Here is a 57,671-nt window from a genome sequence, read left to right on the forward strand (position 1 = left end):
TTTATAGTACTTTTAGCAGATTATTGACACATTTTTTGACATTGTTTGATGCCTATATCTTAATAGTTTGGCATAACAAGTACTGAAGAACCATATGTAATTATGCCAAATCATTTTCATGCAATTATATTTATTGATAAATCTTGGGATTCAGCAGAAATTTATGAAACCTTAGATGTTAATAATGATAAAGAGCGTAGAAAGATGATATTGCCTAAAGTGGTAGGGCGATTTAAAATGTTAGCTGCTAAGGCTATTAATCAGATCCGTGAAGTTGAAGGATCGTTTTGGCAACGTAATTATTATGAGCATATTATTCGTAGTTATGAAGATTGTCAAAGAATCCGAGAGTATATTATCAATAATCCGATGCAATGGGAACTGGATGAAAATCACCCGTCTCTCGTTAAAATCAAGAAGAATAATCGTAAATCACGCACACAACCATCGTAGGGGCAATTCATGAATTGCCCCTACGGTGTTTTGGAGAAATTAGACCCAATTTTCTATTCAAATTTTTTGTAGATACTCAGGTGGCACAGAATCCACTAACCAAACACCATTAGCAGAACAATAAAAGATGTAACCCGCCTGATGCATTGCCGCAGTATATACTGCAAAAACTACTGGTTTTCCATGTCTTGCACCAACAGTTTGCGCTGTTGGAATATCCTTTGATAAATGGACATGATGTCGTGACATTTTGCAAAGTCCTGTTTGCAGAATTGCCTCTACAGATTTACGCCCCGTGCCATGATAAAGCTTATCTGGGGGAACAACAGGTTCTAATTGTAAATCGACTTTTATACTATGTCCTTGGTTCGCACGAATCAGAGTACCTGTAGAATCAAAAGAAAAGCGTTGTTTATCGTTGGATTCAACTACCGCCTCTAATTCCTGACGCGTAATCGGAAACTTGTTTTTAGCACAAGCAGTAAGTAATTCATCAACAGCAACCCAACCACTGGGAGCAAGTTTAATTCCAATTGCATCCGGTGTGTGTCGCAAATATTTACTGAGATATTTACTAATTTTGACGAGGCGAGAATCACTCATAAGGTTGTGGTTGGCATAAGATATACTACAAATATATATTTTTAATGTTACATCACAATTTTCATTGATGGTTTTAGTTTGTGTTAATTGAGAGAATTTGTCTGCCTATCATGGCTAATGCTACCCCAACCATGATAATAAGTGTCACCTTCCCACCAGGAACGAGTAATTGATTTATACTATCTGAGTTTTCTTGTTCTTGACGTTGCTTCCAACTCATTAATGCCGGAATAATTCCACCTAGAACTGAAATACCAAATGTTCCAGTGTAATCTAGGGCAGTAAAAAAGATGCTGGGATTGAGGGTTCCGAGAGTCATTGGCGGGAAAAGAGCTAGTGAATAGAGGGATAGGCGACTAGAAAGTTTGCCCTGTGCAATTAGGAAAATATCTTTGAGTAAATCCAGCAATCCGTACACAAATCCAATGAATGATGTAGCGATCGCAAACTCTGAAAAAATGGATACTAGCACTCCTAACCATTCCCCCGCGCCACCTGCTCGGAGAACTTGCAATGGGTCAAATAACAGTTCTACCGTTAGATGTGCCATGTAGCATATCGGGACTGACGCTTCCTAAAATTACGGCATTCCACGCCAAGAACATAATTAGAGGAATCACAGAACCAATCAAGATAGACTGACGAATTTTGCGGGCATCTCCTTCGAGTTGCGTCACAACTAACGGCACAACGTTTTGGAAAAATAGCGCCACAGACATCACTGAAATAGCACTACCAAGGGCACTCCAGTTTTGAAATAAGAGTTGGGTACTCTGAATGTGTCCTCCTGCCAAAAACAATAGTCCCAAAAAGGAAACGATGACAATTCCAACAAAGGCGCTGTTTAATTTCTCAATAAATTTTTCTCGCCCAAGATACATAATGCCACCAAATAAAAGCGTGAAAGTTGTTGTGCCCACCCATGTAGGCAATATCTGCACACTCCAGATTTTTGCCGTCGCAGATCCTAAAATCTCTCCACCTTCGGTGATGTATGCCACCAAAAGAGCATAATGCATGAACAAATATGCGCCGCCTGCAAGTCGCCCTCCCGCCTTACCAAGGATTTTCTCAACAACTGCCAAAAAACCTATACTCGGATGTCCTTCTATTCGTATTGTGTTTAAAGTTACTTCTGCAACCAGTAACCCTGAAACTAAAGCGTAGAGCCAAACAACAATCAGCCCAGATGTGGATGGCACAATCCCAGACGGCAGAGTAACGGCTGGTAAAGCGAGAATCCCAGCCCCAACGGTGGTTCCCGCAATTAATGCAGTATTTCCCAATACACTACCCGGTTGATGATTGAAGTTTTTTCCATCAAATTCGAGATGAGAAAACAAACGAGTTACTTGCTCTGAATTTTTTAGAACGGTCTTTATGGGAACCATACTGAATACCCGTACTTAAACCAAAAAGTTAATATTAACATCTGTAAATATTCTTTATAAAAGCCCTAATGTTCATGCTTTATCAGGCAAATTTTCGTGATTAATAAGCGTAGGCGTAGCCCGTCGTAGACATTGCTACTTCATCCTTAACACAACTTTTGGACTGTAAATGTTACTTCTAGCACTTGATTGATTTTTACTTTAGTATTTGGGGCGATCGCCTTACAGTTTCCACTAACTTTACTCCGTGATTGGATTAAAACTTTTTATACTAGTGTTGATTACTGTTTGTGTTGGTGCAATAAAGAATTGACAGTTAACGGTTGCAGCAGATGCATATATCGTGCGATCGTGCCCTTTCCCCTAAACCATCGAAAGCCCTTGTGACATTGACTATTGGATTAACACTGGTTACGTTGGTGGTAAACCGCCAAGATTGCTTATCTGAGTAATTTGTTAGAAAAGCCAGTGTAAAGGGAACACTTCAAACAAGACCTTATGCTGAAGATATTACCCAAAATCCTATGAACACCAACAACCCTTTGCAGACAATACAAACAAGTTTCCATACTGCTTTAGGTGCTGTCAGTGAATTTACTGCCCTACTTCAAGAACCGCAAAAATTCACAAATTACCTTACCCAAATACAACAAAAACCGGAGCAATTGTTCCAAGATTTCGCGGAAAAAGGCAAAAATATGGAACAAGATATGACTAGCTTTTTCCAAAATTACTTTTGGGGAGATGGTAAAAAATTACCATACCCCAAATATATAGAGCGAGCAGATGGACAGGCCTTTAATCAACCCTACGAAATCAAAGGGACAAAAATGTACGGCTTTGTCGTTGAAGGTTCAATGGCGAAGTTACAAGAGGTGTGTGATAAATATCTTAACGATCCCAATAACGGAGAGATTGAATATCGCCCAGCGACGAACTATCTCCTCTTGACTTTCAACAAGATAGATTCTTTAAGTTCTATTTATCCACCCGACTATGATAAAGGAACTGTGCATGAAGAAGAAGCCATCTTTTGGATGTTAACAGTGGTAGGTAAAAGAGTTGGGCCTTTATTCATTGCCGAACGCCTAGCTTTCTTCATGCCTTACTTGTACGTAAATAATTCTCCCATCCTAGTTTCTGGTAGAGAAGTCTACGGCTTCTTTAAACAATTTGGCACATTTCAGATTCCTGACTTAAACCAAGAACCGGATTTATTAACCGTAGATACCTTAGTATTTAAAGACTTTTCTCCGACAAGTCAATCTCTAGATGCACGCCTGCTAGAAGTTCAACGCATCAGTACAGGAGCGAAACACCAAGCTATCAAAACATGGGACAGTTTTGAAGAAGCAATAAGAGCGATCGCTAGCTTATTATTTAACAATGACGAGATTACCATTCCTGGCTTACAGTTACCCTTTAATCTCCTCGAATATCTCATAAATAAAGTCGTCCCTCTCGTTACCCTCAAACAAATCCGCGACGTAGAAAACAGCAAAAAGGCCTGCTATCAAGCGCTGATTGAATCGCCCATGCAACTACAAACTTTCTATGGGGGAAAACTCTTTGGCTTTGATGGTTTTGGCGATCAATTTCAATTAAAAATCAATAATTTCGCTAACCAACCAATTGTCCAAGACTTAGGACTAGGCAAAGGTTATCCCGCAGGTAGCGAATCAGTAAATATCCCCGTAAAGCTTGGTTTCGTCCTACATTTCGACTTCACCCTCAAAGATGGAAAAGCCGTATGGCAAGCACCATAGAAAAATTAGTGAGTGCTGTTAGCGCTAGCGGGCCGTTGAGCCAGTACTGAGTAAATTATCTCCCTTGTCTTCTGCTTCCTTCTTTACCCTTACCATGCAAAGAAAAACAAATATGTCCGAAACCTTTAAGCCAAAAAAGATCGCTATCTTAGGCGGTGGAATGGCATCATTAACCACCGCTTATGAATTAACTAGTCAACCAGGATGGGAGAGTCTTTACGACATTACTATTTATCAAACAGGTTGGCGTTTGGGTGGTAAATGTGCAACTGGACGTAACATCAAACCCCATGCACCTGATTGTGAACCAGACTACCGCATCGAAGAACATGGACTGCACATTTTTTTTGGATTCTATGAAAATGCCTTTCGTTTACTCAACCAATGCTACGAAGAACTTGGTGGTAACGGACCTTTCAGCACCATAGAAGATGCATTCAAACCCCACAGTTTGATTGTCTTAGAAGAATACATCAATCAAAATTGGGTAAATATACCTTTTAATTTCCCTACCAATTCTCTAGTTCCCTGGAAAGGTGGCGGTACTTCTTCTCTTTGGAAACATATCTGCACCACCATCAAATTCGTCATTCAGACTTACGCAGAAATTGAGAATTACAACCAGTTGCATCCTGACAAAAGCTCCTCAGCATCTGTTGCTAAACAAATAGCATTAGGCAAAGAGGTAATGGAATTTTTATCAGATAGTAGCCTCTTGCAATTTCCTAGCCAGTTGATTCAGTTATTTTTTCAAGAACCTATTTTTTGGGGAAAATGGCTTAATAATATCAACCAATACATTGGCGATATCTTCCAAAACCTAGACTTGACTTCTGAAAAAACGTTCTTAAATCTTGCCTACAACCTAGCTCAATCACTGCCTAAAAATCCTAAAACTCATAGACGTGAACATCACCAGTTAATTCTTAAGCTAATAGACCGTTTTAAAGAACACTTGAGCCATCAAATAGAATCTAAAAACTGGCAAAATCCTGACATGTTTTGGCGTTTCACACTCATCGATTTAGCATTAGCAAACATCCGGGGTTTATTTGTAGATGAGGTAATTGATTTTCGTTCTCTAGACAGTTTAGATGAGTACAACTACAAAGACTGGCTAATAAAACACGGAGCTAGGGAATCAAGCGTTAAATCAGCATTTATTCGCGTCTTATACGATTTAGTGTATGGTTTTCCAGAAGGCAATGCCAATAAACCACAACTAGCAGCAGGAACAGCCATTCGTGTCCTCACCACTATCTTGTTCAAATACAATGGCGCAATCATGTGGAAAATGCAATCAGGGATGGCAGAGATAGTCATCACTCCACTATATGAAGTGCTAAAGAGTCGTGGTGTAAAATTCAAGTTCTTCCATGTTGCCAAGCAGTTGCACTTGGATAAAGATCAACAAACAATTGCAAGTATCACTTTGGCTCGCCAAGTAAATTTAAAAAACCCCGAGCAAGAATATCAACCACTCATCAAAGTTAAAGATGTTCGTTGCTGGCCTAGTGAACCTCTCTACGATCAGATTGTCGATGAAGAAGCCCAAAAACTCCAAGATAAAGAAATTAACCTTGAGTCATATTGGACACCTTGGCAGAATGTAGACAAAATTACCCTCACCAAAGGCGATGATTTTGATATTGTGTTGCTGGGAATTTCTATAGCCGCCTTACCCTCTATTTGCGGTGAACTAATCGATGCCAAAAAAAATCCAGCTCATCAAAAATGGTACGATATGTTAACTCAAGTTAAGACAGTAACTACTCAAGGCGGACAAATATGGCTTAAGCCTACCTTACCGGAATTAGGATGGCAACAATCTAGTCCCGTGATTGGAGCTTATGTTGAACCACTTGATGTCTATGCAGATATGAGCGAGTTAGTGCAACGAGAAAATTGGCCTTCTGAGCATTATCCTTATAACGTAGCTTATTTCACTGGCGTAATTGCAGATCCAGGTATTCCTCCCCAAACAGAATATGATTTCCCAGCTAAAGCTCAAAAAACAGTAGACCAACAAGCAATTAACTTCCTCAACAATTACATCGGACACCTTTGGCCTGATGCTACTCACCCTAAAAATCCCCAAGGTTTGAATTGGGATTTACTAGTAGATTTTCAAAACCGTCAGGGAGTAGAACGCTTTAAAGCTCAATACTGGCGAATTAACATTAACCCATCAGAACGCTATGTACTTTCTGTACCTGGAAGTACCAAGTATCGACTCAAAACTGATGAATCTGGATTTGATAACCTTTACCTAGCTGGCGACTGGATTAACAACGGTTACAATTCTGGTTGCGTGGAAGCTACAGTAATGTCTGCAATGCAAGCAGCACGAGCTATTCTACACCAATGCTTCAATATAAAATACACCAAACAAATTATTGGTGAGTGGGATTCTTTCTTATAAAAGTATATCTAATTTAATGAGGTGTATTTTGACAAACTCAATAAACTTTAGCATTATATAGATTTTGCAAACCTATATAATTTGGTAGTATTATACATTTTTAATATTTGTTATATTACATATATTAAAAATGTATTTGCTATTCTATAAATAATAAGATTACTATTTCAAAATTTTGTAAATTTATCTAAAATATTAATATAAAAATGATTACATTATCAAATTACCAAATTATAGAGTTAATTGATGAAGAAGCAAAAACCGCTGTTTATCGGGCCAGTAGAAATAAAGATAGTAAACTAGTAGTTATTAAACTTTTAAAAACAGAATACCCTGAGCTAAAAGATATAGCAGCCTTAAAACATGAATATGAGCTAATCAAAAATTTAGATATCCCAGGAGTTATTCAAGCTTATAGCTTAGAAAAATATAACAATGGCTTTGCCATTGTGTTAGAAAACTTTGATGGTAATTCTCTCTACAAAACTATCCAATTAAGAAAAATCGAGTTAGCTGATTTTTTAAAGATAGGCATTCAAATTACCCAAGCTCTAGGTGAATTACACCAAAATTATATTATTCATAAAGATATTAAACCACAGAATATTATTGTTAATTTAGAAACTCATCAAGTTAAAATTATTGATTTTTCTATCTCATCACTACTTTTTCAAGAAAAACCCAAACTCAGTAATCCTGATTTGCTTGAAGGAACTCTAGCCTATATGTCTCCAGAGCAAACAGGAAGAATGAATCGAACAGTTGATTACCGTACAGATTTCTATTCGTTGGGTGTAACTTTTTATGAAATGCTTACAGGTCAGTTACCATTTCAAGTAATTGATCCAATGGAGTTAGTTCATTGTCATATTGCTAGACAACCTATACCAGTATATCAGTTAATCCCAGAAACTCCTCAAGTAATTTCTGCAATTATTATGAAATTACTCAGCAAAACTGCTGAGGAAAGATATCAGAGTGCTTTTGGAATTAAAGCTGATTTAGAAAACTCTCTCAGTCAGTTAGAGCTAACTAATTCTATAATTGAATTTTCCATTGGTCAGCAGGATCAATCTAGCCAATTACAAATTCCTGAAAAGTTGTATGGTCGAGAAGCAGAAATAGATATCTTAATGACTGCTTTTAAAAAGGTTAATCAAGGACATAAAGAATTAATATTAGTTGCAGGTTATTCGGGTATTGGTAAATCAGCATTAGTGAATGAAATCCATAAACCTGTTATCAAAAATAGAGGTTATTTTATTGCAGGTAAATTTGAGCAATTTCAGCGCAATATTCCTTATGCTTCGCTGATTCAAGCATTTCAAGAGCTAATGCAGCAATTACTAACAGAAAATGAAGCAAAATTAGCCACTTGGAAAGAAAAACTTTTAGAGGCTCTAGTTCCAAATGCTCAGATTATTATTGATGTTATTCCTGAACTAGAATTCATTATCGGGAAACAACCAGAAGTACCACAACTATCTTCAGCAGAGTCACAAAATCGATTTAACTTGGTTTTTCAAAAGTTTATCAATTTGTTTGCTCAAAAAGAACATCCATTAGTGGTATTTTTAGATGATTTACAATGGGTAGATTTAGCTTCATTAAAATTAATTCAGTTATTGACTACAGATACTGAAATTCAATATTTATTAATAATCGGAGCTTATCGAGATAATGAAGTTGATACTAGTCACCCTTTAATGTTAATTTTGCAGGAAATTGAAAAAAAGGGTAGTTCTGTCAATATTATTCATTGTCAAAATTTAAAAATTACTGATGTTTGTCAGTTAGTTAGCGACAGTCTAAAATCTAGCTTAGAGGACTCTAAAGAGTTAGCCAAATTGATTTTTAATAAAACTGCTGGCAATCCGTTTTTTATCAATCAGTTACTCAAGTTTATTCATCATGAAAATCTGCTTTTGTTTAACTTGGTTACTGGTCAATGGCAATGGGATATTCAGCGAATTCAGATGCTAGAAATTACTGATAATGTTGTTGAATTAATGATCGGTAAAATTCAAAAACTTAAAGACACTACACAAAATATTTTAAAAATAGCTGCCTGTATTGGTAATCGATTTAATTTCAATATACTATCTTGTATTAATGAAAGTTCTCATAATGACACAGCATTAGATATTTGGGAAGCACTACAAGCTGGTTTACTCATACCTCTAAGTGATAGCTATAAACAACCACATCTATTAAATCATGTTGATGTTTTTGTAATTGATTATAAATTTCTTCACGATCGCGTCCAACAAGCGGCTTATGCATTAATACCTGATGAGCAAAAAAAGGAGATTCATTTAAATATTGGTAGACTGCTATTAAAGAATATAGGCGAAGGCTTTTTAGAAGAAAAAATCTTCGATATTGTTAACCAATTCAATATCGGTAATGAGTTAATTGATTCTCCCGAAGAAAGATATAAACTAGCTGAGTTAAATCTTATTTCTGGACGTAAATCTAAAGATTCTGCTGCTTACGAATCTGCTGTAAATTTTCTGAGGCAAGGTCTAAGCTTACTTGCAATCGATTGTTGGCAAAACTATTATGAGTTAACTCTTGATCTTCATGTAGAAACAGTAGAGGCAGAATATTTAAATACAAATTTTGAGCAAGCAGAAGCATTGTTTACTAGTGTTATAAATAACAGTAAAAATATTCTTGATGCTGTTAAAGTATATGAAAAAAAGATTCAGTTTTATGTGGCTCAAAATCGAATGCGAGAAGCATTAGATTTAGATTTGCAGGTGCTAGAGATGTTGGGAGTTTCATTGTCTCAAACTCCACCAGCAGAGTTAACAATTGAAGAATTAGTCAACCTGCCAGAAATGACTGATGCTCATAAGCTAGCTGCCATGAGGATACTAATGACAGCCATGCCTCCCGCTTATTTAGCAGATCCTGCACTTTTACCACTGATTGCTTTTACGATGGTTGATTTATGTGTGCAGCATGGCAATTCATCTTTTGCAGCTTATGCCTATGGTTTTTATGGGCTAATTTTATGTGGGCCTCTTAAGGATATTGAATCAGGATATCGTTTTGGTAAATTATCTTTACAAATATTAGATCAATTTAATGCTAGAGAAATTAAGTCTAAAGTTTACGCCTTGTTTAATATTTTTGTTAGACATTGGAAAGAACATATTCAAGCAACTATAGAACCTTTGGAGGATGGTGTTCAAAGTGGTTTAGATACAGGAGATATTGAGTATGTGGGTTACAATGGCTTGTTAGTTTGTTGGCATCCTTTTTGGATTGGAGAAAATTTAGATATTCTTGAACAAAGATTAGAACAATATATTAATTTAGCGCATAAAATACAGCAAGAGCATTTTACAATTTGTCTACTGATATTAAAACAGATGGTCATTGAGCTAGTTAAAAGACAGGATAATAAATCTTGTTTAGATGGTGAGAGTTTTAATGAATCGGTAATGCAAAGAATGGCAGGAAATATTACAGCCATCTTTTATGCTTATCTTACCAAAAGTATTTTAAATTATTTCTTTAAAGATTATAGTCAGTCTGTTAAAAATGCTCAATTAGCACAACAGTATGAAGTTGCAGCTAGTGGAACCACTTATCTACCTCAATATAAGTTTTATTATTCTCTAGCATTGTTGGCTCTCTGTTTAAATACTACTTCCCAAACAGAGATAAAAACTGCTATGGATAAAGTAGAAGAAAACCAAAAACAATTAAAAGAATGGGCGGCTCACGCGCCTGTAAATAATCAGCACAAATATGAACTAGTAGAAGCAGAAAAAGCACGATTTTTAGGACAAGTATTAGTAGCGATGGAACACTACGATTGTGCAATTCAAGGCGCTCATAAGTCTGGATATATTCATGAAGAGGCGCTAGCTTATGAATGTGCGGCAGAATTTTATCTGAGTCTAGGAAGGAATGAATTTGCTTCGCTATACATGACAAAGGCACACTATGGTTATTGTCGTTGGGGAGCAGGTGCTAAATTTAATGATTTGGAATTAAAATATCCAGAATTAATTACTAAGGTTTCTACTCACTCTCAAGTAGGGTTTACAAGTAATACTATTACTACTTCCACTGCTAATGAAAAATTAAGTGGACTAGATTTAATCACAGTTATTAAAGCATCACAAGCTTTATCAGAAGTAATATTATTAGAAAATCTGCTAGAAAAATTAATGACAATTGTGATTGAGAATGCTGGCGCTCAGACTGGTGTTTTACTTCTCTATAAAGAAGGCAAATTATTTATTGAAGCTCAAGCAAGTGTAGAGCAAGATGATTTAACTGTTGGTCAATCACTGCTATTAGAAAATAGTCAGCAATTACCTATATCTGTAATTAATTATGTGACAAGAACACAAAAAAATGTAGTTTTATCTGATGCCAGCAATGAAGGAAGTTTTACAAGAGATCCGTATATTATTGACCATCAAATTAAATCGATGATGTGTACTTCTATCGTTAATCAAGGCAAATTAATTGGGTTACTTTATTTAGAAAATAATTTAACAGTAGGGGCATTTACTTCCGATAGAATACGAATCTTAAAGATCCTTTTTTCGCAAGCAGCTATTTCTTTAGAAAATGCCCGACTTTACGCTAACTTAGAAGATAAGATAGAGGAAAGAACTAGGGAATTAAATGAAAATAATGTACGATTAAAGCAAACACTGCACGAATTAAAACTAACTCAAACCCAGCTTATTCAGACAGAAAAAATGTCTAGTTTAGGACAAATGATTGCTGGTATTGCTCATGAAATTAATAATCCTGTAAGTTTTATTCATGGCAACCTAGATTATATTGAGAATTATACACAAGATTTACTTAGCTTAATTAATATTTATCAAAATACCTATCCAGATTTAATACCAGAAATAAAAGAGTTTTTAAAGAATATTGATGTTGATTTTATTAAAGAAGATATTCCTAAAACTTTATCTTCTATGAGAAGTGGCACGGAACGCATTCGGGAAATTGTGCTGACATTGCGTAATTTCTCTCGGTTAGATGAGGCTGACATGAAACCTGTTAACATTCATGAGGGGATTGAGAGTACCTTACTAATTTTGCAAAGCCGTCTCCAAGTTAATCCAGGTAAGCCTGCAATTGAGATTATCAAAAATTACGGTAATTTGCCAAAAGTGGAATGTTATGCTGGGCAACTTAATCAGGTGTTTATGAATATTCTGAATAATGCAATTGATGCTTTGCAAAAGTTAAATCAGCAAAGAAAAGTAGAGGAAATTAGGAGTAATTATAGTGCGATCGCTATTCGTACCCAAGTAGTTAATTCTGATTTAATCGTCATTTCCATTAAAGATAATGGGGTAGGTATGAGTGATAGCGTTAGACAAAGAATATTTGATCCTTTTTTCACTACTAAACCTGTAGGACAAGGTACTGGTTTAGGATTATCCATCACTTATCAAATCGTAGTAGACAAACATCACGGTACAATAGAGTGCATTTCTGCACCAGGAGAGGGCGCAGAGTTTATTATTCAAATTCCCTGTCGGCAAAGCGGGTAATCTAGCAACACCAATGTGAACTAACAGAGATTTGATGATTTGGGCAGCTTACACTGGGTTCAATCTAATCCCCCAGAAAACAATTTCCCAACTTGCGCTAAATCTACATTCCCACCACTGATGATGACACCAATCTTCGCCTCTGGTGCTGTCACCACACCTTCGAGTAAGGCTGCTGCTGCGAGTACTCCGGTAGGTTCAACTACAATTTTCAGACGTTCCCACAAGAAAAACATGGTACGAAGGATCGCTTCTTCCGATACCGTCACCATATCATCGACGTAATGCAGCACTAAGGGAAAAGTAATTTTACCAAGGCTGGGCGTCCGCGCACCATCAGCGATGGTATTAGGATTTTTGACAGTTTGCAGCGTTTTGGTGTGAAAAGAGCGGGTAGCATCGTCGGCAAGTGCTGGTTCTACCCCGATTACTTTACAATTGGGTAAAAGTGACTTGGCTACGATCGCACACCCTGAAAGTAATCCGCCACCGCCACAACAAACTAATAATAAGTCCAATTCACCAACTTCTTGGATCAGTTCTAAAGCAGTTGTCCCCTGTCCAGCGACTACATGGGGATGATCGTAAGGAGGAATAAGTGTCAAAGAGCTTTCGCTTGCTAAATTTTGGGCTAATTCTTCCCGGTTTGTTTCTTGGCGATTGTACAAAATTACCTTTGCACCATAACCACGAGTGGCAGTTTGCTTAACAGCCGGAGCATCATCAGGCATGATAATGGTGGTGGGAATATTTAGTAATTGTCCAGCTAAAGCGATCGCTTGGGCGTGATTTCCTGATGAATAGGTGAGAACGCCTGTTTGTTTTTGTGATACCGATAGTTGGGCTAGGGCATTGTATGCACCTCTAAATTTAAATGCCCCCGTGCGTTGAAAATTTTCGCACTTAAAGAATACTTGGCTATTGGTGCGATCGTTAACAATTCTAGAAGTCAGTACAGGCGTGTAGTGGGCAATTCCCAAAATTCGCTCTTGTGCTGCTTGCACGTCAGTTATGGCAACGGAATTATGCTGTGGCATTGATGATGATATTAAATATTTTTGCTCTTGTTTATATAGATACAGATTTTTATATTTCTGCCAAATATGCTTGATTGAAACATACTCATTTCAGGTGGATAGCATCATTTATTGTCTGCATAAAAATAGCTACAGCAGATATTATATCTTACTGTAGTAATTTTTATAAAACTTAAATTAACTAACTCACGGTTGCCATTTTTTTAGCATGAATAAAATATCTGAAAGTCGGCAAAAAAAAACTGTTCTAATTACAGGAGCCGCTAGTGGAATAGGCTATCAATTAACCCAGATTTTTGCTCGTCATAGTTATAATCTTGTGTTAGTAGATAAAAATGAACAAAAACTTACTGAAATTCTAGATGAATTTCCGCAAAAATTTGGCATTTTTGTGAAAATTTTTGCTCAGGATTTATCTATCCCAACATCTCCAGAAGAAATTTTCACAGAATTACAGCAAGCATCGATAAAAATTGATGTGCTGATTAACAATGCTGGCTTTGGTACTTATGGAGAATTTAACGAAACAGACCTTGCCACTGAACTGAAAATGCTCCAGGTAAATATAGTGAGTTTGACTCATTTAACTAAGTTATTCCTCAAGGATATGGTAAAGCAAAACTATGGAAAAATATTAAATGTGGCCTCCTCTGCTGCTTTTCAACCAGGGCCTCTAAGGGCAGTTTATTTTGCTACTGAAGCCTATGTATTATCATTTTCTGAAGCGATCGCTAATGAATTAGAGGGCACAGGTGTCAGCGTAACTGTTCTTTGTCCAGGGCCAACAGCATCGGAATTTCAACAAACATCAGCAATGGAAGATTCAAAGATTCCTAACATTAACAGAATGATGGAAATGCAAACCGTTGCTAGGATTGGTTATCGGGGCTTAATGAAAAACAAAACTGTTATCGTTCCTGGTATGAGAAATAAGATATTGACTGAAAGCGTAAGATTTACACCCAGAAATTTAGTAACAAAGGTCGTGAGAACTATACACGAACTCAAAAAAAATAGGTAGCCTTGCAGTAGGAGAGCAGGAGGGAATTTTGGAAGTTGCTAGATGATCCTGCTTCCTCTGCAACCACTCTATTTTCAACTAAATTGCGAGAGTCCTTTTTCTCAACCATCCACCAGAAACCATAGGCATCAGCCATACTCCTCCCACAACTGCGTCACTGAAGGTTTTTATTATGAAGCCCATAGTAAATATATGCCACAAGATAGCTGCTTTTTGGATATATATATGCAGTTAAAGTTAGGCATAAGTACCTGGAGCATAAAAATAATTAAAAACTACAGAGAAAAAGGTTTTGTGACTTACGTATAAACGTTTGTATGTTCAGGAACGCCCATAGGATAATCTGCAATCTCTGGTGGAGTCTTCAGAAAAAACAAAAAAGCGGGTTTTTAGAAGTGAGTAATACTAAGTGAATTTTCATAAATTACTTTATATATTTGGTATTTAATTTTGTTTTTATATGTACAGCATCTATCAAAAACTATTTAAGTAGAGCTATTATTTATTACTATCTTTAGGATTCCTAATTCCCTTACCATAGTAAGATGTGCTATCACTATCTCAACCTTTATTATATTTATTAAATAGAAATTACAGTTGGCGTAAAGAGGTAAGTAATGGCAATTAAATTGAAAGTTCCAGATATCAAAGGTGATGAGTGCGCCAAGAAAATAACTAAATCTATTCAGACTATGGAATCTGATGCCAAAGTAGATGTAGACGTTAAGGCAAAAACCGTAACTGTAGAAGCTGGCGCTTCTGAAGAGACAATTAAACAGATAGTTCAATCTGCTGGTTATACTATCGAGGGCTATTAATTACTTCATCTAAATCTCTTCAGAAATTTAGATGAAGTAATTAAACCAGCACAATTGCTTAGTCATATATTCGCCCGGTTTCCGGGCGGAGTATTATTAATTACTCTACTGAATTAGGACTTTCGCATCAAATACGAAATGTAGCGGCAATACCTGAATTGCCTCTACGGAAAATCAAGGCTTTCACTGCCTTTTTGCGTAAGTCCTATTAATAAAGAATTTAAAGCACTGGTAATTTATGAAAACCCGATCAACAGATGCTTTTATCTAAAAAATCCGTTGATCGGTTTTAGCCGTTTGCAAAAAATCGTCTCATACCATTTCACTTTAATAATGATACAAATACGCTCTTAAGGGCATGGCAATGCCATACTCCTACGAGAAATCTATATGTATCAGGATTTTCGTGAATTGGTATCAGAATAGGCTTTATCTACTTTGATAGTTCTGGTGTGAAGAGCATGTGGCTTTCACCAACCCTATCAAATGCAGGTGTAGACCAGCGATCGACTACTTTGCCCAAAATTGACATTTCTTGAACTAAGCGGTCAAATTTATCAGGGGTGAGAGATTGGGGCCCATCGGATAAAGCTTTTGCGGGATTGGGATGAACTTCAATCATTAAGGCATCTGTACCAGCTGCGATCGCAGCCATTGCCATCGATGGAACATATTCAGACCTACCAGTACCATGACTAGGATCAATCATAATCGGTAAATGGGTCAGCGATCGCAACACCGGAAGCACTGATAAATCTAAAGTATTCCGGGCATATTTGCCATCAAAAGTTCTGATTCCCCGCTCACACAGAATCACATTGGGATTTCCAGATGCCAAAATATATTCTGCCGCCATCAGCCACTCGTCAATTGTGGCAGACATCCCCCGCTTGAGTAGCACAGGTTTATCTTGAGCGCCTACCTTTTTGAGTAACGAAAAGTTGTGCATATTCCTAGCTCCGATTTGGATTATGTCAGCTACTCTCGCCACTGCTGATAAATCGGCAGCATCCATGAGTTCTGTGACGATACCCAAACCAGTAGCTTCGCGTGCTGCTGCTAACAAATCTAAAGCGCTTTCACCATAACCTTGAAAGGCATAAGGTGAAGTGCGAGGTTTGTAAGCTCCGCCACGCAGAAACTGCGCTCCTGCTGCCTTCACGCGCTTTGCAGTCTCCACAATCATCGCTTCATTTTCAACAGAACAAGGCCCAGCTACCACTACGATGGGATGACGTTCGCCGAAATAGACATCACCATTAGGTGTAGGTACAATAACCTCGCTGGCTTCTCCATCTCGGAATTCTCGGCTTACGCGTTTGAAAGGTTGTTGCACCCGTAATACTTGCTCAATCCAAGGGCTGAACTCTTGAACTTGTAATTTATCAATGCTAGTGGTATCACCAATTAGCCCCAGCACAACTTTATGAGTGCCAACGCTTTTTTCTACCGTGACTCCCCAAACATCACTCAGTTCTTGGCTAATGCGAGTAATTTCCTCAACAGGCGTAGCGTTCTTAAGTATGATAATCATCTGTTTTTCCTTGCTTATAGTTTTTGGGTGTAATACAGTCCGTTCGTAGGGGTGCAGCAATGCTCATATGTGTCAACTCAACGTGAAACCCTTGTAATGACGTGATATTCAGTTCTCTGGCTTCCCATCACCATCCGCGTTACCCCACCCTAACCCTCCCCTTGTCAAGGGGAGGGAACAAATTTCCTGTTTCCCCCCTTGACAAGGGGGGATTAAGGGGGGTAAGACGCCTGTGGGACATGCATTTGAGCTTAAGTTGACACCAATGAGCATTGCTGTGCCCTTACCTTGGGAATTAGCGCAAAAATGCCGCAAGTTGTTCTAGCTTTGTCCAAGCTGCGCCGCTTTGCAGAATTTCCTTGGCAAGAGCAATACCTTTAACACAACCTGCTAAAACATCAGTTTCCCCATCAATGGCTTCACTAACTTGCAGTGCGAGGGCTGTATTCAAAGCGACAACATCCTGCTGCGCTTGAGTGCCTTTACCTTGGAGAACTGCCTTCAAGATTTGGGCATTTTCTTGGACGTCTCCACCGCACAACGCCGCAGTTGGTGCGAAACTCAAACCAAGTTCTTGAGGATTCAGCGTTAGAGAACGGACTTTTTTATCTTGGAGTACAGCTAAGTCAGTGACATCTGCCAAACCAGCTTCATCTAAACGTTCCCGTCCGTGAAGTGCGATCGCTTGCTGACATCCCAATTGCGATAAAGCTTGAACAATCTCCTCTAATAAAAGCGGATCGTTGACACCAATAATTTGCCCTGTCGGCCGCATGGGATTTACTAACGGGCCGAGTAAGTTAAAAACAGTCCGCACTTTCAAAGCTTTTCGCAAAGTAGCGATCGCTTTAAGTGCAGGATGCCAGCCGGGAGCAAACAAAAAGGTGATTCCGACTTCACCCACTGCGGCTTGCACTTTCTCAGGAGTGGCGTTGAGATTTATACCCAAAGCTTCCAACACATCAGCCGAACCAGTTTTGCTGGATGCGGAACGATTGCCATGTTTGGCAACTTTTACCCCGCCGGCGGCGGCAACAAAGGCAACAGCAGTGGAAATATTAAAGGTTGAAGCGCCATCTCCACCAGTTCCGCAGGTGTCAATTAGGGGGACTGGGGATTGGGAAAACTCTTGCCCAGTCCCTACACTTTGAGATTGTAAGACGGTGGCCATGCCGACTAATTCTTCGGCAGATACACCTTTAGCTTGGATTGCGGTTAAAATCGCTCCTGATAAAACATGGGGAATAGCATCTATGAGCCAACCTTGCATCAAATCCGCAGCTTGGGAAACTGTCAATGATTGCCGATTTAGCAACTGTTGTAATAAAGCTGGCCAGTTGTAGAACTCAGAAGGAATGGCGATGTTTTCGGGTGGAGTTTGAGTTACAGCGATCATATTCGTAATGGGCATAGAGGCATTGAGCATTGGGGACTTCCAAATAAAAAAACATCCAATAATTTCTTGTGGGGTGGGCATCTTGCCCGCCCTGAATCTAAGGCGGGCAAGATGCCCACCCCACAAGATGGGATAATTTATTTCTTGAAAATTCCTTAGTCATTAGTCATTCACGAAGGACAAATGACTAATGACAAATGACAAATTAAGGAATCAAAACTTTTGCGACGGTTTGCACGTCTTTGTCACCTCTACCGGAACAATTGATGACAATGCGGGGGTTGCCTTCTAATTGAGGACAAAGGGTTTCGAGATATGCGATCGCATGAGCAGTTTCTAAGGCTGGGATAATCCCTTCGAGTTGCGAAAGCCTTTGAAAGGCATCTAGTGCCTGCTTATCGGTAACACTGTAATACTCGGCGCGACCAAGATCCTTTAAATAACTATGCTCAGGGCCAACACCGGGATAATCTAATCCGGCACTAATTGAATGGGCTTCGATGACTTGACCATCATCATCTTGCAGTAAATAGCTCATTGCACCATGCAATACACCTATCTTTCCTTTTGTCAAGGTAGCAGCATGTTTTTCTGTATCTACACCTTCACCCGCCGCTTCGACTCCGATTAAGCGCACCGAAGGTTCATGCATAAACTCATGAAACAAGCCGATCGCATTGGAACCTCCACCCACGCAAGCCAGTAGAATATCTGGTAATCCTCCCCATTTCTCATGAGACTGAGCGCGAGTTTCTACACCAATTATCGCGTGGAAGTCACGGACAATCATTGGGTAGGGATGAGGCCCTGCAACAGAACCCAGGATGTAATGAGTTGTTTCTACATTCGTCACCCAATCTCGAATTGCTTCAGAAGTTGCATCCTTGAGAGTTCCCGTACCTGCTTCTACTGGACGAACTTCTGCGCCCATTAATTTCATGCGGAACACGTTCAGGGCTTGGCGTTCCATATCGTGGACGCCCATGTAAATTACACATTTCAAACCAAACCTAGCACATACAGTTGCAGTGGCTACGCCGTGTTGTCCTGCACCTGTCTCTGCAATCACCCGTTGCTTACCCATGCGTTTAGCGAGTAACACCTGAGCTAAAGCATTATTAATTTTGTGAGCGCCTGTATGATTTAAATCTTCGCGCTTTAAATAAATTTGCGGCCCCGTGCCATCTGGTCTAGCGTAGTTTGTTGTCAGGCGTTCAGCAAAATATAATGGGCTGGGTCGTCCCACATAATCGCGCAGTAAGTTTTGCAGTTCTGCTTGGAAACTTGGCTCATTGCAATATTGATTAAATGCCGCTTCCAATTCAGTTAATGCAGGCATTAAGGTTTCGGGGACGTACTTACCGCCGAATTTTCCAAACCTGCCTAAAAGGTCAGGTAGCACAGGCGTAGTTGAAATTATAGCGTTGATGTCTTGGATGCTTACCACAGTTGAAAATCCTTTATGTTCAAGTATTTTTTACTTTCGTTCTAACTTTTTAGAACTTATTCCACTGATAAAATTCTCTTCGCGTTTCCTTTTCACGGGTTTCGTAGGTATAGCCGAGTTCCCTGTGATTCAAAACGTCTATAGGGCGCACCAAATCGTCGGAGTTAAAATTTGGTAATAGGGGTACTAAATCTCCTAACGCGGTAGCTTTGGGGGTAGACATACCGCCGTCCCAAGGCCACATTAGGTCTTTAAGATTGTGTCCGTAAGGCTGACTATGACCATCGGGAGGATAAAAATCGCTACCTTGATGACCGTTTTCTTGCCATTGGGCCCATAGGCGGTCTACGTTGGCATGATGCAACCAAAACACTGGGTCATAAGGCGAACTTGGTATATTGCTCATAGTACCCAAGCCCTTAAATTTTACGGGTCTTGTGCTTGCGTCTATCTGCACCCCACCAACTAAACCATGAATGTAGTTATGGATAAATCCTCCTGGGGTGACTTTACCCTGCTCATCTACAGAGATAAATCCTTCCATAGCAGGGCGAAATAAAGAATAGTCATTAAGACGAAGGACACGCTCAATATCTTTTTTCGGCACAGGGTAATCAGTGGCAGGAGGTAGCCGGAGAAAGCGGACAAGTGATGTGCCTAAAGATGTGTTGGTATCTAGGTCAATGTTTAATGCTGGATTCATAACCCAGCCATTTGCAGCAGAAAAAGCGCCAGGCACAGGGCCACCTGTAAAATTTCCCTGATTTGGAATTTTGATGGTTATTCCTTGACCGTTAGAACCAAGAAAATCATCGTTAAAAACCACATCAAGTGATTTGGGGTCTGTCCAATCCCAGTATGGCAGAGTAACATTTGGGTCTACTGCTTGCAGTGCTTGTTCAAATCTGCGAATATATTCTCGATGCCAAGGGAAAAATGCGGCATTTTCATGAGCAAGTTCTTGAACGGAACCATTGGAATGTCCTTTATGGTTATGAATCAAGCGTGTTGCGCCTATATGTATGGCAACGAATTGGTCGTAAATACTGAGCTTGCTACCTGCGGGAATTGTAGTTTTTAAGGTTTTGATAGCCTTGACGAAGGCTGTTTTCTCTGCTGATGTCAGGTCAGTTACGTTCTTTCTTACAGCTAGGCGAGCGTATTGTCCAACATTGTGATTCCAATGATATTGGTATTGTCCGCGATCAATGCGATCGTGGGCGAAGACTGTAATAGCACAGGCGCTAACTAGAAGTACGCTATAAATTAATATTTTGACGGATTTCAGCAGGTGTTTCATAGCCAAGATTTCATTTGTATTTCTTCCTTTGCGAGCTTTGCGGTTTGGTATTCTTTATCGAACCACAGAGGCGCAGAGAACGCAGAGAGAGAAAAAAGAGAGCTTTTTTATTTTGCGGAAACAACTTGTTGCAGGGATACTGGAGTAATTGCTGCTTTCAGTTTCTGACACAATTCTTCTACAGCTTGCAACCCTTCTGTGGGGCTACCTTCAGCTAAACGTTTAACGAAGGCGCTACCAACAATCACTGCATCTGCACCCCATTCTTTTACTTGATGTGCTTGTTCTGGCCCTGAGATGCCAAAACCAACGCCGATGGGTTTATCGGTGACGCTTCGTAAATCTGTTAATAAATACTTTACGCGGTCTTGGATTTGAGCGCGGATACCTGTAACGCCTGTAACACTCACCAGGTAGATAAAACCCTGAGATTGATGAGCGATCGCTTCTATTCTATCTCTAGAACTGGTAGGAGCTACGAGTAAAATTACCTCAATTCCAAAAGATGCAGCAGTCTGGATTAATTCTTCTGCTTCTTCTAAGGGTAAGTCTGGTACTACCAACCCTTGCACCCCAGCAGTGGCAATTTTTCTTAAAAATGGCTTAATACCCCGGTGCAAAATGGGATTGTAATAAGTAAATAGAATTATCGGTGCTTTTAGGTTAGGACTCACCACCTGTAACATCTCTAGCACTTGCTCTAATTTTGTGCCATTTTGCAAAGCGCGGGTTGCTGCTGCTTGAATCACAGGCCCATCTGCTAGAGGGTCGGAGTAGGGAACGCCCAACTCGATGAAGTCTGCACCATTGCGATCTAAGATACGTAAAGCCTTGGCAGTGGTTTCTAAGTTAGGATCGCCTGCTGTGATAAAGGGGATTAAAGCACACTGTTGGCGATCGCGTAAAGTTTGAAAGGAAGCTGAGATAGAAGTCATTCTAAAAAATGGTTAATGGTTAGTTAATAGTTCTGGAATAATCAACACTTGGCAATTAGCGATGTCCACTCTAGATTTTTTGTCGTCGAGTCTTTGATACTCGTAAATGAGGTTTTTAGCTCCGTGAACGAGTCTTTTAGCTCCGTGAACGAGTCTTTTAGCTCCGTGAACGAGTCTTTTAGCTCCGTGAACGAGTCTTTTAGCTCCGTGAACGAGTCTTTTATCTCCGTGAACGAGTCTTTTATCTCCGTGAACGAGTCTTTTATCTCCGTGAACGAGTCTTTTATCTCCGTTAACGAGTCTTTTATCTCCGTTAACGAGTCTTTTAGCTCCGTTAATGAGTCTTTTATCTCCGTTAACGAGTCTTTTAGCTCCGTTAATGAGTCTTTTAGCTCCGTTAATGAGTCTTTTAGCTGACGAAGCGCCAAAATTTTCTGATAGAATTATTGGGTCTTGACCATCAATGCCATAAGCGAAAACCAAGCTAATAGGTATATGTTGCAAGAAAAAGATTTGGGTCTTGGGAACCAGGACTCCTGCCCTTGGAGGGAATGTCAGACTTTCTAGTACTACGAAGTCCTGGAGGCTGTTCCCGATGAATTGGGAAGCTCCGTCCGTCTTCCGGCGGGGTAGTTCACATGTCCCCTTTACCCGCATTCTGCAAGAAACTTATTTTCCCAAACATCCACCCAAGCGCCGTAGAAAGACTTGGTTTAATTTTTAAGGAGGGTTAGGGAGGAGAAAGTCTTAGCAAACTACGCACAGCTTGTTCTACATTGCTTTGTTTAACTAAAGATTCTCCAATCAAAACCGCACGCGCACCAGCTTCAGCGACAAGAGATAAATCAGCAGGTGTATAAAGTCCAGACTCGCTGACGACGGTGATATCCAAACTTTGTAACTGTTGTTGGCGCTGTGCTAAAAGTTGCTGTGTTGTGCCTATATCAAGGGTAAAATCTTCTAAATTGCGATTGTTGATTCCTACTAAATGTAAATCGTCAAGCTTTAATACTCGATCCAGTTCAGCCAGGGTATGAACTTCTACTAATGCATTCATGCCTAAATCATGAATTAGTTGCAAAAAACCCTGAAGTTCTTGATCTGATAAAATGGCAGCAATTAACAAGACTGCATCTGCACCTGCTGTTCGTGCTAAATAAATTTGATAGGGGTTAATGATGAACTCCTTGCACAGTAGGGGTAATGCTACTTGCGATCGCACTTTAGCAAGATTATCAAAACTGCCCTGAAAAAACTTATGATCAGTTAGGACTGATAAACAAGCTGCACCACCTCGTTCATAAGCTTGAGCAACAGCTACAGGGTCAAAATCTGCGCGGATAATGCCACGGCTAGGTGATGCCTTTTTTACCTCAGCAATTAAACTAGGTTGGTTAGGATTTTCTTGCAAAGCATTCAAGAAATTTCGCACAGCCGGGGCTGTATTTAACTGTTGTCGCAAAGAGGTTAAAGGCAGTTCTTGCTGCATTTGTGCAACTTCTTGCCTTTTATGCAACACAATTTCTTCAAGAATATGGCGAGGGGGGGCAACTTGGTTAGTCATAAAATGCTAGGGGAGTGGGGAGATGAGGGGGCAGGGGAAGCAAGAAAAAAATAACTAATTGCCAATGACTAATGACCAATGACTAATGACTCTTTCGTTGTATATGCACGCACCACATTTTTAATGATTTCCAGACCGACTTCTCCCGCTAGAGTCATGATTGACTCTGGATGAAACTGAACTGCGGCGATAGGAAGTGTCTGATGTTCAATGCCCATAATTACGTCGTCATCAGAAATCGCTGTTACCTTAAGTTCTTTTGGCAAACTTTGCGGTAGGGCAAATAATGAATGATATCTACCCACTGGAAAAGATTGTGGTAAATTTTTGAAGGTTACGGAATTAGAATCTGTGACGAAAATCCGTGTGGATTTACCATGTTGGGGATAGTTGAGGACTCCCAATTCTCCATCAAATGCTTCAACAATGCCTTGCAATCCTAGACAAACTCCGAAAATAGGAATTTTGCGATGAAGGAGCGCACCGACTGTCTGGGGAACCCGAAAATCACTTGGTCTACCAGGGCCAGGAGATAATACAACTAAGTCAGGGCGTTCTGTATCGAATAGCGATTCTGAGAAACCATGACGCAGTGTAGTAACGGTTGCACCAGTTTGGCGAATGTAATTGGCTAGGGTATGAACAAATGAGTCTTCATAGTCTATTAGCAAGATGCGTTTGCCATCTGCCCCACTTGGAAGGATTTTAGTTAATTTTATAGAACTGGATTGATCAATTTTTTGACTGGTTTCCTTTACACGGCGAATTGTTTCAAATAAAGCAGCAGCTTTGGTAATTGTTTCTTGTTCTTCTGCTTCGGGTATGGAATCATAAAGGACAGTAGCGCCAACTCGCACTTCGGCGATGCAGTCTTTTAAGCGGATTGTCCGTAGAATTAATCCAGTATTTAAATTCCCATTGAAATTTAAATAGCCAACTGCTCCACCATACCAACGTCGGGCGCTACGTTCATGCTGTTCAATAAAATCTATTGCGGCTTTTTTGGGTGCGCCGGTGACTGTAACCGCCCATGTATGCGATAGAAAGGCATCTAAGGCATCAAATTGCGATCGCAGTGTCCCCTCAACATGATCTACTGTATGTATCAGGTGGCTGTATAATTCAATTTGGCGACGACCAATCACTTGTACTGAACCAGGTTCGCAGATTCGGGATTTGTCATTGCGATCGACATCAGTACACATGGTCAACTCAGCTTCATCTTTATGTGAGTTGAGTAACTGACGAATTTGCACGGCATCGTCAAGAGCATCTTGTCCCCGGCTAATAGTGCCACTAATGGGACAAGTTTCAACCCGCCTACCTTCAACCCGCACAAACATTTCTGGAGATGCGCCAATCAGATATTCTCCACCTAAATTAAAAATAAACCCATAAGGGCTAGGATTTATTTCTTTTAAGGTGTTAAATAGTTTGCTAGGTTCATCTTCATAGCCCTCAAAAAAGTTTTGACTAGGAACTACTTCAAATAAATCGCCTCGGCGGAAATAATCGAGCGCACCCTCAACTTTTTTGGCATACTCACCTACTTTATGGTCAGCAGTTTGATTTGGCTGAAGATGTTTCCCTTGATAATCTACAGACTCACCTGTTCGAGGAAGATCGTTAGTACTGCCACGCGCTGTTTCAAATTCATATTGTAGACGAAATGCGCGTTGCTGATAGTAGTCAACAACTATCAAGTCATCAGGCAGATAAAGCACTAAATCTCGCTGATCTGTTGGACGTTCTAGACGTTGGGTAATTGGTTCAAACTGAAAAACTAAGTCATAACCAAATGCACCATACAATCCTAAATGCTCGTCTTCTTGGCTCGAAAAAGTATATAAAATTTCGCGGACAACTGTAAATGCTGAAGGTTGTTTACTGCGTTCTTCTTCAGCAAATAGTTTTTTCGTCGGTTTAACAAAGCCTACAAGATGGTTATTATCTAGAGTAACTTTCTCAAGTTGTATTGAGTTAGATAAGCGTTCTAAGAGTAATGGTAAAAGCACCCGACCGCGTTCATTCAACGCTATCAAAGTAAAAGCATTGTCTTGTGTAGTCAATTCCAATGGTGGATTGACAAATCCGATCGCCCATCTTTTGTATCTGCCTGGATATTCGTAGCTGCTCCTTAACAAACCTCCACGCTGAGAATTTAAGTGGAATAGAATGTCTTCAAGAGCAGTGTCCATCTTAACTTCTGTGATGGAGCGAGAAACAAGTACACCGCCAAGGGTTTTGTAGGAACGGGAATCAAAAATCATGGGAAAATTCTCTGGAAGAGTTATTAGTCAAAAGCTAATCATTATTGATAACTATCTTCAAATTAAAAACAAATCCAGATAATCCGATGTCAATTTAATTCAAACTATCCAAATCTGCGTATTCTTTTTAAAAGATGTAATGAAAAACTTTTCGCTTCTTATTTCAGAATACTAGATATCAAGCAGATAAGACATTGAATAATTTTTCGATTAGATGTCAATTTATTCGCTTTTTATACTGCTTCTCTAGCACCTTTCCTGATACCCAATTTAAAAATAACCGCCTCCCTCAAAAGTAGTAGATCCTCTTACAATCTCAGCGTTCCTCCGCGCTTCCCTCAGCGTCCCTCTGCGTTTCAAATTCCATCCTAAAACTCCCTCAACAGCGATATTGCTTGCCTATACAAAAACAAATCCACCTCATGCACCTCAATTCCTTTTCCAATCCCTTGTAACAGCATCAAAGTCAACTCTCCCCCCAAATGTTCCCGGAACTCAGTTAAACCCCGGAACAAACAATGAGGATGTTCCAGTTGTGATAACTTCTGGGCCAGTTCTGGCACATACAACGTGAAACCCAACGCCGACAAAGTACTTAATATCCTTTGCCATTCTGAGCAATCCAGCAATCCTACCAAATAGGAATAAGTGCTATCCAAAGCGATACCGATCGCAACTGCTTCGCCATGACGCAAGCGATAATTTGTCAGATGCTCCAGTTTATGAGCCGCCCAATGTCCAAAATCCAGGGGACGAGACGAACCCATTTCAAAAGGATCGCCGCTATTGGCAATATGTTCTAGGTGCAACTGGGCGCAACGATAGATAACTTGTTGCATAGTATCCATGTCTCGCCGTGCTAGGGCTGCGCTGTGAGAGTGGATATAATCAAAAAAGCTAGCATCCTTAATCAGCGCCACTTTGACTGCTTCTGCGATTCCAGAACGCCAATCGCGATCGTCTAAGCTTGTCAAAAAGGCAGAATCATTTATAACTGCATAAGGTGGCGCAAATGTGCCGAGAAAGTTCTTTTTACCAAAGGCGTTGATGCCGTTTTTTACGCCAACCCCAGAATCATTTTGTGCTAACACCGTCGTCGGAACTCGAATTAGACGAATACCCCGGTGAGCAGTTGCGGCTGCATATCCTACCAAATCCAACACAGCCCCGCCCCCTATAGCTAACACGTAAGAATGGCGACATAATCCGGCTGCTTCAATCTGTTGCTGGATTTGATCTACTAAATTGCGATCGTTTTTAGCAGCTTCTCCTCCCGAAATTATCATCGGTTCGGCTGCGATCGCTATTATCTCTGCATAAAAATTGGTATACGCTACTAATTGCTTAACCAATTCCGGTTGATGTTGCAATATTCCTGCGTCTACTATCGCTACAACTTTCTTCGGTTTTGTCTCCCCATCTGCTGTAATTACTTGGGCTAAGGTGGGGTTTTTCAACTCAAATAAATTTTTGGTGAAGTAAACCTCATAGTTGAAAGTAACCGAAACACGTTGATGAATTGGTTGCAGACTGAATTTACTTTTTTGCTTAATGTCAACTACCATGTTTTTACTTATATATTTACAAGTGTGGCACGATTCAAAGCTTGAAGGAAAATTTCTACTGAGTGAGAACCATTGATCTTGACTTTATTATTGATGATGAAGAACGGCACGCTGTTGATGCTATTCGGCCGAGCAAATATCGATTCCGCTACGAAAGCTTTAATCGCAGCATCATCGCTCAATTGCAGCCGTAATTCCTTAGAATCCATTTGGTAAGCTCTACCTATGGCAATCAGAACTTCAATATCTCCGATGTTCAAACCGTCTTCAAAATAAGCTTTATAAATGGCTTCTACAACATCGTTTTTAACCTTTGCTGGTGCAAGTGTAATCAGTCGGTGCGAAAGCTTAGTATTGACAGCCAAACGGATTTTGTGAAAATTTAGCTTGACTCCAGCCATCTCACCTGCGTATTGCGTAGAATCAAACAGATATTGCAGTTCTTGGGCTTTTATGCCTTTTCTATTTTGCATAAAGCTACGAAATTCGTATCCGTCAGCAGGAATGGTATTGTCGAGGATAAAGGGATGCCAACGGATATCTATTTCTTCTTCTTGCCATTTTGCTAATGCATCAAACAGATGCTTTTTACCAATTCTGCACCAGGGACAAACGGGATCGTGAAAGATGTCTATCAGCATAGTTTTTTTCATTCAAATGCTAATATTTGTGTGCATTTCTGATTTAAAATCTCGTTGGAGAGCCGTTGTATTTAAAGGCTGAATAAAAGCGTTGGTTTTTTCTTCAAAAAAGCTTTGAGTAGTTTCAAATTCCTGAATTAGTGCGTCTCTATCTTTCCTTGCTATCAGTGTTGCTAAACGGTTGTAAGTCTTAGCTAAAAAGCTAATTGCATTACACCGTTCTTCTGTAGCTAGCATAATATCAACACATAAATTAGGATTTTGGGAAAACAAACGTTTAACAATGTCAATTTCTTGACGATAGTTAGGTGTTGACATTGTTAAGCTCTGCTTTATATCTACTTTTACTTGTGCTAAGAAAACACCAAGACTAAATCTACAAAAATGCTGCGTTGCTTGAATAATCACCATCATTTTATCGTGTTCTTCAGGTGTGCAAACAATTAATTCTCCACCTTGACTTTTGATAAAGTCTAATAACCACTGAAATGAATCATCGTTTCGACCTGGGCACACTACCACCTTTTGTCCCAAAAATGATTTGATATTTGGCCCAAACATTGGATGTAAACCCATGACTGGGCCAGAATGATATTCGAGCATCGCCTGAGTTGGCTGAGTTTTTACGCTCGTGATGTCACACAAAGCTGTATTTGAGCCAAGGTATTTAGCTGCACGCTTGATAACATCAACTGTATGTTCAATAGGAACGCTTATTAATACTAATTCTGCCTGACTTAACAATTTATCTGCGTATTCCCAATCTTTATGTTCGAGAACACTAACATTGTGACCTACTAGCGAAAGCTGCTCTTTAAATAATCTTCCCATCCTGCCGCGCCCACCGATGATCGTAATTTGTCGGGAACTGACATGATTTGTTGCAGCTTTAGGAATCAAAGTAGCATGACAACTATTTACTACACTTACCCAAACAGACTCAGGAATACCAGCTTGGGCGAGTAGGGGAGCCACATCAGCCAGTTGTTCATCTAAAGAAGGTTGTTCTGATGCTGCTAATAATGATATGCGATCGCTAAGTAGAGCGATCAAGCTTTGGTCAGTTTTTTTAAGCTGATCTGAATTTGTCATTTGTCATTTGTCATTTGTTATTAGTCCTTGAGATACCACGCGCACACGCGACTTAGTTTTGATTAGTCCAATATGATTACTTTTGTCGTTCACAATGGGCGAGGTACTTACTAAAAAGTCTAGTGATTTATTAGAACTCAATTCGGGCAAGATATCCAAATTTGTTGCTTTGTTGGCGATCGCATCATAAAATAACTCTTCATACCGATCTAGCGCTTGCTCAAAGGAATAGTTTTCTACTGCAAACTTTCTTCCTTTGCGCCCTAATTGCGCTGCTAATTCCGGCTGATTATATAAATCCAATACCGCCGCAGCTAAAGCATCTGCCGACTCTGGCTCAACGATAACGCCGCCACCACTTTTTTTGATAGCTTTGGCAGCAGTCCCAGTTGCGGGAACTGAAGCGACAATTGGGCGACCACTGGCTAACAGCAGTGGTATTTTAGAAGGCATATTAAAGGAAATCACATTGCTCTTTTGCACAATCAACCCCAAATCTGCGGCTGCTAACATTTGTGGTAGTTTTTCTCGTGGTTGCAATGGTAAGAGCAAAACATTATCTGCACCACAAGCAAGACAATGTTTTTGCAACCTTTCAAGAGCTTGAGATTCACCTGCGATCGCAAACACAATATCATTAATATGACGCAACCGAGATGCTGCTTCGATTACTGTCTCTAAACCTTGCGTCAGAGCAATATTACCTGAATAAAGCACTACAAATTTATCATCGAGTTGATGGGTAGCCCTCCAAGAGTTATTCTCCTTCGGCAAAGGGCGGATAAAATTTAGATTCACCCAATTTGGAATGCAGGCAATTTTATTAGCAGGTACACCTTTATTTTTTAAATTATCTATAAAGCCATCGGCAATCACGCTAATGGTATGTGCAGTTCGGTAGGCAAATTTTTCTAAAGCTTCCAGAGCTTGAATCATCAACTTATTCTTAATTAGCCCAATACGCACAGCAGCTTCCGGCAGGATATCTTGCACGTTTAGCACTACTGGGCAATTGTATAGCCAAGCTATTAAGGTTGCAGGTAAGCAAACTAGTAACGGCGGCACTGTTAAGAGTATTACATCAGGTCGCTCGCCCTTAAGGGCTTGTGGCAAGCTCGTAAAAACAAAGCTCAACTCTAGCAGTAGCCTGTCTACAAGGTTAGGTTTAGACTTAATCCGCAGGTAACTACGCTGAATTTTGACACCATTTTTATGCTCAGTAACGTATAGCTTACCCCGATAGCGATCGTAAATCTGACGCTGAGGATAGTTAGGCATACCTGTGATTACCCGCACTTGATGCCCTCGCTTCACCAGCCCTTCTGCTAGTTCAGTCATCAAAGGTGCAATACCAATTGGCTCTGGATGATAATTGTATGAATAAATCAGAATTTGCATGAACTCTTAATGTCCTGAAAGCACCTTGATAATATTGACTTTATTAGTGTTATCCAGTTTTAATCTCCTTTGTTCCGGATTTAGTAACCTGAAATTTTCATAGAAACTTTCGTAAGGTATTATTACCGCCAAGAATACAGCACCAAATTTCTGGAAATGGTGCGTTATGTCTTTGGCTAACGCACCCTACGAAACTGTTACTTAAGCATCAGAACTCAGAACTGTTTTTCCAGTTCCTTCTCTAAACTGAAGATTGGCTTTTGTTGTCCACGTTTCCGCAATGTGATGGTAACAGCCCCAAGTCCGAGCAATGCTAAACCCAATGCTGAACTAGGTTCAGGTACTTTAGTTCTGTCTTCTACGTTTAGCACTTGGACGCGACCTTGGAAAAAATCGCCCACATAAAGCTTGCCATCTTTGTAGCTTGTGCCACCCGTCCAGTTAAATTTGCCGGGACTGAGGTCGAGGGGATTGCCTAAGGGGCCGTCAGTTAATCCTGGAGGCGGGACTGGTTTGCCTGATGCATCTAGGGCTGGTTGACCGAAGGAAGTCAAGAATTTACCGTTTTTATCAAATACCTGTACGCGGCTGTTGATAGAATCAGCGACATAAACATTCTCTTGGTCGTCCACTTCGATGCCAATTGGCTGAAGAAGCTGTCCAGGTTCGCTACCTGCTGAACCAAATGCCAACAGAGGCTTACCATTAGGATCGAGTACTTGAACGCGGTTGTTATACTGGTCAGCTACAAAGATATTTCCACTAACTGGGGAAATTCTTACACCTGCTACACCTTGGAATTGCCCAAGTGCAGTACCATTGGCGCCACCAATGACACCAATTTGCTTTCCGTCAGGTGTGAATTTAAGGATTCTTTCGCCGTTAAAATCACCAACGTACACGTTCCCAGTTTTGTCAAATGTTACACCAGATGGCCCAAAGAAAAACCTACCTGGTATAAGACCGGTAAATTCTCCATTTGCAAAGGATCTAATAAAGTTACCCTGAGAATCGAATTGATTAATGCGGTTGTTGTAAACATCACCTGCATACAAATCCCCTGTTACGGGATTAAAATCTACAGTTGTTGGCTCGTCAAACTGTCCGGGCCCTGTGCCGCCGGAGCCAATTGCCCCAATATACTGACCGCTTGGACTAAATTTTTCAATTTTGTCACCGAGGTTGTAGTTAGGAGTACCATCCGGGTTAACACCGCGTCCGTTAGCTATGTAGGTATTCCCTGAATTATCTACCGTTATGCCTTGGGGAACAAAGAGTTGCCCAGGGCCGAAACCAGGCTCGCCGATACTTGTATTGTAAGTTAATGTTACAGCCTTGGCTTGGGCTGCTGCTGCCAACACCATGAATCCAGTACCGAGAATGCCGATTGACAAATTTTTGACTAATCCCATGAGTTTGAAGTCCTGGTTGTATGAGTGTATACTCTTTCCTAGACTAATTTTGTTCCCAGTCTCAGTTCGGGAACCCTAAAATTCGGGCTGCTGCCTCTTGTTTGAAATGCAACTTTCTGTCTGAGGCAGCAGCCTATTCTGTAAGCTTTACCTGACACCAAGTAAAAAGGAATTAGACAGTCTCTGCATTGGCTAGCAATTCTTCATCCAACTTTTCTGGGCGTTTGCGCTTGGCGAAAGCAGCAGTTGCGCCTACACCAGCAAGTGCTAATAAGCCAACTACTGAACCAGGTTCGGGGACTGTTTGTGTAACAATACCATCCACTCGAACAACCTCCCCTCGTCCTGGGCCGACACCGCGATTGGTAATATAAATCTTGCCGTCAGGGCCGATATCAATTCCATCAGCCGAATCTAGCCCTTGACCTGCTGCAACAAGTGTTGTACGAGTGCCGTCAGGAGCAACTTGGATCAGAGATCCGGGTAGATTTGTGATGTCACCCCCTAATTGGGACTTGTCGCTGAACTGTAAGACGAGCAAATCGCCTTTTTTATCAAAGGTTAGGTCTGTGATGTGCGTAAATCCATCCAGAAAAACTTCTGGTTTGAGATCGTCGCCAATGCGGAAAATTCGTGATTTACCTGCTGGATAAGGAAAACCCGTATATTCACCAACGTATAAAGCTCCATCGGGGCCAATTGCGCCACCGGTGGGTACTGCTTGAATAGCTATTTTTCCTCCTGGAAGCTCATCTAATAGCCCAGGAGGTAATTGTAATCCTGGTGGCAAATCTGACTTACTAATGATGGTTTTAGGAATTACGATCGCCTGGGATTTACTTCCGTCAAGCTTGATTTTGTAAGCAGCGTTCCCACCCCCATCAACTACATAAGCACTATCGCCACTAATAGCCAGGTCATAGGGATTGGTAACTACATCCCCTTTGTCTGGATTTTTGGTGATTTCATTCTTGGCAAAGTCAAAAATACTGCTGAGAGATCCCGTCTTCAAGTCAGCTTTGTACAGTTGTCCTAGTAGCGGTGTATTTAAAACTTTATCAGGTGTTGATGGCGGGAAAGTTGCAAGTTGCTGTGGTGGGAGTGGGGATTTAGAACCAAGGTCAAGTGTTGCTAGATCGCGGTTTCCTGGATAACCAGCAAAGCCGGTCAGAAGATAAGCATTCCCTTGAGAATCGAATTGTATATCTTCAATACCAGCGCCTTGGTTGCCAGTGGGTTGTTCTGCTAGAGACTCAAAGTTATTAAATATACGCTGTTTGGTGCCATCTGGTGCAACTTTGACTAGTGAACTAGTATTACCAGCACAGATAGGCTGAAACAGTGTACTCGGAGATGGTTGGCAATTTCCGTTTCCTCCAATACCTGGCTCTGCTACGTAGAGACTGCCGTCAGGGCCAAAGCTAGCACCCCGGGCATTACTAATTCCATCGACAATTGGCGTTAGGCTTGCAGCTTGTGCAGATGCTGTTCCACAAATAGCAGCAAAACAAAATGTAACAGATGTAAGAGCAAATGACTTAAGTTTCATACCTTTGAAGATTGAGAGTTAAATAAGTGGAAAACTTTGTTTTTGAGGAACACAGGATTGGTTTGAAACTCTTTACTTGAGCGCCACGGCTCCATTGATAGGAGATTTAGTAGCTCTCTTTTTGTGCAAGCAACTAACGCCAAAGGCAGCGATCACTAATATGCCGAAAGCAGAATCAGGTTCAGGGACAGATTTGATATTTTCAATTCTGAGAACTTGTCCATCTCCAGGGCGATCGCCTCGGTTTGTGACGTATACTGCACCATCAGCACCAATAGTCAAGGCGCTAGGCGACTCTAATCCATCCCCACTCAGAAGAGTTGTGCGTGTTCCATCGGGAGCTATTTTGATCACAGAACCATCAAAATCACCCTTCCAAGCTGACTGATTGGCGTACTGCAAGGCATACAAATTGCCCTCAGTATCAAATTCCAAGTCTGTGAGTTGGGTAAAGCCATCTGCATATACTGTTGGCTTACCATCAGCACCAACTCGATAGATTTTTGCCCCACCTTCTGGGAAGGGAAAACCTGTAAATTGGCTGATGTAATAAGCGCCATCAGGGCCTTTTGCCACACTTGAGGGTACTGCTTGGCTTGCAAAGTGCGATCGCACCACTTCACCTTCAGATGGCACTTGCGCCGGTTCATTGGATGGGGTACCAGAGGGTGGAAAGACTGGATTAGTCAATATGTCTTTAGGAAATGTGGTAATAGATTGCAAATGTTTGCCGTCAGTATTAACGCTTAAAAAGTCGTTTGCACCTGCATCAACTGCAAGCAACTTTTTGCCATCTATCACGAAACCCAAGGGATTGCTATCAACATCACCACCATCGGGATTGTTGGCGAGTTCGTAGTTAGCTAAATCTGCAACACTCGTCCAAGAATTGGTATTAAAGTCGGGAGCAATTATTTTACCGAGGTCAGTGTAACCTAAATTGCGATCGCGAAAGGCCGGATTAGCGCCATACCCAATCAGAACATAAGGTTTACCTTGAGCATCAAATTTGATATCACGAGGGCCGGCGGCTCCAGTACCATCTGGTAATGCTAAGGAAGGAAGTCCTGTAAGTATGCGTTCGGTTTTACCATTCTCAATTTTGGTAACTGCCCCACTTGTGCCATAGCATAAAGAATCGCCTTGACCACTTGACGGTGGAACACAAGCTCCACTTCCCCCTATTCCCGCCTCTGTAATATAGAGATTACCATCAGGGCTAAAGCTAAGTCCGCCGGCGTTATATAGACCGTCGGCGATTACTGAAAAGGATGCAGCTGAGGCAGCTTTGATTCCAGAAAAAGCGGCAACACAAAAAGTTAGGAAGGTAATGGTAAGTTGTTTCAGTTTCATGTGTTGCAAGACAGCTTATTGTGGGGAATTTAGGGGTGAATTTTAAACGCAGAGGGGCACTGAGGTTTTAGTTGGTAACTAGTGCTTCTGGAGTTTTTGGTAGATAGCTCATTCCTCGGTCAAATGATTTGAGGTTTCCAGCTTTGGCTTCGAGTAAACGTTTGATGTTCATGCTCTCAGCGCCAAAGTCTTCAATTTGAAGTTTGCCGTGGGTAACGGTTCCATCTGTTTTCCAGAATGTGATTCGATGCAGGATAAAACCAGAAGCTTCGGGGTCAGCGAAAGCATAAGCGGTTGGGATGAGTAATGCTACAGAACGTTGATAATATTCGTAGTCTGGATAAAAGTGTTCTTGTTCAAGCAAGTAGTATTTGCTCAGACTATGAACCCGGACGGAAACTTTTACCTTCTGATCGTATTCATCTTTGAATTCACCTGAATCAGAAGTAATATCACCATCTGGTCGCAGTAGATGCGCCCACTCATCTATGTTTTTGAGGTCTTTTAAGTATTCAATACCGATTTCAATTGGGGCATCAACATAGATGGTGTCAGTATCGATAAAGTAGCGACCTTTGGCTGCTGAGGTTAGACCAGCTTTGCGTTCTAAATTACCTTTGAGAGAACGACACTCGGAAGTATGTACCGTGTGAATTCCCTGCATAATCATCTGAGTTTGCCGTTTGGGATCGACAAAACTTAACCAATGAAAGTATACGCCTTTTTCATCTGTTCCCGGCTCAATGTAGTCGGTGGGAAATAGCAAAACAGGGTAAACCTGAAAATATTTCTGATACTCTAATCCACAGTGCCACTCAATGCCGTAGAAAAGCGGATTTTCTAATTTTTTAACGTGATAATAAAGGTTCTTGTGATAACCAGATGCAGATCCGAGCCAGGTATCTTCGTCAATCTGTTCTTTCATCCGGCTATAAAGCGTCCATTCGTCTAAGTTTTTTAAACTACAAAGATACTCAAAGGCGCTCTCTGGTGAAGTAGCAATATAAGCTGATGTTGCAAAGGTATTCTTTTCCACTTTTCACTCCTTAAGATAATAAAAATTAAGCTGCGATCGCTTGAGTCCTGTTTCGTTTACCGCTCTGAATTCGGTCTTCTGCTAATCGTTTAGCAGCATCGTTGGTAGTAATTCCCTGCTCTTTAGAAATATCAAAAATTGCTATTAGTGTGTCATAAATATTATGCACTTGCTTAAAAGCTTTTTCTTCGTCATAGCCAATCATTTCGTTGTAAACGTTGATTAATCCTCCAGCATTAATTACATAATCAGGGCTGTAAAGAATCCCTTTCTTGGCAAGCATTTGACTATGTAGTTGCTCATTCTCCAATTGATTATTAGCTGCACCAGCAATAATGGAAGCTTTTAAGAAAGGAATTGTATGACTATTAAGAATTCCTCCTAAAGCGCAAGGAGCAAAGATATCTACATCAAGAGAGTAAATTTCAGTGGGTTCGACAATAGTTGCGCCAAAAAGTCGTCTTGCTTCTTCCGCTTTTACTGGATCTACATCGCTAATAAAAAGCTTGACATCATGTTCATGTAAGTGCCGACAAAGGTTTTTACCTACATTTCCTAGACCTTGAACTGCAACTTTCATGCCATCAAGTCTTTTGCTTTGCCAACGAGACTCTACAGCAGCTTTAATTCCTAGAAAAACTCCTAGTGATGTTATGGGAGCAGGCCCACCAGATTTTTCTGATACCCCAACAACATGTTTTGTTTCTTGACTGATTGTTCGGACATCGCCAGGAGTAATATTAACATCTTGTCCGGTAATAAAACGCCCATTCAGACTATCAACAAAACGTCCGTAAGCTCTCAACAAATCATCTGTTTTATTTTCAGGATTAGCGATAATCACTGCTTTTCCGCCACCAGCCGGAATATTTGCACAGGCTGCTTTATATGTCATCCCACGACTCAGACGAAGTGCGTCTTTTAAAGCAGCTTCTTCGTTGACATAAGGCAAGAGTCTTGTAGCTCCCATAGCTGGGCCTAAAGTTGTGTCATGGATAGCAATAATTGCTTTAATTTCGGGATTTTTACCATGACAAAAGAGAACTTGTTCGTGACCCATTTCTCTAACAGTTTCAAATAGCAGCATTTTCACCTCTTGATATTGTTTGGGATTGGTTAGAGAAAGTAATTGACCATTACAAAATGTAAAGATATAGACACAAAAACGCTCTCGAACATTATTATTTGGATGGAGTTAAAAAAAGACTTGGGTATCAAAAATTTGAAATTCCAGTTGATTAGGTGTAGTTTTTTGGCTGGAATAAAGTTTTTACCGCTTCTAAATTCACCCTTTGTCTTTTGCTGAATGTTTATGATGTTTTAGTGTCTATAACAATTGAAAAAATTGTCAGGTTTTAAAGTTAAACCATTGGAAATGAAACTTGCTTGACTGAATTTTTAGCCGAACTTGATTTGACTCCTTGTGCTGCTAAACCTTTATTACGTCCACCAGAGGGTGCTGGCCGATCAGCGTCAATCACTACATCGATCAGAAAGGGAACATTTGATGCGATCGCTTTTTCTAATGCTGCTTCGATTTCTGACTCTCTGACGACTACGAGCGCTTCTGCTCCCATACCACGAGCAATCATGGCAAAGTTTGTTGGTGGAAGTGTTGCATCTGCGCCTTTTAATCCCAAGACTTTCATCCCTTGATGGCACATGTTGTAACGCGCATCGTTGAGTACAATCCAGATTGCAGGAATTTTGTATTTCACGGCTGTGCTGATTTCGTTATTCATCAGCATTGCTCCATCGCCGACAATCCCTACAGCTTTGCTATTGCTAGCCAGTGCTGCACCCAATACTCCGGTGACGGCGTGACCCATTGCGCCAACTCCGGTGCTGACTCGGTAACGATTGGCTTCGGAAAATTGGAGTAGATGAGTTGACCAAGTAAAGGAGTTACCACACTCTGCCATTACTATGGCATCGGTATTTTCAACAATCATCTTTTGAATGGCTGCCATCAATACCTCTGGCCGCACTGGATAATCTACCTCTGGTGCAGGTTCAATTGCTTTGGGTTCTGGACGAGGTAGTGGCATTGTGGAATCAGGAGCATCCGGTAATTGCTGCAACAACTCTTCCACAAAAGCTTTGATATCAGACTGAACTGGGAAAGTTTCAACGTGTGGATAGGCTACACCCGGCACTTCGGGATCAATATCTACATGGACAAAACCTTCTTTTGGAACTAGCGCCGAACTCCAGAAGGAAGTCGGTTCACCAAGGCGGGTTCCTAATACAAGTGTGCGTAGTGGAGGTTGTTGTTCCATATAAGTTAAGACGGAAGCATGACCGCCTAAACCTGTAACACCCACAAACTGGGGATGATCTTCAGGGAAGATGCCTTTACCACGGGGTGAACACATGACAGCTGCTCCCGTTTTTTCAGCGAGTTCAAGGATTTCCTCTGCTGCGTTACGCGCACCGAAACCAACCCAGATGGCAAAGGGGCCAGATGATAATAACTCTACACATTTAGCGATCGCTTGTTTTGAGGCAGTCATCGGAAACGGAGTAACATCTAGTTGAGGCAAGGATATATTCTCAACCAAACTTGCCTGCACTGCCGTGGGAATGCTCAAATGGGCGACAAATCCGCCTGGTTGCGCCATAGCTAAAGCAAGTTTGCGGAAAATCTGCGGTAGTTGAGCCGCAGATTCAATAGTGATTGCATAGTTGAATAGCGCTCCTGGGGTAAAAATTCCTCCACTGGGTAATGTGTAAGTGCTGGTTTCTTGAATTGCCCAACGTCCACGCTGCGGTGCTGAGGTGCAAGCCGACAACAAAATTACCTTTGCACCTTCACCACGAGCCGCAAATAACCCGGTGAGGGCATTAGTGATCCCCGGCCCGGCTGTGGTAAAAACTACAGTGGGGCGATTATTGGCAAAGTATGCTTCGGTCGCTGCAAATGCTGCTCCTGCTTCATGGCGGAAGTTCAACACGTCAATGCTGCTATTTGACAGCGCCCCCCAAAGGCTTGCCATTGCACCGCCTGCGACACCAAAAGCGTAGCTTACTCCCAAATTTACCAACATCTGAGCGATCGCATCGGCAACTGAGAGCGCTGCGGGTGTTTCGTCGTTTAAAAAAGGCTGAATTTCGTTGTTATCCTCCAATTTATCAACCTGACGAGAAACGTCAGACACAGATTCTACATATCTGTTTGCTGGAAATTCCTTGTATGGCTCAGTGGTGATTAGAGGAGAGTTTGAACCAGTATAGTTTTGACTCATTAGTTTCACGCAGTTACATAAAATTACACAAAGGCTTTCTAGTTTACAATCACAGAGATGAAAATATTTAATACAAACGACTCTGTTGCTTTCACAGCTATGACCTAGCTTGGTCGTTCATAGAAACGGTTAATCGCTGCTGATTGATGCTTGTGAGCGCATTACCAAAAATTTTTACCAAAAGCATACAGCAATCAATACTGTGCTTCTTGTGACCAGAATAAGGGACACAAAGACTGTTCTGCAATCAAATATTTTTTGAATATTCTTTGATGAGGGTGTCAAATCTTTCGTTTTCACAATGATACCTACAGTGCTTAAGTAGGTTGGCGGGGAAAAACTAAACCATATAAAGGGCTATAAACTAGCAAATAACCTTAACTCAAGCGCTTCTCATAAACTTTACAAAACTCAATATAGTTAAGTTTAATAACGCTGCTTTAATTAACGAGTTTATTGGGGAGGTACATACCTGGTGATGACTACTGTAATCAAAGCCTATTTGCAATAAAAAATCTTTTGATGAGGCTGTCAATTCTTTCGTTTTTATCGTGATTGCGACATTTCCAACTTAGTCACTCTGAAAACTGCGTAGGCGTAGCCCGCCGTAGGCATCGCTGCAAAAACACATTATCAAATGTACAATAGAAAATCTTTTGATCTAGTTGTCAATTCTTTTGCTTCTAGATTTCCCCTACCCTACACCACTTTCTCCAACTGAGAGAACCTTATAAATCTTGTTTTGAAAGGGTTTGGGGAATTTTTTGTGAGTAAGTCCTAGTTTTGAAGCCTCACCCCAAAGCAGTCAACAGTCCAGAAAAAAGCTTGATTATTCACTCTTCAACTCGCCGTTACAAATTATCCGAATTAAAGCATGAGCTTAACTACAACAGTTTGGCGGCCTTTATATTGCCACTAACAACTTATTGATGCAATTATTTGTAACGATAAATACATAATTATTTAACTTTTATCTTTCTTTTTAGAGACGGCTAAATACTAAATAGGTAATTTTTTGGGAAAACTTATGATTTGTAATGTATAATTTTATCCTAGAAACCGTACATTATGAATGTATTTGTTTCATGTATAACAAAAAAGTGCAAAAAACACGTAAAAAAACCAAATCCTCTAATACAAATGTATTTCTGAGGACGGATGATTAAAGATATGCTTTTGTAGTTAAATCCCTGAGAGAGTAAGTTAAGATAATTTAAGAAAAATAAGTTGATGAATAAAATTTGTTCATTTAAACCAAGCCCAGCAGTGCAAATTCCTTTATGTTGAAAATCAAACGACTCTACACCAATAGTTCCTCAAAACGCTTGGTTGGTGAACGGTAAACCTAAGTTGGCTCTGGTGCAGGACTAGTTTAAATGTAAAATATTTATTTTTTCTACTTATATACATTAGGAGTTATGAACTCTTATCTAATAAAGTTTATTGGCTAATCTTGATTTGATTCGTCTATATTTTGCGTTGCTATAAAAAGCTGCTTGGGACAAGAATAAATTTTAAATATTTAGTTTTTTTAACCAAAGATTAGTTTAATAATTCATTTTTTATTGGTATGATAAGTTTTGTTAACAAGATTAGTAATCTTTTTTAATTTACTAACTAATCTTATTCTTGAACAACCTAACGGTGCGCCAAAGATTTTAGTAAGTTATGACTATTAACTCATTAATGGCTATGGTACTGATTGATTACCAGGAGGAAGTAGGAATATGAATTCTGGCGATTCTACATTAGCTAGAGCAAATAATCAATGGGTGCTACAACCAGAAGTAGAGATGAAGTTTGCTCACTTTTTAATAAATCACGCTGTAGATGCTGCCTTCTGTTTAGGAGAAAACGCACAGTTTCTCTACGTCAACGATGCCACTTGTCGGATGACTGAGTATTCCCGTGAGGAATTACTTTCCATGAGGCTGCATGATATAGACGTAGATTTTTCTCTCCACAATTGGTCAGATATTAGCTCACAAAATTCCCTTACCTTTAAATCTCGTTACCGGACAAAAAGAGGTCGGATATTCTTGGTAGAAATATCCATTAGCTATGTCAAACAACAAGATATGGAATTTGGCTGTGCTTTTGCTCATGAGATAAGTGATGAAATAGTAGAACTGAGCGTGCAAAAGTGGACTGATGAATTAAGGGATGCCAAAGACAATTTGCAACAGGAATTTTCCCAACTCAAGGCAAAAGAAATAGAACTAGAAACATCTCTTTCTTTACTTCGTTCTACTCTCGAATCTACTGCCATTGGTATTGTTGCAGTTAACTTTGAGGGAGATATTCTGAGCTTGAATCAGAAATTTGTGGATATGTGGCAGATCCCGGAGTCCCTAATACTATCTAAGAAATGTCCTCGATGCAAAGCCTTTTTTGAGAACCAACTTAAAGACCCACAAGCCTTTAGTCGGCTGATTTGGGAAGTGTCTAGCCAATCTGATTTCGAGAGCTACGACATTCTGGAGTTGAACGATGGAAGAGTTTTTGCACACTACTCTAAGCCTCAATGGCTCGATAGCACAATTATTGGTAGAGTGTGGAGTATTTGGGACATTACTGAATCGAAACAGACTGAAGAAGCATTGCGGTTGAACGCAGCTAGATTTCGGACTTTAGCAGAAACAACAGATGTTAGCACTTTTCTGATTCAAGGCACGCGACTTTGCTACATAAATCCAGCAGTGGAGAAACTTACTGGTTACACAGAAGAGGAACTGCTAACAAGCTTTGAACTGCGCCGACTGATTAAAAGCAAAAAACGCAGGCAGGTACGCAACCAGGCCGAAGCAGCTAATTTGGAATACCAGGAGATAAATATTTTGACAAAAAACGGCACGGAGCGCTGGCTAGCTTGCGCGGTTGCCATGTTGGATGGAGTGCTAGATTTTGGGGGAAAACCAGTTGAACTGATTGCAGGCATCGATATTACTGATTACAAATACGCAGAATTTGGTCTTAACCAAGCTTTAGAACAAGCAAAACAACTTAGCGAACTGAGAGCGCGTTTTCTTTCTATGGTTTGCCATCAATTCCGTACACCATTAAATATTGTTTCATTTTCTAATAGCTTACTAAAGGAAGAAGTAGACAAACGTACACAGAAGAAAATACAACCACTACTAGATCACATTCAAAAAGCTACCGAACAACTCAGTCAGATGTTGGATGATATTTTGTTCTTCTCTAAGGCAGAAGCAGCAAAAATAAACTGTGAACCCAAACCACTAGAGTTAGTTGGATTCTGTAATGATTTAGTTGCCCAAATGCAGATGAGCGTTAGCCAAATTCCGATTAATTTTGTCACTCAAGATAACTCTTTAACAGCCTGCATAGATAAAAAACTGTTAGAGCCGATTTTGAAGAATTTACTCGACAATGCAATAAAGTATTCTACCTCGTCCATTGCAATCGATTTGAAACTTTCTTGCAAAAATGAGAAAGTAATTTTTCAGGTCAAAGATAGGGGGATCGGTATTTCAGTAGCAGATCAACAACGAATATTTGAGCCATTTTACCGTGGTACTAATATTGATAGTATACCTGGTACTGGATTAGGACTATCAATTCTTAAAACCCTTGTAGATTTACATCACGGCCAAGTCTTTGTAGAAAGTCAAGTGGGTGTGGGTACTACGTTTACTGTGATGTTGCCATTAATCAAATCAGAGTTTAATAGTTCCGAGTTGTGAATGTTGAAATTAAGATAATTCTTAATTAACAGCTTAACAATCATAACTCTCGGAACGAAGTAATTAATCTCATACCTATTTACATACTCACCAAAGAGTATAGTAAGCAGCTTCTGTAAACAGTTATAGTAATACAACGCTATGCAAGAATCACCAAAGAAAATTCTCGTCATTGAAGATGATAACGTTACCCGCAATCTTTATTTAATGGGTCTTGAGGCTAAAGGTTTTGATACGATAGGTGCTGACAACGGTCTTGCTGGTATCCAACAAGCACAAGAGCATATACCCGACTTAGTAATTTGCGATATCACAATGCCTGATATGGATGGTTATAGCGTTTTAAATACGCTACACCAAGATCCTGTTACAGCAATTATTCCTTTCATTTTTCTCACTGGTAGTAGTACCAAAGCAGATGTTCGCAAAGCTATGGAATTAGGAGCAGACGACTATCTTACCAAACCCTCTACACTAGATGAATTGCTCAGAGCGATCGCTATTCGTTTGCAAAAGCAAGCTACTCTCCAATACTGGTGGGCTATGAAATTAGAAAAAGCTCCACAATCAGTATTTGCAGATAATACCACAGCGATCGCTGAAGGGGTTGGCGTTGGCGATAGCGAAGCGGTAGCGACGTTAAGAGCGTCAGCCTCTAGTAGAGAAGCCCCTGATACAGAAATCATGATCCCTCCCAAGTCAATTTTTCCCTACATTCCCCAATTAAAAGAAGTTTTTGACTTTATTGAAGCTAATTATCATCAAGGAATTACTTTGTGTGATGTGGCTGTTGCTGTTGGTTACTCACCTGCTTATTTAACTAACAGAGTAGCAAAGCAAACAGGCGAGACTGTAAACTGCTGGATTGTCAAACGCCGGATGGCGGGAGCACGTTTTCTACTCCAAAATAACGATCAGACAGTCGAGAAAATAGCGAAAGCATTGGGCTATCAGGATGTATCTCATTTCTCCCGTCAGTTTCGCCAGCATCACGGTTTACCTCCCCAAGCTTGGCGCAAAGAGCATCAACTTGTATCACAAAAACAAGTAAAACTTTGGCAAAATTGCTGAAACTTCAAATAAATAGTTGTGTGAACTCATATATTAAATCCACCCTGCCCTTACGTAACATGGCTGGATCTAATCTTTCAGTAGTATTGCAAGTCATCAACACAACTAAGCGTTGCTGCATCTGAATACCAGACTCATCAATTACACTCTGATACAAAGTACCATCTAGCAAACTCAGAATGTGTTCGGTTTTGTTATTGTATTGCGCTACCTCGGAAGCGCGATTTTGCGCTAGATTATCAGCTTCGTTAATAACGATACAAATACGCTCTATGTAAGTCGGTGGGACAAAGTTAGCGATCGCATCATGATCTAAAATAAAAATTACATACCCCAAAGGTACAAGAATTTCTTTTGCTACTGCTTGTGTCCAGACTGTCTTACCAGTACCTGGTTGCCCATGTACAACAACTGCTAACTGGTTTTGATTCAGAATCGCTTGTTGTACAGAATCAGTAAAGTTTTGGATATCTGCTGGAAATGTGCGGATGTTAAATTGACTGTGAACCTTGCCTACACGACTTTGATATCCACTCAGCATAACTGCTAAGTCATAAGTTGCTTTGTTAATTAGTGGCGCGAGATTTTTCGCCATTAAAGTATATTGTCGTCGCCCGCGATCGTAGGGATCAATTTGTAACCAAACGTCATACTTTGACCAGTAAGCATAAACAGTATTGATAACGTCTAAGCGTTCCCAGCTAACAAATTTATCTATAGGAAAATAAAAATCTCTTTCTGAGTAATACTGGGTAATAATGTCGGGATTACCTAACACTCCTAAAACTCGTAATACAGTAATTTCTTGTAGTCGATTAAGAACATAATCAATGGGAATGCTACTACGACTAACGAATTGAACAATGGGCGTTTCCGTACTCAAAACATCTTTGTAGCGATGATCTGGTGATTGAGGATCTGGCGTGATATAATTCCAAAACTTTTCAACTTCGTAGCGGGTATTTTCAGATACGACATTTAATAAGTTAGCCCACCAAGCATAATTATTTCGTCCCAAAACATCAGCAAGATTACTCGCTAAATTCAAACTTTTTTGAGTTAATTCTCGGGAGTCACTATACAACAGTTGCCACAAAAACCCCCAGTCTAATTCTCGGTTAAACGGTCGCCAACCGCTAGCAAGCAAGCTCTGGCGGGTATTATTTGTCGGAGTGCCTTCATTATTTCTAAAATAGTCAAAATCCATATTTATTAGTTATGCAGCGTTAATCGAGTTATTTTAGGTTAAGTATGATATTTTGAAAAATTTTTCTCGTAATATTAACTAATTGTGTACAAATGGTAATTTTATTTTCACCGGGCTGTACTTGCTAAGAAACCTTTTTAATCTAACTCATTCTTTATGTAATATAGTATATTACACAATAACTACCTGCGTCAACTTTTTTGACAAAGCAATTAGTTCTTAATGTACCTGCGCCATTTATCCATCTCTAGATGAGGACTAATATCATCACCGTGGAATTGCCCATAGGATAAAGCACATAACCGCATTTTGACTGATGCCATTTCTCTCATTGCTGGCTGGGCTATCCACATAAGTAGGAAAACCTCATCCAGGCTTGAATCTGTTAGGATGCGTTAGGGCTAATGTCCATAACGCACCGAAAATCTGGGATGGTGCATTAGCCTACGGCATAACACACCCTACAAAACTGCTGTTGGCGTGGGGTTCCGATGAAGCGTAGCATCAACCTATGTAGAGACGCGAAATTTCGCGTCTTTTCTTGTTAATCAAGTTGAATATTTACCATTAATTTCTATATAACCCTCTGAAAGATCGCAACCCCATACAGTTGCAGAGGCGTCGCCAATATTGAGGCTAACATGAATTCTTACTTGATCTTGGGACATAATTTGCCGCAACTGTTCCAGATTTTCATCAGTTAAGCTATTAGGATAAACTTTCACATTATCAAAACTAATAACAACTAGTTCTGGATTTATCTGCTGTTCATTTTCACATTTTCCTATAGCCATAGCAACTCGTCCCCAATTCGGATCTGCTCCATAAACGGCGGTTTTAACTAATGGTGAATTCACAATTGCTTTAGCTACTGTTTTAGCTTGTGCATAGTTAATCGCTGAATCTACAGTCACCTCAATAATTTTGGTAGCACCTTCTGCATCTCTGGCAATTTTCAGCACCAATTCTTGTGCAACTTCTTGCAATGCACTGGCAAAATCTGCTTCTAAAACTTCACCGGCTATTCCATTAGCTAGAATCACGGCAGAGTCACTAGTAGAAGTGTCAGTGTCTACACTCAAGCAGTTAAAGGTTTTATCTATAGTAGAGCGAAAAATAGAACGAAGGCTATTTGCAGAAATTGCCGCGTCAGTAAAAAAGAAAGTTAGGAGGGTAGCCATATTAGGCTCAATCATGCCAACACCTTTGGCAATTCCTACCAGCTTGGCATTGCCTATTTGCCGTGTCGCTAGTTTTGGTACTGTATCGGTGGTCATAATACCACGGGCTGCGGCATTAAAATCAGCATTAGTCAATTTTTTGCCCAATCCTAATAAACCTGCCCGGATTTTTTCAATCGGGTAACGTCTGCCAATTACACCTGTAGAAGCTATCACAATATTATGTGCAGCAATTCCAGTTTCAGTTGCAACTAATTGCAAAACCTCTTGGGCATCAGCGATGCCAACAGAACCATTAGCTACATTTGCATTCTTAGATATAACAATAATTCCTTGTGCTTGTGAATCTTTTAAATTATTACGGCTAATAGTAACGCTTGGCCCAGCAAAAAGACTTTGAGTAAAGACTCCATCAGCAACACAAGGAACTGATGATTTAATAAATACAAAATCATCAGTTGAATCTCGTATTCCTAAATTAGTAATAAATGCACTAAAACCTTGAGGTGTGGAAGATATACGTAATGACATTTTTCTAATTTAATAATTTGGATTAATTATCTCATACCATTTACAAGAATCTTTGTGACATATAAATCGGTTGTAGTGGCCTATAGATGTGTGCCTCTAGCTATATATGTAAAAATTTTAATAGAAGTTAAAAACCTATAAATCAGTTAATGTGACAGTAAATGTCGTCCATCCATTACTGCTTTCTAGTTGAATGTTTCCTTGCAGTTGTTCGGCTAATTTCTGTACTATAGCTAAACCTAATCCCGAACCACCTTGATTCCAGATGTCTGCATTGGGAATGCGATAAAATTTCTCAAAGATTCTTGGTAACTCTGTTACTGAAATTTCTGCTGAATTACTGATAGTAATAATAGTTTTTGCAGGCACTTCTAAGGAATTGTGACGTACACTTAGGACAATTTCACCACCCGCAGGGGTGTATTTACAAGCATTATTAACCAATTCTACTAAAATTCGTTGCAAGCTAATGCCATCTGAGAACAACGCCGGGAGATTTGAAGGGATATTTATCTGTAGAGTTTGCTGATGTTCTTGAACACGGATTTGAAATGGCTCAATAACCCAAGGTAACAACTGTTGTAATAGCAAGGAATCAGGTGTTATCACTGGATAGGATGAGCTTTCCAAGCTTTGTAAGTCTAGTAGATCGTTAATTAATCCTAGTTCGCGATCGCACTCGCTTTCCATTAGTTCTAGATAGCGTTCAGCTTCTTCAGTAAGAGGAGATAATTGGATCATTTGAATCATTAACTTTATATTACTCAAAGGCGATCGCAGTTCATGGGAAACTAAATTCAAAAATTCATTTTTGAGTTGATTTATCTCCTCCCATTGCACCAGAAGTTGTTCTTGCTCAATTTGCTTTTTACGCGCCTCAATCGCTCGTTTGCGCTCAGTAATATCTCGGAAAACTAATACAGCACCTGTAATATTATCTTGATCGTCTTTTATTGGTGCAACACTGTCATGAATTGGTATTTCTCCACCGTCTTTCGTAATCAGAATAGTTTCTGCTGGGATACTTATGATAATACCATTTTGAAGGACTTTTACGATCGGACTTTCAATAGAGTCATGAGTTTCTGCATTAGCAATATTAAATATTTCTGATGAATTTCTGCCATAAGCTTCTTCCTGTTTCCATCCGGTTAGATTTTCAGCAACCGGATTCATAAAAGTTACTAATTCTTGCATATCACTAGCAATCACACCATCGCTGATACTCTTTAAAAGTGCATCTAGCCATTTTTTATTTACCTTTAATTGCCTTTCCAAACCATGTTTATTCAGAGTTATTTCAATATTTATTTGTAGTTCTCTTTCTTTAAAAGGTTTGATTAGGTAAGCAAAAGGCTCAGTTATCTTAGCTCGCCTTAATGTATTATCATCTGCATAGGCAGTCAAATAAATTACTGGAATATCCAAACGTTTATAGATTTCTTCGGCAGCTTCTATCCCGTCCATCGATCCTTTTAGCTTAATATCCATTAGCACTAAATCGGGGGATGTTTCTACTGCTTTATTAATAGCTTCTTCTCCTGAAGAAGCTATAGCAGGAACAGTGTAACCGAATTTTATAAGTCGAAGCTGCAAATCTTTAGCAACAATAGCTTCATCTTCCACAACTAAAATTTTTGCCTTTGTCATCTTTTAGTCATTTTATATTAATGTAAATTTCACTTGGTACTCTACTCCGATAGCACCTTGGATATCCATATTACCTGCAATTTGATTGGTTAAAGCATCTACTAACTGCCATCCTAAAGAGGCCATGTTTTTAAAATTGAAATTCGATGGTAAACCAATTCCATCATCACTAACTATAAGTGTAATCTCATGGTCAGTATTTTTGCTCATTTCAATATAAATCGTACCATTTCTACCTCCTGGAAATGCATATTTTAAAGAGTTAGATACAAGCTCATGGATAATTAAACTACAAGGAATTGCTGTATCTAAGCCGAGAAATACTTGCTCATCAATATTTACTCTCAGAGCGATCGCATCTTCATTGACTTCATAAGCACTAAATAAACTTGCTACCAAATCTCGAATATATTCACCAAAGTTAAGCCTTGCCAAGTCTTGAGACTGATACAATTTTTCGTGAACTAAAGCCATTGATGCAACTCGCTGCTGGCTTTGTTTAAATATTACTAAATCGTCTGGATCTTTGATATAAGCAGATTGCAAGCTTAACAGACTAGAAATAACTTGTAAATTATTTTTGACCCGATGGTAAATTTCTTTTAATAACACCTCTTTTTCTAAGAGTGAAGCTTGAATTTGTTCTTCCCACTGCTGGCGATCGCGCAGTGCAGCTTGCCGTTCGCTAATGTCTTCAACCACAGAAATAAAATATTTTGGCTCCCCACTAGATTCGCGCATTAAAGATACAGTGAGATTAACCCAAACTATGGAGCTATCTTTGCAGAAATAGCGCTTTTCTATCGAAAAAGTTTGAATATTATCTGCTAAAATCTGGTCAATATATTTTAGGTCGGTATCAAGATCATCTGGGTGAGTAATATCTTGAAAAGTTAGCAACTGTAGTTCTTCAGATGTATAACCGATAATATCGCAAAACCTCTGGTTAACTAACAACCACCTTCCATCTATAGCTACATGGGCGATGCCAACAGCAGCTTGATGGAATGCAGCACGGAATCGCTGTTCGCTTTCTCGCAATGCTTGTTCTATTCGCTGGCGCTCAGTAATTTCTGCCTGTAGTGATTGATTAATTCTTATTAACTCTGCTGTCCGTAGCTCAACCTTGCTTTCTAGTTGGTTAAGTAGGCTACTTAGGGCTTCCTCTGCTTGCTTGCGCTCAGTAATGTCAGTATGTGAGCCTACCATCCGCGCTACGTCACCATTTTCATCCCACAGTGCTTGACCTCGATCCAAAATCCATTTGTAAGTGCCATCTTTACATAAAAATCGATACTCGATAGCGTAAAACGGTGTTTTCTGAGCAAAATGGTCTTGAATTGTTTGTGTCACCCAGTCGAGATCATCAGGATGCACTCGTCTCAGGTATTCATCTAAATAGTTAGAAATTTCCTCGTCTTCGTAACCGAGCATTTCCTTCCAGCGAAGCGAGAAGAACACTTCATTGGTTTTAACATTCCAGTCCCAAATTCCATCATTATTGCCGCGTAAAGCTAATTGCCAACGTTGTTCACTTTCCCTCAGCACCTTCTCAGTCCGTATGCGTTCAGCAATTTCCTTTGCTAATTGGGAGTTTGCAACCTCTAGTTGGGCAGGACTCGGTAGAGCCAGCGCCTGGGGTATTAATGGCAGAAGTTTTATGGCTGTCAATACTGAGATAAAAGCGGTGATAGCTTTAATTAACCCTGATAGCCAATAGGTAGGATACCAAAGCGTCCACACATCCATTAAATGGGTTGTGCCACAAGCAACGATGAATATGCCAAACATCAGGAACATCCAGCCGAAAGGCACATCTCGCCGTTTACGCACAAAATAAACCAACATTACTGGAATTGAATAATAAGCAAGTCCAGTTAATACATCTGAAACGAGATGCAACCATACCAATCCTGGTTTCCAGAAGTAGCAATGTCCGTGGGGAATAAACTGGCTAGTAGAGAAAAAATTATTTAAAAATTCCATCATAAAAACCTATACACTGCACAAGTCTTCACCAAAGCCCAAAGTGCGCCAAAGTGCGAAGGAAGAGGTTTTGAGACTAAGACCTCTGTAGACGCGCAGAGGCTTAGAGAGTGGCTTCTGATACTCTAAAGAAGAACACGTTCGGCGTTTGTCAGAGCTTTCGTGTACTAGCGTTAGGCTAGTACAGAATAGCAGTTGGAGCTTTTACATCCTGTATCTGTCATCCTTTCTGAGTTTTTTAAGCTGAGGATGTAAGGTTTATTGAAATAAAAGTACCGCGATCGCTTTGATTTTTGTTACCGTAGATTCTCTGAAATGAATTCTTTATATATATAGATGCCTTCAAAAAAACACGGTAATATTTCGCTTATATAAAATAACTAGTGCTGAATATTTAAGTATATTTTCGGTCAAAAGCCTTTAAATTAATACTTTTGTACTAGATAAGCAGTATAAAAGTTCGGTTCCTCGTGATTTAGCCGACACGGTGATACCTACTTTTGACTTAGTGAGACGCCGAGGAATTTTCTTCTCTTAAAGGCTACTACCGCCAACCACCAAGTAAACCTCAGGAATTTAACTATGTTCAAATATGCAACAGAGTAAGTCGGAGTCCAAAAACCAGCTATCCAGAGATAAATAAATACGCCAGGTTACTGAAGATGTGGGCGCTCGTCTAAGGGTACTTTTAGTATTGACACAAATTTACGCCAACACTTTTTATTTGCCCAAAGTCCAATAATGGTAACTCACGACAACAAAATTTCCGATATTGCAGTTCACATGAGCTATTTTGAAGATAGTTGATGGTTCTCTTGTCAAAGAAGTTTCGTGATATACAAAATGGGTGAAAACTAAATGCTAGTCCATTCTGAATATATCTTTGGGAATACTATTTTAGTTAAATGTTTGTGCCGCCAGTAGCGAAGCAGAGGGGAAAGAGTTTGTATCAGTCGTTAAGTAAAATGAGATGACAAACTAACTGGCAATATAAATATTCCTTAAGTCTAATGTAAGACACACCTGGAGTATGAAGTTATAAGTGATTAGGTGAAATAGGATTATAGAGTATTGTTAATATAGTCTCAACTTTTTACAGAATTTGGCTGCTTAAAACTTTTAGTTTGTTTCTACACAAGTAATAAAAATAATGTCAATAAAATCGTTAGACTGATTGAGAACAATATCTTAATTTAACTTAGCGATAGCTTGTATTTATTAATTAAGCAAGTGTAAATAATTAAAAGGTTTGTAGTTTCCCATACTGAGCAAGCAAGCTAAATGTCATAACTTCTATATATGGCTTTAGAAGTTATGACAAGCTACTTTAATTACTTCTACATTATTGCGTAACAACATAGTTTGATTTATTTTGCCTACTTAGTTAACGCATCTAAAGAAGTAACTAAAAGATCCCTAAATTCATTATGATTGGTACGAAATTTTATGGTTAAAGATTTTGTTTTTTGCCTACAAGAAGCAGCTTTAGACTTTATATTCAAGAAATCTCAAACACATAAAAATTATTCTGTCTGAATGTTTGTGAACCCTCCTTGTGGATGTACCAATCCAGGGCAAAATCCCCAGTGTGAAGATTGTACTTATCTTGAGGTCTGCTTGTCTAATTGCAAGCTCCAAAAATTTTTATTATCTTCACGTTCGTAAACTAACTTTAATGCCAAATTAATTCCTGCGATAGAATTGACCTTACTCTTATGGTAGAAGCCCAGCGCAAAAGTAGCAGCTATCCTGAATATAAATCACAAAGTAATTCAGAATAAGTAATTAAAAATTATGATGCAAGTGAATGTAATTTTATAAAAAATAAATATTATTATTCCTTGGCGTTGTGAATAAACGATTTGGTTACAAAGTTCACAATCATATCATAAATTAGTAATTACTGATGTATGAATTAGATTGAATATTACGAATAGTGAACTTGTTGTGTGGGGGAGCTTAAAATGCTTTTAAATTTCCAAAAGAAACTAGGTTAAAGACTCCTCAATCTGTATTGTGAAAATTCTTTAATTTAGCAGTGGATTGAGTAGACAATATCGGTTTTGAAAATCAATCAACCACAGAAATCTAGAACATAAAAGGAACCATAACTATGAAAGCATTTGATTTATCTAAAGCTGTTTTGGCTACTGTCTTTGCCGTCAGTTTCGCTTCTTTGTCCTTACCTCCTTCTGTTTATGCCCAAAGCGGAGGCTCAGGCGGCAGTGGAAGCTCTGGTAGCGGAAGCTCTGGTAGCGGAGCCTCCAGTACTGGTAGTAGCTCAGGTAGTGGTGGTGTAGGTGGCACTACTGGTAGTGGTACAAGTGGTACGGGCGGTAGTGGTACAAGTGGTACAGGTGGTAGTGGTACAAGTGGTACGGGCGGTAGTGGTACAAGTGGTACAGGTGGTAGTGGTATAGGTGGTACGGGCGGTAGTGGTACAAGTGGTAGTGGTATAGGTGGCACTACAGGTAGTGGTACAAGTGGTACAGGTGGTAGTGGTATAGGTGGCACTACAGGTAGTGGTACAAGTGGTACAGGTGGTAGTGGTATAGGTGGCACTACAGGTAGTGGTACAAGTGGTACAGGCGGTAGTGGTATAGGTGGCACTACAGGTAGTGGTACAAGTGGCACTACAGGTAGTGGAGCTACAGGCACTGGCACAACAGGTGGTGATGCTACAGGCACTGGCACAACAGGTGGTGATGCTACAGGCAGTGGTGCAACAGGTAGTGGCACAACAGGCAGTGGTGCAACAGGTAGTGGCACAACAGGTAGTGATGCTACAGGCAGTGGCACAACAGGCAGTGGCACAACAGGCACTGACACTACAGGTACTAATAGGAATGCAGGCGTCGCAGCTTCCGAAAGAACTAGCGATCGCGGTTTCGATTGGGGTTGGCTAGGTTTACTTGGTCTAGCCGGTTTAGCAGGTCTAGTTCGTAATCGCGAAAAAGTTCGGGCTTATAACGATCCTGATGAAGTAACAGGCACTCGTTCTAGATAATATTCTCACCGGGAGCAATGCGATTTTGTGAGGTGCTAAAACCAAGAACGAAAATAGGTATTTTGGGATGCGATCGCAACGAAATAAACCTGGTTTTATTGAGAATATGACGATGTAGTTGATAATCAAACCCCGATCTCACATTTTCGCATTGCTCCCTTCTCACCCCACTGTAAAAGCCGTACAGTCGGCGTTTGTGTCAACTTCAAGCTATTACAGTGATTAGATCACACGCGTAGGGGCGCAATATATTGAGATTGCGCCCTTACAATGACACGTTAGTTTGCTCAAGTCGAGCTACTGCCTTGCTCAATAAAGATTATATTTGCTAAAACTTGTATTTTTGTTAACTCACGCACAAGGCGTTGAGCTTGATGTTTATAAAGCGGTATTGGCAAAACTCCAGGCAAATTATTCATCCATTGCCTAGCACTAGCCGAACTACATCCTGTAACCAAGACTATTTCTTGGGCGCCATACATAATAGCATTTGTAGTCAGAGCTTTTTCAATCTGCACGCTCCATTGGCGAGGCAGCATTTCACCCCATTCAATTCGCTGCAAACTACTGCTTGTGGCTAAAACAATCAAGCGATCGCCAGCGTAAAGCTTAACATCATACCAGGGCATCAACGAATAATTGTCTCGCTGATATTTCTGGTAGAGAATTGGCACAACACTGTACCCATAAGCTATTTCAGATAAAAGCAACCCATTGAGAGTATCGCCCTCTTGAATTTTGTATTCCGTCACCATGACTATTTGCTCGCTCAAGTGAAACAAAGCCACTTTCTGTCCCAAGCGATTTAAGCCAATAATCACCACATGGTTGCGTTGTGGTATTGGAGGACGAGAATTGAAAAAATGGAATCGTTGAAGTGACAAGAGCATCAGTCAGCAGTGCGTATAATACTCCCACGAAAGCTTGACCTATTAACGTGAGTCCCAAGCTAAACAAACGCAACCACCAAGGCATCTGGTCTGAAGGTTCTGATTGCGATGAAAATTCAACACCGCCAAATAAATCTCCGTATCCTTCTAAGAGCAAAACTCCTGTCGCATAAAAAGCTTCTTGGAGAGTAATGTGGGGATAATACAAGCGGTAAAGAACTATTCCAACCAACCACAATATGAGTACAGTAATCGCATAGATTGTCGCAATTCGCCGGATTTGATTTTGGCTTTGGTAGTAAGATTGCCAAAATTGCGCTATTTTATCCTTGAGATTTTTCGCTGTGATGCCTTGGACAAACTGTTGCCACTGCCACCTTTGGTTATGAGATTTCCGGTGTTGCTCAGATAAAGCCAAATCGTATGCAACATCAATGTAAACTAGCGTGTCTCCTACCTGCACTTCTGCTTCTGGGTTCCAGCCAAACAATTCTATGATTTATGAAAAGATAAACTTGGAGAAAATGATAGGGGATGTGCGATGCTCTAGCTTAAGCATATACACTGAATATAATATCTTTGAAAAATACGTACCGCTTAGAATCAGAAGCAAAATGATATCACCAACTTTACTAGAAATTGAGCGCTCCGTCCGTGCTTTGTCTGTGGAAGAACAACTTTGGCTGCTAGAAAGTATTGCTCGACAAATCCGAGAAAGTGAGTATACAAAAGAGAAATTCCCTGATGCCAAACATCCAGAAGAACAACTGGGAGTGATAGTTAATGAGGCAAAGATTCCAGTAGAAATTGCTGCTATAACTGATGAGTTTGCAATTTCAGAAATTCTCTAATCTATAAAAGTAAAAATTATGAGTTTGTCAGATTTAAAAAGTTAAATATACAGTTTTTATGGATTCTCTCGTTTCTCTCGTTCCCAGTCAGAGACTGGGAATGCTTGATGGCGAGGCTACCGCCTTAAGGCTTGCGGCGAAGCCAGAAGCTGGAAATGAGATTTTAAAGGAATTTTAGCTGAAGTTGACACCAATAAGCATTGCTGTATTCCATGCAATTGAGAACCCCTATCTTAGCATTTTTGGTATTGTGCTTCGTGTTTAAATTCATCTTGGTTAGACTCAAAATTTTGAAAAACAGTTGAGCGTACAAATCCCAAATTGTGCAATAAAGCAATAGAACGATGATTTTGGAGATCAACGTAAGCACAAAAATCAAGATTTTGGTATGTCTCAACTAAATAATTAATCATACACGTCACCGCTTCGCGTGCATAACCTTTTCCCCATGATTTTGGAAAAAACACATACGCAATGATTGCACTCTTGTTTACAGTAATTGTTGCTTGAACATATCCAACGTAGCATTTCTCTACAAAAGACCAGACAGCCCAATTCAACCAAATCTCCGTTCCATCTGGTGATTGACGACGCGCCAACACCATGTAGCGATCGCGAAGCGATTCAACGCTTTGTGGCGGCACATCTTCGATAAAGTCGTATATCTTAGCACTTTGTAATCCATCAAAAAGCAGTTCGGCATGATCCGGTTCTAGTGGTTCTAAACAAAGTCGTTGAGAGTAGATTTTCATTTTGATCTAACCCTGCACTAACAAGCCATACCAAACACCTTTGACTAACTCATCTTCAATATGAACCTGTGGAGCCAAAAGCTATATGTCAAGGATGTCAAATTTTTTACTTGAAAAAACTCCATAAATATAGTAGTTTTCACAACTGATTTAGGATTGCCATAGTTGCTAATTAATAAATACCATAGATAAGTTCTATATCTAGTACACCACAACGGAAATAGAGCAACCATTTAAAATCCCTAGAGAGCTTATTCCATAGTACTTTTGACTTTTTATTTTTGGCTTTTAATTTCCGCCTTGCGGTGCTAGCCTTTTAGATTGACTTTTATTTCATTTATCTTTACGATTCAACCTCATTATGGTATGTCAATGGGGTAAATACGCTTCATAATGTTGCTAATTAATAAGCAATAGGGACGATCTCGCAAAACCACTTATCAAGGGTGCTCATTACATTGTTTGAAGTTATGTAGCCTTTTGATTACGGCCTATCAACCACTGCGGTAAACTATGCGTTGATTATGATTCTTTCGCAGAGAAGAACACCTCGGAAGGAGCGGTTTTTTCAATGTCTCATACCGTAAAAATCTACGATACCTGCATTGGTTGCACCCAATGCGTCCGCGCTTGCCCTACTGATGTACTAGAGATGGTTCCTTGGGATGGCTGTAAAGCTGCTCAAATTGCCTCTTCACCCCGTACAGAAGACTGCGTGGGCTGTAAGCGCTGCGAAACCGCTTGTCCCACCGACTTTTTGAGCATCCGGGTTTACCTGGGCGCTGAAACAACTCGCAGTATGGGTCTGGCTTACTAAAAAGCTCAGTGCTAAGTCACCGAACTTCTGATTGCAATGCCGGTCTACTGCCCAACCGTTCTTCCAGAAGGGTTGAGGCGCAAGCCTTTGCTTTGCCCAGAGTTCTCCCTGAGTTTTGAGTCTTGAGTCCAGAGGCAAAAGAAGTAAATCAAAAAAACAATTTCTTGATTCTTCACTCAGCACGGGCTACGCCCTGCTACGCTAACGGAACTCAGAACTCAGAACTCAGTGTTCAAAACTTTTAAAGTTTCTTAATAGCAAGCATCTTTAAAAATACCTAGTGGCAGAGGGAGTAATTTACTCCCTTTTTTATTTGCAAAAAGGCTACTTTGTGCTACCAACTATACTGGATCTAATCATCCTGAAAAAGAAGCGGTGTGAACAATGTGCGGAATCGTTGGATATATAGGCACTCAAGTGGCGACAGACATTTTACTGGCTGGGCTAGAAAAACTAGAGTATAGGGGTTACGATTCTGCTGGAATCGCTACTGTTTGGGAAGGTGAGGTTAATTGTGTGCGGGCAAAGGGCAAACTGCATAACCTGCGTTCTAAACTGGAACAAATAGAAACCCCTGCCCAAATTGGTATTGGTCACACACGCTGGGCAACTCATGGTAAACCAGAAGAGTATAATGCCCATCCTCACATGGATACGGCAAAGCGAGTGGCGGTGGTGCAAAATGGTATTATCGAAAATTACCGCGAGTTACGCGAGGAACTCAAAGGAAAAGGACACCAGTTTCTTTCTGAAACCGATACAGAAGTAATTCCCCATCTTATAGCCGAATTTTTAAAGAATCTTCCCCCCTCATCTCCCTCATCTTCCTTATCCCCCTTCCTAGAGGGAATTCGCCAAGCAGTTAACCGCTTGCACGGGGCATTTGCGATCGCAGTTGTTTCTGCTGACTATCCCGATGAATTGATTGTTGTTCGCCAGCAAGCACCTTTGGTAATTGGTTTTGGACAAGGGGAGTTCTTTTGTGCGTCTGACACACCAGCGATCGTTGCCTACACCCGTGCGGTGCTACCTTTAGAAAATGGCGAAATTGCCCGCCTTACTCCTTTGGGCGTTGAGATTTATAATTTTGCTGGCGACAGGTTGAAAAAACAACCCCGGCTGCTCAACTTCAATCCTGCAATGGTAGAAAAGCAGGGATTCAAACACTTCATGCTCAAAGAAATCCATGAGCAACCAGGGGTAGTAAGAGCTAGTTTAGACGCTTACTTT

General features: G+C 40.1%; 42 protein-coding genes and 2 pseudogenes (1 of these 44 running past the window's edge). 13 read left to right on the top strand and 31 right to left on the bottom strand.

Features of this window, described 5'->3' with window-relative positions:
• The first annotated feature begins 102 nt into the window (after window positions 1–102).
• On the top strand, window positions 103–453 hold the full coding sequence (locus tag V7K25_RS15695) for a transposase (protein ID WP_335159425.1): 351 nt from the start codon (window positions 103–105) through the stop codon (window positions 451–453).
• Between the two features lie 57 nt (window positions 454–510).
• Here the strand turns inward: V7K25_RS15695 and V7K25_RS15700 are convergent, their stop codons facing one another.
• Both V7K25_RS15700 and V7K25_RS15705 read right to left on the bottom strand, forming a co-directional pair.
• A complete protein-coding gene (locus V7K25_RS15700; protein WP_335159427.1) occupies window positions 511–1,056 on the bottom strand; it encodes an RNA 2'-phosphotransferase in 546 nt (181 codons plus the stop codon).
• A gap of 73 nt (window positions 1,057–1,129) precedes the next feature.
• A pseudogene (locus V7K25_RS15705) lies at window positions 1,130–2,447 on the bottom strand (amino acid permease).
• Between the two features lie 524 nt (window positions 2,448–2,971).
• Here V7K25_RS15705 and V7K25_RS15710 point away from each other — a divergent pair.
• From V7K25_RS15710 to V7K25_RS15720, 3 genes are all read left to right on the top strand, one after another.
• Entirely contained in the window at window positions 2,972–4,213 is a 1,242-nt protein-coding gene (locus tag V7K25_RS15710; protein WP_335159429.1) for a hypothetical protein, read from the top strand.
• Between the two features lie 112 nt (window positions 4,214–4,325).
• Window positions 4,326–6,635 (top strand): NAD(P)-binding protein, encoded by a 2,310-nt coding sequence (locus V7K25_RS15715; protein WP_335159431.1) that lies wholly within the window; start codon window positions 4,326–4,328, stop codon window positions 6,633–6,635.
• A 206-nt stretch (window positions 6,636–6,841) separates the two neighbouring features.
• Window positions 6,842–12,178, top strand: a complete 5,337-nt coding sequence (locus V7K25_RS15720; RefSeq protein ID WP_335159433.1) for a trifunctional serine/threonine-protein kinase/ATP-binding protein/sensor histidine kinase — start codon at window positions 6,842–6,844, stop codon at window positions 12,176–12,178.
• Window positions 12,179–12,237: 59 nt separating this feature from the next.
• On the opposite strand, the gene V7K25_RS15725 is transcribed toward V7K25_RS15720, so the two are convergent.
• Window positions 12,238–13,215 carry a threo-3-hydroxy-L-aspartate ammonia-lyase gene (locus V7K25_RS15725; RefSeq protein WP_335159435.1) on the bottom strand — a complete coding sequence of 326 codons (978 nt, stop codon included), beginning with the start codon at window positions 13,213–13,215 and terminating at the stop codon, window positions 12,238–12,240.
• Window positions 13,216–13,423: 208 nt separating this feature from the next.
• Here V7K25_RS15725 and V7K25_RS15730 point away from each other — a divergent pair, with 208 nt between their 5' ends.
• Entirely contained in the window at window positions 13,424–14,236 is an 813-nt protein-coding gene (locus V7K25_RS15730) for an SDR family NAD(P)-dependent oxidoreductase (RefSeq protein WP_335159437.1), read from the top strand.
• A gap of 617 nt (window positions 14,237–14,853) precedes the next feature.
• Window positions 14,854–15,054 carry a heavy-metal-associated domain-containing protein gene (locus V7K25_RS15735; RefSeq protein WP_335159439.1) on the top strand — a complete coding sequence of 67 codons (201 nt, stop codon included), beginning with the start codon at window positions 14,854–14,856 and terminating at the stop codon, window positions 15,052–15,054.
• Window positions 15,055–15,487: 433 nt separating this feature from the next.
• On the opposite strand, the gene aroF is transcribed toward V7K25_RS15735, so the two are convergent.
• From aroF to V7K25_RS15765, 6 genes are all read right to left on the bottom strand, one after another.
• Entirely contained in the window at window positions 15,488–16,588 is a 1,101-nt protein-coding gene (gene aroF, locus V7K25_RS15740) for a 3-deoxy-7-phosphoheptulonate synthase (RefSeq protein WP_335159441.1), read from the bottom strand.
• A 295-nt stretch (window positions 16,589–16,883) separates the two neighbouring features.
• Entirely contained in the window at window positions 16,884–17,984 is a 1,101-nt protein-coding gene (trpD, locus tag V7K25_RS15745; RefSeq protein WP_335159517.1) for an anthranilate phosphoribosyltransferase, read from the bottom strand.
• A gap of 205 nt (window positions 17,985–18,189) precedes the next feature.
• Window positions 18,190–19,422: a tryptophan synthase subunit beta gene (gene trpB, locus V7K25_RS15750; RefSeq protein WP_335159519.1), complete on the bottom strand. Its 1,233-nt coding sequence runs from the start codon at window positions 19,420–19,422 to the stop codon at window positions 18,190–18,192.
• Window positions 19,423–19,480: 58 nt separating this feature from the next.
• Window positions 19,481–20,731, bottom strand: a complete 1,251-nt coding sequence (locus tag V7K25_RS15755; protein WP_335159443.1) for a tyrosinase family protein — start codon at window positions 20,729–20,731, stop codon at window positions 19,481–19,483.
• A gap of 107 nt (window positions 20,732–20,838) precedes the next feature.
• Window positions 20,839–21,666, bottom strand: a complete 828-nt coding sequence (gene trpA, locus V7K25_RS15760) for a tryptophan synthase subunit alpha (RefSeq protein ID WP_335159445.1) — start codon at window positions 21,664–21,666, stop codon at window positions 20,839–20,841.
• Between the two features lie 12 nt (window positions 21,667–21,678).
• Complete coding sequence (locus tag V7K25_RS15765; RefSeq protein ID WP_335159447.1) at window positions 21,679–22,149, bottom strand: hypothetical protein; 471 nt, start codon at window positions 22,147–22,149, stop codon at window positions 21,679–21,681.
• A gap of 112 nt (window positions 22,150–22,261) precedes the next feature.
• On the opposite strand from V7K25_RS15765, the gene V7K25_RS15770 reads away from it, so the two are divergent.
• The gene (locus V7K25_RS15770) at window positions 22,262–22,390 is read left to right on the top strand and encodes a hypothetical protein (protein ID WP_335159449.1); all 129 of its coding nucleotides are present in this window, start codon (window positions 22,262–22,264) and stop codon (window positions 22,388–22,390) included.
• 6 nt (window positions 22,391–22,396) lie between these two features.
• Here the strand turns inward: V7K25_RS15770 and trpC are convergent, their stop codons facing one another.
• The 12 genes from trpC to scyA form a co-directional block, all read right to left on the bottom strand.
• Window positions 22,397–23,230, bottom strand: coding sequence for an indole-3-glycerol phosphate synthase TrpC (trpC, locus tag V7K25_RS15775; RefSeq protein WP_335159451.1), 834 nt, complete (start codon window positions 23,228–23,230; stop codon window positions 22,397–22,399).
• A gap of 68 nt (window positions 23,231–23,298) precedes the next feature.
• On the bottom strand, window positions 23,299–25,500 hold the full coding sequence (locus V7K25_RS15780; protein WP_335159453.1) for an anthranilate synthase: 2,202 nt from the start codon (window positions 25,498–25,500) through the stop codon (window positions 23,299–23,301).
• Between the two features lie 368 nt (window positions 25,501–25,868).
• Entirely contained in the window at window positions 25,869–27,065 is a 1,197-nt protein-coding gene (locus tag V7K25_RS15785; protein ID WP_335159455.1) for a 3-dehydroquinate synthase, read from the bottom strand.
• Window positions 27,066–27,073: 8 nt separating this feature from the next.
• A complete protein-coding gene (locus tag V7K25_RS15790; protein WP_335159457.1) occupies window positions 27,074–27,706 on the bottom strand; it encodes a DsbA family oxidoreductase in 633 nt (210 codons plus the stop codon).
• Window positions 27,707–27,718: 12 nt separating this feature from the next.
• Window positions 27,719–28,798: a bifunctional chorismate mutase/prephenate dehydrogenase gene (gene tyrA / locus V7K25_RS15795; protein WP_335159459.1), complete on the bottom strand. Its 1,080-nt coding sequence runs from the start codon at window positions 28,796–28,798 to the stop codon at window positions 27,719–27,721.
• A 3-nt stretch (window positions 28,799–28,801) separates the two neighbouring features.
• A complete protein-coding gene (locus V7K25_RS15800; protein WP_335159461.1) occupies window positions 28,802–30,196 on the bottom strand; it encodes a glycosyltransferase family 4 protein in 1,395 nt (464 codons plus the stop codon).
• A gap of 215 nt (window positions 30,197–30,411) precedes the next feature.
• Window positions 30,412–31,608, bottom strand: a complete 1,197-nt coding sequence (gene scyF, locus V7K25_RS15805) for a scytonemin biosynthesis PEP-CTERM protein ScyF (protein ID WP_335159463.1) — start codon at window positions 31,606–31,608, stop codon at window positions 30,412–30,414.
• 172 nt (window positions 31,609–31,780) lie between these two features.
• Complete coding sequence (locus tag V7K25_RS15810) at window positions 31,781–33,157, bottom strand: ScyD/ScyE family protein (RefSeq protein WP_335159465.1); 1,377 nt, start codon at window positions 33,155–33,157, stop codon at window positions 31,781–31,783.
• Between the two features lie 72 nt (window positions 33,158–33,229).
• Complete coding sequence (locus tag V7K25_RS15815) at window positions 33,230–34,510, bottom strand: ScyD/ScyE family protein (RefSeq protein ID WP_335159467.1); 1,281 nt, start codon at window positions 34,508–34,510, stop codon at window positions 33,230–33,232.
• Between the two features lie 67 nt (window positions 34,511–34,577).
• Window positions 34,578–35,546 (bottom strand): scytonemin biosynthesis cyclase/decarboxylase ScyC, encoded by a 969-nt coding sequence (gene scyC, locus V7K25_RS15820; RefSeq protein ID WP_335159469.1) that lies wholly within the window; start codon window positions 35,544–35,546, stop codon window positions 34,578–34,580.
• 25 nt (window positions 35,547–35,571) lie between these two features.
• Window positions 35,572–36,633 (bottom strand): tryptophan dehydrogenase ScyB, encoded by a 1,062-nt coding sequence (gene scyB / locus V7K25_RS15825; RefSeq protein ID WP_335159471.1) that lies wholly within the window; start codon window positions 36,631–36,633, stop codon window positions 35,572–35,574.
• 274 nt (window positions 36,634–36,907) lie between these two features.
• Window positions 36,908–38,791, bottom strand: coding sequence for a scytonemin biosynthesis protein ScyA (gene scyA, locus V7K25_RS15830; RefSeq protein ID WP_335159473.1), 1,884 nt, complete (start codon window positions 38,789–38,791; stop codon window positions 36,908–36,910).
• A 1,727-nt stretch (window positions 38,792–40,518) separates the two neighbouring features.
• Here scyA and V7K25_RS15835 point away from each other — a divergent pair.
• Complete coding sequence (locus tag V7K25_RS15835) at window positions 40,519–42,498, top strand: scytonemin biosynthesis sensor histidine kinase (protein ID WP_335159475.1); 1,980 nt, start codon at window positions 40,519–40,521, stop codon at window positions 42,496–42,498.
• A gap of 141 nt (window positions 42,499–42,639) precedes the next feature.
• Window positions 42,640–43,569: a response regulator transcription factor gene (locus tag V7K25_RS15840; protein WP_335159477.1), complete on the top strand. Its 930-nt coding sequence runs from the start codon at window positions 42,640–42,642 to the stop codon at window positions 43,567–43,569.
• 4 nt (window positions 43,570–43,573) lie between these two features.
• Here the strand turns inward: V7K25_RS15840 and V7K25_RS15845 are convergent, their stop codons facing one another.
• From V7K25_RS15845 to V7K25_RS31640, 6 genes and pseudogenes are all read right to left on the bottom strand, one after another.
• On the bottom strand, window positions 43,574–44,776 hold the full coding sequence (locus V7K25_RS15845; RefSeq protein ID WP_335159479.1) for an AAA family ATPase: 1,203 nt from the start codon (window positions 44,774–44,776) through the stop codon (window positions 43,574–43,576).
• Between the two features lie 212 nt (window positions 44,777–44,988).
• A complete protein-coding gene (locus tag V7K25_RS15850; protein WP_335159481.1) occupies window positions 44,989–45,129 on the bottom strand; it encodes a hypothetical protein in 141 nt (46 codons plus the stop codon).
• A gap of 195 nt (window positions 45,130–45,324) precedes the next feature.
• Window positions 45,325–46,488: a bifunctional glutamate N-acetyltransferase/amino-acid acetyltransferase ArgJ gene (gene argJ / locus V7K25_RS15855; RefSeq protein ID WP_335159483.1), complete on the bottom strand. Its 1,164-nt coding sequence runs from the start codon at window positions 46,486–46,488 to the stop codon at window positions 45,325–45,327.
• A 135-nt stretch (window positions 46,489–46,623) separates the two neighbouring features.
• The gene (locus V7K25_RS15860; protein ID WP_335159485.1) at window positions 46,624–48,138 is read right to left on the bottom strand and encodes a hybrid sensor histidine kinase/response regulator; all 1,515 of its coding nucleotides are present in this window, start codon (window positions 48,136–48,138) and stop codon (window positions 46,624–46,626) included.
• A 12-nt stretch (window positions 48,139–48,150) separates the two neighbouring features.
• Window positions 48,151–49,179 (bottom strand): PAS domain S-box protein, encoded by a 1,029-nt coding sequence (locus tag V7K25_RS31635; protein WP_442948092.1) that lies wholly within the window; start codon window positions 49,177–49,179, stop codon window positions 48,151–48,153.
• 114 nt (window positions 49,180–49,293) lie between these two features.
• Window positions 49,294–50,127: pseudogene (locus V7K25_RS31640) on the bottom strand (PAS domain-containing protein); the annotation flags it as partial.
• Between the two features lie 2,110 nt (window positions 50,128–52,237).
• Between V7K25_RS31640 and V7K25_RS15870 the strand changes: the two are divergent.
• On the top strand, window positions 52,238–53,131 hold the full coding sequence (locus tag V7K25_RS15870) for a WGxxGxxG family protein (protein WP_335159489.1): 894 nt from the start codon (window positions 52,238–52,240) through the stop codon (window positions 53,129–53,131).
• On the opposite strand, the gene V7K25_RS15875 is transcribed toward V7K25_RS15870, so the two are convergent.
• From V7K25_RS15875 to V7K25_RS15885, 3 genes are all read right to left on the bottom strand, one after another.
• Complete coding sequence (locus V7K25_RS15875) at window positions 53,124–53,273, bottom strand: hypothetical protein (RefSeq protein ID WP_335159491.1); 150 nt, start codon at window positions 53,271–53,273, stop codon at window positions 53,124–53,126. The genes V7K25_RS15870 and V7K25_RS15875 overlap by 8 nt on opposite strands.
• A gap of 145 nt (window positions 53,274–53,418) precedes the next feature.
• Entirely contained in the window at window positions 53,419–53,886 is a 468-nt protein-coding gene (locus tag V7K25_RS15880) for a TrkA C-terminal domain-containing protein (RefSeq protein ID WP_335159493.1), read from the bottom strand.
• Window positions 53,828–54,511, bottom strand: coding sequence for a hypothetical protein (locus V7K25_RS15885; protein ID WP_335159495.1), 684 nt, complete (start codon window positions 54,509–54,511; stop codon window positions 53,828–53,830). The genes V7K25_RS15880 and V7K25_RS15885 overlap by 59 nt, the downstream gene beginning before the upstream one ends.
• Before the next feature lie 124 nt (window positions 54,512–54,635).
• Between V7K25_RS15885 and V7K25_RS15890 the strand changes: the two genes are divergently transcribed.
• Complete coding sequence (locus tag V7K25_RS15890; protein ID WP_335159497.1) at window positions 54,636–54,872, top strand: hypothetical protein; 237 nt, start codon at window positions 54,636–54,638, stop codon at window positions 54,870–54,872.
• A 233-nt stretch (window positions 54,873–55,105) separates the two neighbouring features.
• On the opposite strand, the gene V7K25_RS15895 is transcribed toward V7K25_RS15890, so the two are convergent.
• Window positions 55,106–55,624 carry a GNAT family N-acetyltransferase gene (locus V7K25_RS15895; protein ID WP_335159499.1) on the bottom strand — a complete coding sequence of 173 codons (519 nt, stop codon included), beginning with the start codon at window positions 55,622–55,624 and terminating at the stop codon, window positions 55,106–55,108.
• Between the two features lie 571 nt (window positions 55,625–56,195).
• Here V7K25_RS15895 and psaC point away from each other — a divergent pair.
• Window positions 56,196–56,441, top strand: coding sequence for a photosystem I iron-sulfur center protein PsaC (gene psaC / locus V7K25_RS15900; RefSeq protein WP_012411495.1), 246 nt, complete (start codon window positions 56,196–56,198; stop codon window positions 56,439–56,441).
• A gap of 384 nt (window positions 56,442–56,825) precedes the next feature.
• A protein-coding gene (glmS, locus tag V7K25_RS15905) for a glutamine--fructose-6-phosphate transaminase (isomerizing) (RefSeq protein ID WP_335159501.1) crosses the window boundary here: on the top strand, window positions 56,826–57,671 show its start. 1,044 nt of this gene lie beyond the right edge of the window; only the first 846 of its 1,890 coding nucleotides appear in the window; its start codon is at window positions 56,826–56,828; the stop codon falls past the right edge of the window.

The organism is Nostoc sp. (assembly GCF_036919495.1).
Classification (GTDB): Bacteria; Cyanobacteriota; Cyanobacteriia; order Cyanobacteriales; family Nostocaceae; genus Nostoc.

Excerpts from the sequence above, each read along its gene's own strand:
- V7K25_RS15810 (WP_335159465.1), bottom strand. The coding sequence starts at position 33,157 with ATGAAACTTAAGTCATTTGCTCTTACATCTGTTACATTTTGTTTTGCT.
- V7K25_RS15780 (WP_335159453.1), bottom strand. The coding sequence starts at position 25,500 with ATGATTTTTGATTCCCGTTCCTACAAAACCCTTGGCGGTGTACTTGTT.
- argJ (WP_335159483.1), bottom strand. The coding sequence starts at position 46,488 with ATGTCATTACGTATATCTTCCACACCTCAAGGTTTTAGTGCATTTATT.
- V7K25_RS15840 (WP_335159477.1), top strand. The coding sequence starts at position 42,640 with ATGCAAGAATCACCAAAGAAAATTCTCGTCATTGAAGATGATAACGTT.
- V7K25_RS15815 (WP_335159467.1), bottom strand. The coding sequence starts at position 34,510 with ATGAAACTGAAACAACTTACCATTACCTTCCTAACTTTTTGTGTTGCC.
- V7K25_RS15755 (WP_335159443.1), bottom strand. The coding sequence starts at position 20,731 with ATGAAACACCTGCTGAAATCCGTCAAAATATTAATTTATAGCGTACTT.
- V7K25_RS15785 (WP_335159455.1), bottom strand. The coding sequence starts at position 27,065 with ATGGTAGTTGACATTAAGCAAAAAAGTAAATTCAGTCTGCAACCAATT.
- V7K25_RS15700 (WP_335159427.1), bottom strand. The coding sequence starts at position 1,056 with ATGAGTGATTCTCGCCTCGTCAAAATTAGTAAATATCTCAGTAAATAT.
- aroF (WP_335159441.1), bottom strand. The coding sequence starts at position 16,588 with ATGATTATCATACTTAAGAACGCTACGCCTGTTGAGGAAATTACTCGC.
- V7K25_RS15895 (WP_335159499.1), bottom strand. The coding sequence starts at position 55,624 with ATGAAAATCTACTCTCAACGACTTTGTTTAGAACCACTAGAACCGGAT.
- V7K25_RS15790 (WP_335159457.1), bottom strand. The coding sequence starts at position 27,706 with ATGCTGATAGACATCTTTCACGATCCCGTTTGTCCCTGGTGCAGAATT.
- V7K25_RS15800 (WP_335159461.1), bottom strand. The coding sequence starts at position 30,196 with ATGCAAATTCTGATTTATTCATACAATTATCATCCAGAGCCAATTGGT.
- trpD (WP_335159517.1), bottom strand. The coding sequence starts at position 17,984 with ATGATCGCTGTAACTCAAACTCCACCCGAAAACATCGCCATTCCTTCT.
- scyA (WP_335159473.1), bottom strand. The coding sequence starts at position 38,791 with ATGAGTCAAAACTATACTGGTTCAAACTCTCCTCTAATCACCACTGAG.
- V7K25_RS15770 (WP_335159449.1), top strand. The coding sequence starts at position 22,262 with ATGAATTGGGAAGCTCCGTCCGTCTTCCGGCGGGGTAGTTCACATGTC.
- V7K25_RS15735 (WP_335159439.1), top strand. The coding sequence starts at position 14,854 with ATGGCAATTAAATTGAAAGTTCCAGATATCAAAGGTGATGAGTGCGCC.
- V7K25_RS15860 (WP_335159485.1), bottom strand. The coding sequence starts at position 48,138 with ATGACAAAGGCAAAAATTTTAGTTGTGGAAGATGAAGCTATTGTTGCT.
- V7K25_RS15835 (WP_335159475.1), top strand. The coding sequence starts at position 40,519 with ATGAATTCTGGCGATTCTACATTAGCTAGAGCAAATAATCAATGGGTG.
- V7K25_RS15870 (WP_335159489.1), top strand. The coding sequence starts at position 52,238 with ATGAAAGCATTTGATTTATCTAAAGCTGTTTTGGCTACTGTCTTTGCC.
- V7K25_RS15695 (WP_335159425.1), top strand. The coding sequence starts at position 103 with ATGCCAAATCATTTTCATGCAATTATATTTATTGATAAATCTTGGGAT.
- trpC (WP_335159451.1), bottom strand. The coding sequence starts at position 23,230 with ATGACTAACCAAGTTGCCCCCCCTCGCCATATTCTTGAAGAAATTGTG.
- V7K25_RS15715 (WP_335159431.1), top strand. The coding sequence starts at position 4,326 with ATGTCCGAAACCTTTAAGCCAAAAAAGATCGCTATCTTAGGCGGTGGA.
- V7K25_RS15730 (WP_335159437.1), top strand. The coding sequence starts at position 13,424 with ATGAATAAAATATCTGAAAGTCGGCAAAAAAAAACTGTTCTAATTACA.
- V7K25_RS15720 (WP_335159433.1), top strand. The coding sequence starts at position 6,842 with ATGATTACATTATCAAATTACCAAATTATAGAGTTAATTGATGAAGAA.
- V7K25_RS15880 (WP_335159493.1), bottom strand. The coding sequence starts at position 53,886 with ATGGTGACGGAATACAAAATTCAAGAGGGCGATACTCTCAATGGGTTG.
- trpA (WP_335159445.1), bottom strand. The coding sequence starts at position 21,666 with ATGACTTCTATCTCAGCTTCCTTTCAAACTTTACGCGATCGCCAACAG.
- V7K25_RS15710 (WP_335159429.1), top strand. The coding sequence starts at position 2,972 with ATGAACACCAACAACCCTTTGCAGACAATACAAACAAGTTTCCATACT.
- V7K25_RS15845 (WP_335159479.1), bottom strand. The coding sequence starts at position 44,776 with ATGGATTTTGACTATTTTAGAAATAATGAAGGCACTCCGACAAATAAT.
- V7K25_RS15890 (WP_335159497.1), top strand. The coding sequence starts at position 54,636 with ATGATATCACCAACTTTACTAGAAATTGAGCGCTCCGTCCGTGCTTTG.
- scyF (WP_335159463.1), bottom strand. The coding sequence starts at position 31,608 with ATGGGATTAGTCAAAAATTTGTCAATCGGCATTCTCGGTACTGGATTC.
- scyB (WP_335159471.1), bottom strand. The coding sequence starts at position 36,633 with ATGCTGCTATTTGAAACTGTTAGAGAAATGGGTCACGAACAAGTTCTC.
- V7K25_RS15850 (WP_335159481.1), bottom strand. The coding sequence starts at position 45,129 with ATGTGGATAGCCCAGCCAGCAATGAGAGAAATGGCATCAGTCAAAATG.
- tyrA (WP_335159459.1), bottom strand. The coding sequence starts at position 28,798 with ATGACAAATTCAGATCAGCTTAAAAAAACTGACCAAAGCTTGATCGCT.
- psaC (WP_012411495.1), top strand. The coding sequence starts at position 56,196 with ATGTCTCATACCGTAAAAATCTACGATACCTGCATTGGTTGCACCCAA.
- V7K25_RS15725 (WP_335159435.1), bottom strand. The coding sequence starts at position 13,215 with ATGCCACAGCATAATTCCGTTGCCATAACTGACGTGCAAGCAGCACAA.